Annotated in this window: 50 protein-coding genes (2 of these 50 cut by a window edge); 16 read left to right on the forward strand and 34 right to left on the reverse strand. The window is 38.7% G+C overall.

Annotation, left to right across the window (positions count from 1 at the left end; all coding sequences use genetic code 11):
* The 4 genes from B3600_RS10385 to B3600_RS10400 form a co-directional block, all read left to right on the forward strand.
* Positions 1-366: the final stretch of a universal stress protein gene (locus B3600_RS10385; RefSeq protein ID WP_286752879.1), read on the forward strand. The gene continues 477 nt to the left of window position 1, outside the view; 366 of the gene's 843 nt are visible here — the last part of the coding sequence; its start codon lies off the left edge, out of view; its stop codon occupies positions 364-366.
* A 90-nt stretch (positions 367-456) separates the two neighbouring features.
* A complete protein-coding gene (locus tag B3600_RS10390; protein WP_286752880.1) occupies positions 457-1,800 on the forward strand; it encodes an OmpA family protein in 1,344 nt (447 codons plus the stop codon).
* Positions 1,801-1,945: 145 nt separating this feature from the next.
* The gene (locus tag B3600_RS10395; RefSeq protein ID WP_286752881.1) at positions 1,946-3,271 is read left to right on the forward strand and encodes an OmpA family protein; all 1,326 of its coding nucleotides are present in this window, start codon (positions 1,946-1,948) and stop codon (positions 3,269-3,271) included.
* Between the two features lie 206 nt (positions 3,272-3,477).
* Positions 3,478-4,836: a S41 family peptidase gene (locus tag B3600_RS10400; protein ID WP_286752882.1), complete on the forward strand. Its 1,359-nt coding sequence runs from the start codon at positions 3,478-3,480 to the stop codon at positions 4,834-4,836.
* Positions 4,837-4,841: 5 nt separating this feature from the next.
* On the opposite strand, the gene B3600_RS10405 is transcribed toward B3600_RS10400, so the two are convergent.
* The 6 genes from B3600_RS10405 to B3600_RS10430 all read right to left on the reverse strand — a co-directional run bounded on the left by B3600_RS10405 (position 4,842) and on the right by B3600_RS10430 (position 12,875).
* Positions 4,842-5,156: a hypothetical protein gene (locus tag B3600_RS10405; RefSeq protein WP_286752883.1), complete on the reverse strand. Its 315-nt coding sequence runs from the start codon at positions 5,154-5,156 to the stop codon at positions 4,842-4,844.
* 78 nt (positions 5,157-5,234) lie between these two features.
* Positions 5,235-6,038 carry a hypothetical protein gene (locus tag B3600_RS10410; protein WP_286752884.1) on the reverse strand — a complete coding sequence of 268 codons (804 nt, stop codon included), beginning with the start codon at positions 6,036-6,038 and terminating at the stop codon, positions 5,235-5,237.
* A gap of 56 nt (positions 6,039-6,094) precedes the next feature.
* On the reverse strand, positions 6,095-7,450 hold the full coding sequence (locus B3600_RS10415) for a hypothetical protein (RefSeq protein WP_286752885.1): 1,356 nt from the start codon (positions 7,448-7,450) through the stop codon (positions 6,095-6,097).
* 217 nt (positions 7,451-7,667) lie between these two features.
* Complete coding sequence (locus B3600_RS10420; RefSeq protein WP_286752886.1) at positions 7,668-11,003, reverse strand: TonB-dependent receptor; 3,336 nt, start codon at positions 11,001-11,003, stop codon at positions 7,668-7,670.
* 162 nt (positions 11,004-11,165) lie between these two features.
* The gene (locus tag B3600_RS10425) at positions 11,166-12,125 is read right to left on the reverse strand and encodes a FecR family protein (protein WP_286752887.1); all 960 of its coding nucleotides are present in this window, start codon (positions 12,123-12,125) and stop codon (positions 11,166-11,168) included.
* A gap of 135 nt (positions 12,126-12,260) precedes the next feature.
* Positions 12,261-12,875 (reverse strand): RNA polymerase sigma factor, encoded by a 615-nt coding sequence (locus tag B3600_RS10430; RefSeq protein WP_286752888.1) that lies wholly within the window; start codon positions 12,873-12,875, stop codon positions 12,261-12,263.
* Positions 12,876-13,136: 261 nt separating this feature from the next.
* Here B3600_RS10430 and B3600_RS10435 point away from each other — a divergent pair, with 261 nt between their 5' ends.
* Together B3600_RS10435 and B3600_RS10440 are read left to right on the forward strand one after the other, a co-directional pair.
* Positions 13,137-15,014 (forward strand): DEAD/DEAH box helicase, encoded by a 1,878-nt coding sequence (locus B3600_RS10435; protein ID WP_286752889.1) that lies wholly within the window; start codon positions 13,137-13,139, stop codon positions 15,012-15,014.
* Between the two features lie 174 nt (positions 15,015-15,188).
* Positions 15,189-16,952, forward strand: a complete 1,764-nt coding sequence (locus B3600_RS10440; protein WP_286752890.1) for an AMP-dependent synthetase/ligase — start codon at positions 15,189-15,191, stop codon at positions 16,950-16,952.
* 61 nt (positions 16,953-17,013) lie between these two features.
* Here the strand turns inward: B3600_RS10440 and rlmB are convergent, their stop codons facing one another.
* Both rlmB and B3600_RS10450 read right to left on the reverse strand, forming a co-directional pair.
* Complete coding sequence (rlmB, locus tag B3600_RS10445) at positions 17,014-17,802, reverse strand: 23S rRNA (guanosine(2251)-2'-O)-methyltransferase RlmB (protein ID WP_286752891.1); 789 nt, start codon at positions 17,800-17,802, stop codon at positions 17,014-17,016.
* 77 nt (positions 17,803-17,879) lie between these two features.
* Entirely contained in the window at positions 17,880-19,724 is a 1,845-nt protein-coding gene (locus B3600_RS10450) for a DNA polymerase III subunit gamma/tau (RefSeq protein ID WP_286752892.1), read from the reverse strand.
* 187 nt (positions 19,725-19,911) lie between these two features.
* On the opposite strand from B3600_RS10450, the gene B3600_RS10455 reads away from it, so the two are divergent.
* The gene (locus tag B3600_RS10455) at positions 19,912-21,075 is read left to right on the forward strand and encodes a hypothetical protein (RefSeq protein ID WP_286752893.1); all 1,164 of its coding nucleotides are present in this window, start codon (positions 19,912-19,914) and stop codon (positions 21,073-21,075) included.
* A 161-nt stretch (positions 21,076-21,236) separates the two neighbouring features.
* Here the strand turns inward: B3600_RS10455 and B3600_RS10460 are convergent, their stop codons facing one another.
* From B3600_RS10460 to B3600_RS10470, 3 genes are all read right to left on the reverse strand, one after another.
* Entirely contained in the window at positions 21,237-21,674 is a 438-nt protein-coding gene (locus B3600_RS10460) for a hypothetical protein (RefSeq protein ID WP_286752894.1), read from the reverse strand.
* A 105-nt stretch (positions 21,675-21,779) separates the two neighbouring features.
* A complete protein-coding gene (locus B3600_RS10465) occupies positions 21,780-23,237 on the reverse strand; it encodes a hypothetical protein (RefSeq protein ID WP_070567296.1) in 1,458 nt (485 codons plus the stop codon).
* 83 nt (positions 23,238-23,320) lie between these two features.
* Positions 23,321-26,089: a TonB-dependent receptor gene (locus B3600_RS10470; RefSeq protein WP_286752895.1), complete on the reverse strand. Its 2,769-nt coding sequence runs from the start codon at positions 26,087-26,089 to the stop codon at positions 23,321-23,323.
* Positions 26,090-26,534: 445 nt separating this feature from the next.
* Here B3600_RS10470 and B3600_RS10475 point away from each other — a divergent pair, with 445 nt between their 5' ends.
* The 3 genes from B3600_RS10475 to B3600_RS10485 all read left to right on the forward strand — a co-directional run bounded on the left by B3600_RS10475 (position 26,535) and on the right by B3600_RS10485 (position 29,214).
* On the forward strand, positions 26,535-27,176 hold the full coding sequence (locus tag B3600_RS10475) for an ABC transporter ATP-binding protein (protein ID WP_286752896.1): 642 nt from the start codon (positions 26,535-26,537) through the stop codon (positions 27,174-27,176).
* A 46-nt stretch (positions 27,177-27,222) separates the two neighbouring features.
* Positions 27,223-28,617 (forward strand): ABC transporter permease, encoded by a 1,395-nt coding sequence (locus tag B3600_RS10480; RefSeq protein WP_286752897.1) that lies wholly within the window; start codon positions 27,223-27,225, stop codon positions 28,615-28,617.
* A 219-nt stretch (positions 28,618-28,836) separates the two neighbouring features.
* Positions 28,837-29,214 (forward strand): hypothetical protein, encoded by a 378-nt coding sequence (locus B3600_RS10485; protein WP_286752898.1) that lies wholly within the window; start codon positions 28,837-28,839, stop codon positions 29,212-29,214.
* 82 nt (positions 29,215-29,296) lie between these two features.
* Here the strand turns inward: B3600_RS10485 and B3600_RS10490 are convergent, their stop codons facing one another.
* The 9 genes from B3600_RS10490 to B3600_RS10530 form a co-directional block, all read right to left on the reverse strand.
* Positions 29,297-30,010: a 16S rRNA (uracil(1498)-N(3))-methyltransferase gene (locus tag B3600_RS10490; protein ID WP_286752899.1), complete on the reverse strand. Its 714-nt coding sequence runs from the start codon at positions 30,008-30,010 to the stop codon at positions 29,297-29,299.
* 17 nt (positions 30,011-30,027) lie between these two features.
* Positions 30,028-31,341: a hemolysin family protein gene (locus tag B3600_RS10495; protein WP_115047607.1), complete on the reverse strand. Its 1,314-nt coding sequence runs from the start codon at positions 31,339-31,341 to the stop codon at positions 30,028-30,030.
* Positions 31,342-31,349: 8 nt separating this feature from the next.
* Positions 31,350-31,892, reverse strand: coding sequence for an inorganic diphosphatase (locus B3600_RS10500; protein WP_115047605.1), 543 nt, complete (start codon positions 31,890-31,892; stop codon positions 31,350-31,352).
* A gap of 8 nt (positions 31,893-31,900) precedes the next feature.
* Positions 31,901-32,551 carry a DedA family protein gene (locus tag B3600_RS10505; protein ID WP_115047603.1) on the reverse strand — a complete coding sequence of 217 codons (651 nt, stop codon included), beginning with the start codon at positions 32,549-32,551 and terminating at the stop codon, positions 31,901-31,903.
* A 143-nt stretch (positions 32,552-32,694) separates the two neighbouring features.
* On the reverse strand, positions 32,695-33,111 hold the full coding sequence (locus tag B3600_RS10510; protein WP_286752900.1) for an HIT family protein: 417 nt from the start codon (positions 33,109-33,111) through the stop codon (positions 32,695-32,697).
* Between the two features lie 238 nt (positions 33,112-33,349).
* Positions 33,350-33,823 (reverse strand): transcription elongation factor GreA, encoded by a 474-nt coding sequence (gene greA, locus B3600_RS10515; protein ID WP_046674213.1) that lies wholly within the window; start codon positions 33,821-33,823, stop codon positions 33,350-33,352.
* Between the two features lie 143 nt (positions 33,824-33,966).
* Positions 33,967-34,665 (reverse strand): response regulator transcription factor, encoded by a 699-nt coding sequence (locus B3600_RS10520; RefSeq protein ID WP_286752901.1) that lies wholly within the window; start codon positions 34,663-34,665, stop codon positions 33,967-33,969.
* Between the two features lie 14 nt (positions 34,666-34,679).
* Positions 34,680-36,338, reverse strand: a complete 1,659-nt coding sequence (locus B3600_RS10525; protein WP_286752902.1) for a sensor histidine kinase — start codon at positions 36,336-36,338, stop codon at positions 34,680-34,682.
* A 13-nt stretch (positions 36,339-36,351) separates the two neighbouring features.
* On the reverse strand, positions 36,352-38,232 hold the full coding sequence (locus B3600_RS10530; protein WP_286752903.1) for an alpha/beta hydrolase family protein: 1,881 nt from the start codon (positions 38,230-38,232) through the stop codon (positions 36,352-36,354).
* A gap of 177 nt (positions 38,233-38,409) precedes the next feature.
* Between B3600_RS10530 and B3600_RS10535 the strand changes: the two genes are divergently transcribed.
* Positions 38,410-38,700: a DUF4286 family protein gene (locus B3600_RS10535; RefSeq protein WP_286752904.1), complete on the forward strand. Its 291-nt coding sequence runs from the start codon at positions 38,410-38,412 to the stop codon at positions 38,698-38,700.
* 20 nt (positions 38,701-38,720) lie between these two features.
* Here the strand turns inward: B3600_RS10535 and B3600_RS10540 are convergent, their stop codons facing one another.
* The 6 genes from B3600_RS10540 to B3600_RS10565 all read right to left on the reverse strand — a co-directional run bounded on the left by B3600_RS10540 (position 38,721) and on the right by B3600_RS10565 (position 42,861).
* On the reverse strand, positions 38,721-39,071 hold the full coding sequence (locus B3600_RS10540; protein WP_312524548.1) for a DUF983 domain-containing protein: 351 nt from the start codon (positions 39,069-39,071) through the stop codon (positions 38,721-38,723).
* Positions 39,072-39,180: 109 nt separating this feature from the next.
* Entirely contained in the window at positions 39,181-39,444 is a 264-nt protein-coding gene (locus tag B3600_RS10545) for a hypothetical protein (RefSeq protein ID WP_046674218.1), read from the reverse strand.
* Between the two features lie 27 nt (positions 39,445-39,471).
* Positions 39,472-40,173, reverse strand: coding sequence for an RluA family pseudouridine synthase (locus B3600_RS10550; RefSeq protein ID WP_286752906.1), 702 nt, complete (start codon positions 40,171-40,173; stop codon positions 39,472-39,474).
* 139 nt (positions 40,174-40,312) lie between these two features.
* Positions 40,313-41,317, reverse strand: coding sequence for an MlaD family protein (locus tag B3600_RS10555; RefSeq protein ID WP_046674220.1), 1,005 nt, complete (start codon positions 41,315-41,317; stop codon positions 40,313-40,315).
* 5 nt (positions 41,318-41,322) lie between these two features.
* On the reverse strand, positions 41,323-42,096 hold the full coding sequence (locus tag B3600_RS10560) for an ABC transporter ATP-binding protein (RefSeq protein ID WP_046674221.1): 774 nt from the start codon (positions 42,094-42,096) through the stop codon (positions 41,323-41,325).
* Between the two features lie 6 nt (positions 42,097-42,102).
* Positions 42,103-42,861, reverse strand: a complete 759-nt coding sequence (locus B3600_RS10565) for an MlaE family ABC transporter permease (protein WP_046674222.1) — start codon at positions 42,859-42,861, stop codon at positions 42,103-42,105.
* Between the two features lie 254 nt (positions 42,862-43,115).
* Between B3600_RS10565 and B3600_RS10570 the strand changes: the two genes are divergently transcribed.
* From B3600_RS10570 to B3600_RS10580, 3 genes are all read left to right on the forward strand, one after another.
* Positions 43,116-44,645 carry a DUF6600 domain-containing protein gene (locus B3600_RS10570; RefSeq protein ID WP_286752907.1) on the forward strand — a complete coding sequence of 510 codons (1,530 nt, stop codon included), beginning with the start codon at positions 43,116-43,118 and terminating at the stop codon, positions 44,643-44,645.
* A gap of 159 nt (positions 44,646-44,804) precedes the next feature.
* Positions 44,805-45,986 (forward strand): nicotinate phosphoribosyltransferase, encoded by a 1,182-nt coding sequence (gene pncB, locus B3600_RS10575; RefSeq protein WP_286752908.1) that lies wholly within the window; start codon positions 44,805-44,807, stop codon positions 45,984-45,986.
* A complete protein-coding gene (locus B3600_RS10580; RefSeq protein ID WP_286752909.1) occupies positions 45,979-46,680 on the forward strand; it encodes a class I SAM-dependent methyltransferase in 702 nt (233 codons plus the stop codon). Before pncB ends, B3600_RS10580 begins: the two co-directional genes overlap by 8 nt.
* A gap of 26 nt (positions 46,681-46,706) precedes the next feature.
* Here B3600_RS10580 and B3600_RS10585 read toward each other — a convergent pair whose 3' ends face one another.
* The 8 genes from B3600_RS10585 to B3600_RS10620 form a co-directional block, all read right to left on the reverse strand.
* Positions 46,707-47,639 (reverse strand): DUF4097 family beta strand repeat-containing protein, encoded by a 933-nt coding sequence (locus B3600_RS10585; RefSeq protein WP_070567332.1) that lies wholly within the window; start codon positions 47,637-47,639, stop codon positions 46,707-46,709.
* 97 nt (positions 47,640-47,736) lie between these two features.
* Entirely contained in the window at positions 47,737-48,558 is an 822-nt protein-coding gene (locus B3600_RS10590) for a hypothetical protein (RefSeq protein ID WP_286752910.1), read from the reverse strand.
* Positions 48,548-49,105: an RNA polymerase sigma factor gene (locus B3600_RS10595; protein ID WP_046674226.1), complete on the reverse strand. Its 558-nt coding sequence runs from the start codon at positions 49,103-49,105 to the stop codon at positions 48,548-48,550. Before B3600_RS10595 ends, B3600_RS10590 begins: the two co-directional genes overlap by 11 nt.
* Positions 49,106-49,333: 228 nt before the next feature.
* Positions 49,334-49,816, reverse strand: coding sequence for a hypothetical protein (locus B3600_RS10600; protein ID WP_286752911.1), 483 nt, complete (start codon positions 49,814-49,816; stop codon positions 49,334-49,336).
* Positions 49,817-49,884: 68 nt separating this feature from the next.
* On the reverse strand, positions 49,885-51,480 hold the full coding sequence (locus B3600_RS10605; protein ID WP_286752912.1) for a SusD/RagB family nutrient-binding outer membrane lipoprotein: 1,596 nt from the start codon (positions 51,478-51,480) through the stop codon (positions 49,885-49,887).
* Between the two features lie 12 nt (positions 51,481-51,492).
* Positions 51,493-54,768, reverse strand: a complete 3,276-nt coding sequence (locus tag B3600_RS10610; RefSeq protein WP_286752913.1) for a SusC/RagA family TonB-linked outer membrane protein — start codon at positions 54,766-54,768, stop codon at positions 51,493-51,495.
* A gap of 169 nt (positions 54,769-54,937) precedes the next feature.
* Complete coding sequence (locus B3600_RS10615) at positions 54,938-56,038, reverse strand: FecR family protein (RefSeq protein ID WP_115047588.1); 1,101 nt, start codon at positions 56,036-56,038, stop codon at positions 54,938-54,940.
* A 189-nt stretch (positions 56,039-56,227) separates the two neighbouring features.
* Entirely contained in the window at positions 56,228-56,785 is a 558-nt protein-coding gene (locus B3600_RS10620; RefSeq protein WP_046674230.1) for an RNA polymerase sigma factor, read from the reverse strand.
* 215 nt (positions 56,786-57,000) lie between these two features.
* Here B3600_RS10620 and B3600_RS10625 point away from each other — a divergent pair, with 215 nt between their 5' ends.
* Both B3600_RS10625 and B3600_RS10630 read left to right on the forward strand, forming a co-directional pair.
* Positions 57,001-57,519, forward strand: a complete 519-nt coding sequence (locus B3600_RS10625; protein WP_070567343.1) for an NADPH-dependent FMN reductase — start codon at positions 57,001-57,003, stop codon at positions 57,517-57,519.
* A gap of 82 nt (positions 57,520-57,601) precedes the next feature.
* Positions 57,602-57,671, forward strand: partial view of a VF530 family DNA-binding protein gene (locus B3600_RS10630; RefSeq protein WP_046674232.1) — the start only. It continues 152 nt past the right edge of the window; 70 of the gene's 222 nt are visible here — the first part of the coding sequence; its start codon is at positions 57,602-57,604; its stop codon lies off the right edge, out of view.

The raw sequence follows: 57,671 nt of genomic DNA on the forward strand, positions 1-57,671 counted from the left end.
CTTGAGGTCCTCAAACAAGCCATACCATTGTACGGAAAAAACTTCCACTTACAGCTTATCCATATCAATAAAAACGAACTAGAAATCAACATATTAGGTAAAAAACTTGAAAATTGGATTGAACAGATCATTGCTGAAACCGGTATCGAGGATATTTCCTATATTATCAAGTCGCCAAGTTATTTTGCGGGTTCCCGAGAGAATATTGCAAACGGTATTCATACCATTATCCGGGATGAAGATGTCGATGTTATTTTGATCACAAAAAGCAGGAAAACTTTTTTCCAAAACATTTTTACTGAAAATATTGTTAAGCATCTGGCTTTTGAAATTGAGGTGCCAAACTTTTTTGGACGTGTAGAGTAACCAAATAATTTTTGGCAAATTTATTGCAAGAGTGTTCAGTGAGTTAATTTAACAACAGTATTATAGTAGATAATTTTACAAACACGCATTATGAAAATTAGCCTTAAAAAATCAGGATTACTTGTTGCGGCAGGAATTCTATCAACCGCATCCTTTGCACAAAGCACAAAAGAAGCATCAATCGAAGGCACAACTCCGTTAGGCTCGGCAACACAATATAGAACTTGGTCTATCGGTGTAGGAGCCGGTGTAACAAGCTTGCAGAATATCGCTAAGTTTAACAATGGTGGTTATGATAAACTGGATTGGAATTTAGGATATAGTGCTTATATCAAGAAACAAATCTCGCCATCTTTCGGATTGAAGGCTACATATTTTGGTGGAAAGACAGCTGGATATGATAACGGTGACAAGCAAACTGGCTTTGAAACCAAAACACCGTGGTCTGTTGCGCTATCGGGTGAGTTCCTGGCAGCTAATACCAACTGGAGATTCTTCAATAGTTTTATTAAGCCTTATGCATCGATTGGTGTCGGGGTAATGAATGCTGAAACTGCAGCGATCGCTGGGGGAAACAGAGGCGAATACGGGGATTCTTATTCTAAAATCTTTGTACCAGCAGATTTTGGTTTAAAATTCGCTGTTGCCAAAGGTATCAACTTTGAATTGGGATACCAATTGAATTGGGCTAACCAACGATTTGACAATCGCTACAATACAACACCACCACAACAATATAAAAATGACTTATTCACCTACGCGCATGCCGGGCTAGAGTTTGCATTGGGCAACAGTAGCAAACCTGCATTGAATAATTCAAATCCTGTCGCAACCCTTGTGAATGATTACACGGTTAAATACGATGATTTGAAAGCTCAAAACGATGCATTGAATGCTAAAAATCAAGCGTTGCAAGGTCAATTGGATGGCTTAAACAATGATCTAAAAGATGACGACGGCGACGGTGTTGCCAACAAATATGATAAATGTCCGGGCACACCTTCAGGTGTTCAGGTTGATGGATCAGGATGTCCAATTGTTGTGAAAAACGAGACCAAAGTCGTAGAAAAAGTCGTGGTTACTGAAGCAGACAGAAAAGTTGTTGCTGAAGCAATTAAGAATTTGGAATTCGATTTAGGTAAAGCAACTATTCGCTCTACTTCGTTTGCAACATTGAATAAAGTTGCTGCATTATTGATTGAGAAGAATTTCAGTTTGAAACTTGCAGGTCACACCGACAATACAGGCTCACGTGAGTTAAATATGCGTCTATCAAAAGAGCGTGCAGAGTCAGTAAAAGCATATTTGGTATCTCAGGGTGCTAACGCGTCGCGTATCGAGGCAACTGGATATGGTCCAGACCAACCAATTGCATCCAATAAAAATGCAGCTGGTCGTCAACAAAATCGTCGCGTTGAATTTACACTTTATTAATAACTAACAAATTACACTAATAAAAAGGTGTTTTTAAACAGAAACACCTTTTTATTTACCAAATGTCATATTTCAACTACAAACCTATAGCGAATTTAATTTTTAACTTATTACTTTTGCATCGGTTTATACAAACGCAAATTATATGAAACTAAAATTACAATTAGCACTTGCTTTAGCATCTGCGGGTTTATTTGCCAATTCTGCAATTGCTCAAAATGCGAAGGTATCATCCATTGAAGGAACTACACCATTTGGCCCTGTTACACAATACAGAACATGGTCTATCGGAATCGGTGCGGGGGTGACTAACCAAACTAATATTGCTGGTTTTAACCGTGCAGATTATGAGGATTTGGCTTGGAACCTGGGTTACAGTGCCTATATCAAGAAACAAATCTCTCCTTCTTTTGGCATTAAAGCGAGCTACTTTGGCGGTAAAACAGGTGGCGCATTTAAAGATGGTACACAATCTTTTGAAGCGAAAACACCTTGGTCAGCTGCATTGTCTGGGGAGTTCCAAGCGGCGAATACCAATTGGAGATTCTTTAACAGTTTTATCAAACCTTATGCGTCAATTGGTGTTGGTGTCATGAATAGCAAAACAACGTTGACGACAGGTTCTACTTCTCAAGAAGCTGACGGTATTTCTAAGATATATGTACCATTGGATATGGGACTTAAATTTGCTGTTGCCAAAGGAATCAACTTTGAGCTTGGATACCAATTAAACTGGGTTAACCAAAACTTCGATGGTATTCGAGGCGGCCAATATAAAAACGATCTATTTACTTACATTCATGGTGGCTTAGAGTTTGCATTGGGCAGCAGCAGCAAACCTGCATTGAACAATTCAAACCCTGTCGCTACTTTAGTGAATGACTATACGGTAAAATATGATGATCTTAAGGCGCAAAATGATGCTTTAAATGCTAAAAACCAAGCGCTACAAAATCAATTGGATGGTCTAAACAGTGACTTGAAAGATGATGATGGCGATGGTGTAGCGAACAAGTATGACAAATGCCCAGGCACACCTTCAGGTGTACAAGTAGACGGTGCAGGTTGTCCAATCGTTGTGAAAAACGAAACTAGAGTGGTTGAAAAGGTTGTTGTGACAGAAGCTGACCGAAAAGTCGTTGCAGATGCCATTAAAAACTTGGAATTCGATTTAGGAAAAGCAACAATACGTCCTACGTCATACGCGACATTGAATAAAGTTGCTGAACTGTTAATCGAGAAAAACTTCAGCTTAAAACTAGCTGGTCACACCGATAATACAGGTTCCCGTGAATTGAACATGCGTTTATCAAAAGAACGCGCTGAATCGGTGAAAGCGTATCTTGTATCACAAGGTGCTAATGCATCACGTATTGAAGCTACGGGATATGGTCCTGACCAACCTATCGCATCAAACAAAACCGCTGATGGTCGTCAACAAAACCGTCGCGTAGAGTTCACGCTTTATTAATCGATATTCTTTGATTTATACAAGCCAAAGGCATCACTTCACGGTGATGCCTTTTTTAAATTCTACCCTGTATAAAACTCTCATTCTTTGACACGGTATAAGCAATAAAAGCCCCCTATTTAAAGCAATTAAACATTTGAACAACAAAAAGATAACACAAGTATCACCAACATAATACCTATTTTTATTTTAGTAAAATTTTAAAAATGCGTAAATCAAAAATTATTGTTTTAGCTTTTTTTTCATCGTTTCTGTTCTCATGCGAGAAAGATCCTCCACTTAACGAACCAGGCTCAAATGCAACCATTAACCGATGGACATTGGACCAGATGAAGCACTATTACTACTGGAACGATAAAATTGGATCAACTGAGGGCTACCAACAAAAGCCGGATTTGTTTTTCAAAAGCATCTTATACCCTGAAGATCATTTTTCAACCATCTTACAAACCCTAAATAGTGATACCTATGGAAATACGCTAACAAATACTTTTGGCTTCGATATGGTTCAATTACACAATCAGTCGGGATCTATTCAATTAGTAACCCAAGTAGTTCCTTTTAGTGAGGCAGACTTAGCAGGACTTCAAAGAGGAGACAGTCTAACCCATATGAATTCGACATTAATGGATCAGATGAACTTCCAATTACTATTAAACAAATCATTACGTTTACCAACGATCCAAGTAAAACGACTTGACGGTAAAGTATTCAACCTTCCATCGTCGTACATCTCACAGCCGGTTGTCTATACATCAAAAGTCATTTCATCTTCTCCCAACGTCGGTTACATTTTTATAAGCCAATTTGATTTCAGCGGAGCCTATTCCTTATTAGAAGTAATAAAAGATTTTAAATCAAAACATGTAACGGAATTGATTGTCGATCTTCGATATAATCCAGGTGGTCAAGTCGCCTTTGCCGCATTCTGTGCATTATTAATGGCGGATATTAAAGAAAACGATATTTTTGCCAAATATCGAGGCAACAAAAATCTTAAACCTATTGAAGAAACGTTTGAAGCAACGCTACAGAGACAGCCAGATGGCTATTCCTTTATCGCTAGCGAAGTACTAAAACAAGGTTTACAACTAAAAAGAATCTTTATCCTGACCGGACCGAACACGGCTTCCGCATCCGAAATGATGATTAATGGATTAAATCCATACCTAAAAATTGTTCAGGTTGGTGCCAGAACCTATGGTAAAGATATGGCTTCAACAACCATTTCCACTCCCGAAGAGATCCACGGTAATGAGCGTTCATGGCATTTGATCCCTATGATCTATAAAATCTACAATACTATAGGGCAAGGAGATTATGGCAATGGAATTACTCCGCAGAAGGTGACGGATGAGTTTGCCTATTTACCTTTAACTCCAATAGGTGACCGTAGAGATCCGTTAATACAGGAAGCCTTGAAAATAATCAATACTAAAAGCGCGCGCACCAAAAGCACTGCTCTTACATATGAAAAAATGAATGCCTTAAGTCCAAAATATATAGGCAGCAGCTATCAGACAATACCTATTGAAGTAAGTATACAGGATAAGTCAAAAAAATAGTTTCATCAATGCGCACAGGAGTTTAACGAATTAATCACCATCCGAAGATCAGCCCCTGTTTGCCCATTTTTGGCTAATTTGCGAAGAGAAGGAGACAAGATTTTCGAACGAATGGTCCGTTCCTTCGATTCATATTCCTGCACGATGCCTTTCAGCTGCTGCAACAGTTCCAAATATTGCCGATAAAGTTCATTCAGCTCCGCCATTTCATTCCGTAAGGCGAGCGGCGCAGCGGCGTCAATGGACTGATCTACACCTCCCTGAATTTTCAGGGAGACAGCAAATAAATTACGATGTTTTATAGCATTGATGCCTTTCATAGTGACTCTTCTTTTGAATTAATGGCTTACCATTTATGGAAGTATTGACGGGTGTCTGTGTTTGTTTTGTAATGAGTTTTATTTCTGTAACCAGATATTATCCAAACCATAGCCTATACCTCCAATTTCTGAGAATGCATCAACATCAAAAAATGCATCGGGTTCTTTTTGAATGAGATACACAATACCAATGTCTACCGAAAAATTAAAAAACAAAAAGACTTTTTGTCCATCTATAAGGATCGGTTTTAAATCCTTATCCAATACTTGCGCCTTTGGCACAAAAGTAGCATCAATCGGTATTTTGATAAATTCTTCGGGAATTTTATCTGATATCAAGTCGGTAATCAGGATTGGATTTTCGTCATACTTGACCATATCCATTCCCCAACTTTCATCATAGACAGGCTTACCTTGATAAACTGCCAATCGAATTGGCTCACCATTAGGTGAAATTGTTTTATTATAATTTAAGATCTTTACTTGTCTCACACCCGGAATCGATTCGACATTATCTCCTAATGGATTTGGCCCGACAACGAGTGACGGATCAATGGGACTTTTACTATGTACACCAAAGGTATTCAATCCCGATTTGAGAGGAAGCCGTTGCTCTAGGATGACCTGATCATTGTTATTATATGCAACGACCGATGAAGAATCGGCATCTTTATTTCGGATAAAAATAAAATTAGCATCGCTTGGATTAGCAACTTTTCCATCTATCGTTACTCTTTTTACATCCACTGACGTCGTGCTATAGGATCTAAAAGCAATCCGGGCCAGTTCTTCAGTTTCTACAATAAGTTCACCTTTTTGACAGGAAGGCAATATCGATCCAATCCAAAGAGCTATCAAACAGCAAAATAAATTTTTAATCATATATAAAGGATAAAGAAGTGAGCCATTGTATGGCTCACTCAATTAAATAATCAATATTAATAAGTTTTTGGAGCAAATTGAGTCCAGTTCGCAGTCCAAGGAGCAGTTGTCGGATGGAATGCACCTTTATAAGTAGTACTTCCATCACCATATGCAGGAGAAGTTGACAATGGTCTTAAAAAAGCAGGATTAAACGTAGATGTTGTTGGATAAAAAATATTTCCAGCTCCTGCTAAATTCAAATATGTCGTTGCATCTGTTGACACATTTGTTTGGTTTCCTGTTGGTGTAGCACCACTGAATGCCGCAGTATAAGCATGTACAACATTCCCTGTAAAAGTACCTGTTGCACCATCCTGAAATGCAGCACCTGTTCCATAACCAGCGATAATCGAATTTTGAATATCGTACTGTGAAGCTCTTCTCCAACGGTTACCAAATTTCAGTTTTGTAGCAGCTACAGTAGCATCCTTAATTCCCAAGAATGTAAAATTTTTCAATACTGGGCGAGTCTTAGGTGTCGCTGCATATGGCGCTGTACCTTCGTTATCCGACTCCAAACCGTTTGAATCCGAGCTACCACTTGATGTGCTATTGGTTGAATTAGGATCCTTTAATGATAAGGCATACTGAATTGTTCCGGTGTATCCATGATCGAAATCAAAGTCATCATCGTCATTCGACAAGGCTACCAGGTATTTCGCATTTACAGTACCCCCAAAAAACTCAAACGCATCATCTTTACCCCAAGATACCTGAATATTTTCCAAGGTAGTACCAGTACCCACACCGCCCAAGGTTAGTCCGTTAATCTCATTATCAGCAGTTAAGTTATAACCAGCAAATTCAATACGCACATATTTCAATGAACCTGAATTATCCGCAGCATTTGTACCACCATAAGTAACATCTACACCCACAGGTTGAGGAATTCCTTCGATTCTCCGTGTGGCAGCTTGATTGGTAGTTGCGCTACCCAGCAATACGACCCCTCCGAAATCACCAGGGTTACGAGATCCTGCCGCATTTGGAGAAGTGAATACGATTGGTGCGGACGCAGTACCGTTAGCGATCAATTTCGCTGTTTTAGGAACAACCAAAACGCCTTTGATATTTTGTGTTATTCCGGTGATTTGGTCATTATATGCTTTAGTTAAACCAGAAGTAATATAAGTACCAGCTTGAATCGTCAATGTCGCACCGGGTTTTACAAAAGCAACTCCGTCAATTTTCCATACGGTATCTGCAGAAAGCGTAGTTTTAGTAATAATACCGGCAGCATCAGTTGGGATCGTTGCCTGAGGTTTGTTTGGCAAACCAGCATTCAAATCTGAATTAGGTCCTACGTTGTCTTTGTTACAAGAAGCCAATGCGATTGCGCATACGCTCGCTACTGTTAAGATTTTTTTCATTTTGTGTTAAATAATTACTAGTTTTGCCATCACAAGATCATTTTTTAGACTATGCATCCCTGTGGGATAGCATTTCATAAGGTTGCATAGTTGTTTTCAATCACCCTTTTTCTGTATTTTTCTATTTTATCTCCTGTTGTGCGACTTGGACAAACCCGGAACTTATGTACAGTATTGAGGAGTGATATGAAACTGCCTCGCGCAGAAATTTTTCTATTTAAAAATTGTAGCTAAATGAAAGATTAAACCTTTGTCCCTCTCTTCTACGATAAGTAATAATATCTCCTTCGTTTTTATCATATCGTATAGATTTACCTTTTTTCAATACATAGAACTTTGTATCATCTTGTTCATAATCTTGAATATTCATATAATACCGCGTCCATTCATCCAATAGATTGGCCATATTAAATTTCACTTCCATCTTGCCCTTTAGAAAACGTGTATAAAGTTGTGCATCCAATTGTTTTGGCGCCAACTCATATTCAACATTATTCATATTAACATTCGCTATGTTTGTTCGATAACCTCGATGATTATAGCTTGCTGTTACCCCGAAAAATTCACCCCAATATCCTAGGCCTAGATTCAATAACCAAGGTGACTGCCCAATCAGTGGTCTATCTTGATTGGGATAGCGCTGTTGAACGCGCTCGGCAACTTGGGTTTCAGGGTTATTAATCCATTCCCAATGACTTAAGACATTGACTTTCGATTTGAGTAGTGTTCCATTAGCGTAGACAAATAAGTTTTTAAACCACTCCTTTTCCGACAGAAATGTTAAATTCTTCCTGATTTCCATTTCAAGTCCAAGATTTTTCGCATTTTCCATGTTAGCAAAAGTATACGTGTTCCCCCCACTATGAACAAGTTCTATGGGCTTATCCAAGTATTTATAGTATCCCGTTATAGAAATGATTTCACCTGGTGAGGGATACCATTCAAATCGAAGGTCTACATTATCGATCAACGTGGATTTAACTTGCTCTCCATAAACGTAACCGTCTAACTCATAATCATACATGGCAAACATGCCAACTTCTCTAAAATCTGGTCTAACTACCGTCCTTGAGTAGCTACTTCGAATATTGAAATCGGATGTCACCTTATAGGTGGCATTAATGGAGGGCAAAAACCGCCAGTTATTTTCTTTTACACCAAATCGATGTCTTTGAACATCATTGGGATCTGGTTCATCCTGATAAGTCCTCCTATATAATTCTTCCTGCTTAGAGTTTAAATTAAAATATTCTGAACGCACACCATACACCAAACGCAATTTATGCCATAGCATTTGATCTGCCATCAGATACACTGCCTGTGAAGACATTTTACCATCATAATATCGACCGCCCAATGCATCTGCGTAGTAATAGGCCTGTCCATTTCCGTTGCCGATATTATCGGCGCTGAATAACTGGTCATAAGGAATTTCTATCTCTGGAGGCAACTGATTCGTAGTACCTTCTGCCCATGCTCTCGTCCAAGGGACGAAATTGAATAAATCCAACGCTCTCTTCTTCAACCAGGCCTGATAGCCTAATTTCACCAACGTTGGAACAGCTGCATTTTTGCCGAATTTTCGCGAAAATGCAGCGCTCCAATTATAATCTGTTTCATCAATATTTGTCCATCTTCGCGAGTCCCTGAAAACCCCCGCCACAGATGAACTACGATGAGTTAATAACCCCGGGGTTTGAAAATAAGGAATACTATCTATCATGGCAGTGACCCTATAGGAAAGCTTTCGTTCATCTAAAATTTGCTGTTTAATTTTGTTGACCGTAAACATTCCTTCAGCTTTTATCTCCCACGGCAGTTGATACTCTCCAACCAATTGGTGTTGCTGCAAAGACATCGCTTCAGGCAATTGATAATTCAGTTTGCTTACTTCAGGATTAGAATCACTATAGGGCTTTTGAATAGATTCATTATAAATATCACTGTACGTACGCGCATACATGTTCTTTAAGGAAACTTTAAAAGCTTGTCCCTGCCAGCCCATATTGGCCATTAATCCGGCGCTGCTATTGAAGCGATAGGATGTTCCGGCTCCATTGTCACCGAGACCTACACTATCAATATAATTATTGATACTTACCGAATTACGTACATTATTAAATGCAATGATATTTTGTTCGTTTCTAAAATTTGTGGATGCCACAAACCCCAATCGCTGTCCATTATTTAATTCATAAACCCGTCCAAGCGAAAAACGCATATTCTGATTGGGGTATGCTTTATATTTATATTGTCGCAATGCATCATTATTAAAACGCTTGGACTGTGCGATAGCATCCAAATCGTTATACTTCACGGCATCGCCAAACTCCGTTGGATTTAAAGGAGTGTTGTTCAATTCAGGATCAGTCAAAATATAACCGGGAGGCGCATCCAATTGTATCGCCCGACTATTCCACTGCCAAGTTTTTATTCCATCGGGCATCTTGGACGATTTGTTAAAGAAACCCAAATATTCACTCGTATGCCGCTCCCCCAGCCGATAAAAGTCTTTGCCTGTTGTACGGGAATTCCCACCTAATCCGTATTGAATTGTGGTAAAATTCTGATCTGGAATGTCTAATGTATTCACCGAAACCTGTCCACCGGAGAATTCTGCCGACACGTCCGGTGTTGCTGTTTTATTAACGACCACAGAACTTACCATCTCAGTCGGAATAATATCAAACGAAAAATCCCGTCTATTCTGCGAGGTACTGGGAATCACCACCCCGTCGAGCATCGCTTGATTATAGCGATCCGACATTCCTCTAACAATTACATTTCTATTATTAACCGTTGTCAATCCTGTTACGCGTTTTAAAACCTGCCCCATATCATTGTCCGGTGTACGGGCGATCTGTTCAGCCGAAATACCATCGGTCACCGAAGCAGCATTCTTTTGTACCGCATACAATCCCGCTACAGAAGCTTTTTTAAAGGATACACTGACAACTGCCGTTTCCAACGCGCTTACCTGCATCTTCATGGCAATGTTTAACCCTGTCCGTTGTCCGGTCTGTATCCTAACCCCTTCAATACGTTGGGTCTGGTAAGAGAGGTAACTGACTTCCAGTACGTAGGTTCCCGGTTCAGCATTCAAAAGATAGCTCCCATCGATACCGCTCTGTGTTGATTTATTGGTTCCGATCAGTTTGATGCTGGCATTAGCCAAAGGCTGACCGCGATCATCAATAACTTTACCTGAAATGTACCCATGCTGCTGTACCGGTTTTTTGACTAATGTAATATAGACACCGTTGTCATGAGCCATCAGGTCAGTCTCCCTAAGCAGATAACGCATGACATCGCGAACACTATTACTTTTAAAAATTTTGGCATTTACCTTTTTCTTTGCCAGATTATATTTCGCTGCATCGAAAGCGATATGTATATTTTGGGATTCCAAACGTTCGAAAGCCGCCGGAATATTGGATTCACTAAAAGAAACTGTAATCTTTTTATTGAGTAACTGCCCGTATGCGCCCGAAGCTAAAAGCATTTCGGCCGACACGATCGAAAGAAGTAAACCTACCAACGATGTCCTTATCATAAACTTAATATCGTTTTGCGTAACGTATTGGTTAAATTTCATAAATTTGTATGCGTATATAATATCTCTTAAGTTGTTGTATATGTTATTTATACCATCTCCAAATGGTACAAGATGCAGAGTTGACGATGGCTGTCGTCAGCTCTCTTTTTTATCCTCGAATTAGTAAATATGCACTATCCTGCCCTCCCTCCTTGATTTGTTGTGATGAATTGCTTTGATACTTTCCAAGGTTGCCGTCCAGGACAGCTGCTTTGATATTGGCATACTATACCGTTGTTTGACAATCCGCTGATCGTCAGTTTTTATATCCACATCATAGATATTTTTGACCGCTAGTGCCAATTCTGCAAAACTGCTTTGCTTAAGATAAACTCTTCCCTCAATCCAGCTATTACGTGTCGTCAGATCAAAAGTCTCCTGATTGCTATTGTGGTTATTTTTGGTATGACGGATCTGTTCGCCGCGGGTCAGCACACCCAGCGGATTGTTATTGGCAGTGACCTGCACTTTTCCAGTAAATACGGACACCGAAATATCATCGAGTTCGAGGTAATTCTTCACCGTAAAGGAAGTTCCTAAAACAGTAGTTTGTATTTGTTGAGCTTTGACAATAAAAGCTTTAGTAGAATCTTTCCTAACATCAAAAAAAGCTTCCCCAACAAGGAGTTCCACCACACGATCCTTTCTACCGAAAGAAACTGTATCCAATTTTAACTTCGAACGTGCGTTTAAAATCACCGTTGACCCGTCGGCAAGCTGAACTTTTTTACGTTGCGCAACGCCCGTTTCAAAAATCCGATATCCTGGCTGAAGTAAAGCTTCTTTGCGAGAAACTGCTTGATCAGCTGTTTTCCAAAACAACGCACTCAAACAGAGTAATAAACATGCCGCCACCGCTCCAGACCAATACAGCATCTTTCGGACGGGCACGCTCTTCGTGGACGTATTTCCAATCTGTTGTTGAATTCTTCCCCATAACTGATTTTCGTCAACGTTATCATCAGGCACTTCTTCTTTGTCCAGTCCAGCATACCAATGATCAATCAGTCTGCGTTCACTTGTACTAGCCTTATTCTGGCGGTACCTATCCATTAATAATTCAAAAATTCTTCTTTTCACTTTTTATGCCCACTGTTTATATACAAGTCCGCAAAAAAGCCCCAAAGTACTTCAAGAAATAGTTAATGTTGTATGAAAGAATTGTTAAATGATCCAAGTTCTGGAAATAGGAATTTTGGGGAATGTGTAAGCAAGCTACTTAATGAGCTCGTCTATAATACAGACCAAAAGCAAGGTGAAACTACCGTTTTGAACATGTTGGTAGCCCAAAATAGCTTTACGTAGTCGTTTGGATGCTTCCGTAAGATTGTTTTTGACCGTTTGCTCAGATAGGCCCATACGCGTGGCAATCTCTCGAATGGATAAATGTTCCCATTTCAATAAAAGGGCCTGTCTCATATTATGGGGCATAATCTCCAGTTCTCCCTCCAACAATTTCTCTAAAGCTAGATAAGTGTTGAGGTCCTCTGGATGCTCCTGTACATACTCAAAAATGTGCTTACTCCAATGATCCAACAATTTATCTTTGGCTTTATTGGAATTAAAAAAGTCTATAATTTTATATTTGAGCATTCCTTTCAAATAGGCCTGGAGGTTCATCTGGATATCGATGGTATGACGTCGTTCCCAAAATTGAACAAACAGCTCCTGAAGAATGTCCTCCACATCCTGTCGGTCTAGGATTCGACGAGCAGCATGCTGATAAAGATCTTTCCAGCAATATCGGTATAATTCCTCGTATGCAGCCGTATCGTTATTCTCTTTTATAGCCTGCAGCCAACGCTGATGTACAACTGGTCCTTGATTCATGCTACACCAAATTTAAGGTTGAAATATTAAGTTTCTATTAATAAATGAATAAACAAACTGTAGACTATAAAATAGTTTCACATTCAAAATAAAACTTTTCAAAGCGAGCTAAATCTATATAACACGGCTCAATTTATTATCACTTAGCAGAAAAGAATCCGATCACCCTAAAAATCAATTATTTAAATTATTTGTTTATTCCAATATTATTCTTACCTTTGCAACGCCTTAGGCAATAGTGCCTATTGTATAAAATATTTCATGAACCCATTTTTAGAACTGGGAATCCGTGAGGAAGTTGTTAATGCCATCTCAGAATTAGGTTTCGAAAAACCTTCTGAAATTCAGGAAAAAGCCATTCCTGTTTTATTGACTGGTAACGACGATTTTGTCGGATTAGCCCAAACTGGCACAGGAAAGACCGCGGCATTTGGTCTTCCATTATTAGAGCAATTAGACTTTTCTCAAAAACACCCACAGGCATTAATTCTTTGCCCTACTCGGGAATTATGTTTACAAATCTCAAAAGATTTAGAAAAATTTGCTAAATACGTTGACAACGTACATGTTGTTGCTGTATATGGAGGTGCAAATATCTCAGACCAGCTACGTCAAATTAGACGTGGAGTGCAAATTGTAGTAGCGACCCCAGGTCGTATGTTGGATATCATCGGCAGAAATGCGATTGATTTTTCAAATGTAAAATATGTTGTATTGGATGAAGCGGATGAGATGCTCAATATGGGCTTCAAAGAAGACATCAACAACATTTTGTCAGAAACTCCTGACGAGAAAAAAACTTGGTTATTTTCGGCGACAATGCCTGCTGAGGTACGTCGTATCGCAAAGAATTATATGACCGATCCAGTTGAGCTTACTGTAGGTACAAAAAACACCGGTAATGCCAACATTGAACACCACTATTATTTGATCAAAGCAAAAGATAAATATGCTGCATTCAAACGTATTGTGGATTCAAACCCTGATATCTTTGGTATCGTATTTTGTCGTACAAAAATCGAAACACAGGATATCGCTGAAGCGTTGATCAAAGATGGTTACAATGCAGATTCACTGCATGGTGACTTATCACAACAACAACGTGATAAAGTGATGAAACGTTACCGTGACCGTAGTTTACAATTATTGATCGCAACAGACGTAGCCGCTCGTGGTATTGATGTGAGTGATGTAACTCACGTTATCAACTTCTCTTTACCTGATGAAACAGAAAACTATACACACCGTTCAGGCCGTACCGCCCGTGCAGGTAAAACTGGTATTTCACTTTCTTTGTTAAACGTAAAAGAGCTAAGCAAAATCCGTCATCTCGAAAAGATCATCGGTAAGCCTTTTGAGAAAAAACAAGTACCTCAAGGCGCTGAAGTTTGCGAAAAACAATTATTTTCTATCGTTAAAAAGATTGAAAATGTTGAAGTAAACGATGAACAAATCAGCCCATTCTTGCCTGCAATTATGGAAAATTTGGAGTCACTTTCAAAAGAAGATATCATCAAAAGATTCGCTTCTCTTGAGTTCAACCGTTTCTTGGATTATTACAAAAATGCACCTGATTTAAATATCGAAGCACGTGACGGTGGTCGTGAAGACCGCGGTGATAGACGTGATGGTCGTTCACGTGAAGGTTCAAAAGGCTACACGCGTTTATTTATGAACTTAGGTTCAGTAGATGAATTCTCTCGTGGAGACATGTTGGGCTTCATCTGTAACAATGCGAATATTTCAGGAAAATCAATCGGTAAAATTGATTTGAAAGGCGTGTTCACATTCTTCGAAGTTCAAGATGCAGAAGTAGAAAAAGTATTCCAAGGATTCCAAGGTGTAGATTACAACGGTCGTCAAGTACGTATCGAAGTATCTGGTGAAGCAAGAGGTGAAGGTCGTGGCGACCGTGGCGGAAGAAGTCGTGGTGGTGATCGTGGCGGAAGACGTGAAGGTGGATACCGTGGCGGTGATCGCGGCGGAAGACGTGAAGGTGGATTTGGAGGCGGTGAACGTGGCGGAAGACGCGAAGGTGGATTCAGTGGCGAACGTCGTGATCGTGGTGAGCGCAGCAGCAATGGTGGCGGCTTCCGTGATTTCTCTGGAAAACGTAAAGAATCAAAAAGCAAATACTAATCATTCGTATTTAGCATAAGAGTTAAAGACTCTGGCACAAAAGCGATCAGCTTGAGATGCCAGAGTCTTTTCTTTTATCCTCTTCCGGTACAACTACTATAATCTCGTCTGCCAATACAATAGTATCTTTAAAAAACCGTAAATTAGCTGTATTACACGAACTGGATTTCCAACATGCCAACAGCAACGAGATTATTTGATTTAGCAAGCTTGCAATATGCTATTGCGCCAGATTTCCCTATGTTTTCTTTCAAAAAAGACAACGAGTGGGTAAAGGTCAGTAATACCGAATTTATTGATCGGGTCAATAAGACATCAAAAGGTTTGATCGCCCTTGGTGTTCAACCTGGAGAGAATGTGGCATTGATTAGTGAGAACCGTATCGAATGGAATATTTTGGATTTCGCAATCCAACAAATCGGTGCCGTAGTCGTCGCCCTTTACCCCAATATTTCGACTTCAGATTACGCTTATATTTTCAATCATGCGGAAATCAGAAATTGTATCGTTAGTTCAAAGAAACTATATACAAAAATATTAGCGATACAAGAAGACTGTCCACAACTGAAAGCTATTTACAGTCTCGACAAGGAGAATGACCTCAATCACTGGGAGGACTTTGTTGCGAAGGGCGTAATCATTCCGGATGAAACACTAAACCAATTGCGTGATACTATCCAAACAGATACGTTGGCATCGATCATTTACACCTCTGGCACCACAGGTAACCCCAAGGGGGTAATGTTGTCCCATCGAAACTTATTGGCAGATACATTGAGTAGTGAATATTCCTTTCCCGTCGAACGGGGTGATCGTGCCCTCTCCTTTCTTCCTGTATGTCATGCTTACGAACGCGTATTCCAATATGTTTATATGTACAAAGGGTTGACCATTTTCTTTGCGCAGTCTATGGATACCATAGGTGAAGATTTTAAATCCGTTAAACCCCATATTTTTTCCGCTGTACCTCGTGTATTGGAAAAAGTTTATGAAAAGATTATGGCAACAGGAGAGCAGTTGACTGGGCTTAAACGCAAACTATTCTTTTGGTCCTTAAGTCTCGGCGAACAATACAAACTGGAGGGACGTACACGGTGGTATGACTTTCAACTGAACATTGCCCGTAAATTAGTTTTTTCAAAATGGCGCGAAGCATTAGGTGGCGACATCAAAGGGATTGCCTCCGGGAGTGCTGCTTTACAGGAAAGATTAATCCGTCTGTATATGGCAGCAGGAATTCCAATATATGAAGGTTATGGCCTCACTGAGGCAGGTCCATGTATCGCCGTAAACTGCTACAAACGGGGTATGAAAATCGGAACAGTAGGTTTGCCCTTAATTCACATTGAAATTAAGCTCGCGGCCGATGGAGAGATAATAACCAAAGGTGAAAATAACATGATCGGGTATTATAAAAATCCAGAGGCAACAGCTGAAGTGATCAAAGATGGTTGGCTTTACACAGGGGACATTGGTCAATGGGTAGACGGTAAATTTCTCAAAATTATAGACCGAAAGAAAGAGATGTTCAAGACTTCTGGAGGGAAATACATTGTTCCTCAGCAGATCGAATCTAAGCTGGTGGAATCCTCGTTTATCGAACAGGCCATGGTAATTGGAGAAGCCCGTAAATTTCCTGCTGCTTTGATCGTTCCCAACTATAATAAACTACTAGAATGGTCGAAAGGTACTTTTCCCTCCCTTGCCAATCTTTCTAAACAAGATTTTCTAAATAGCCCAGAACTGAAGCAGAAAATCGAATCGGAACTCAACCGTATTAATCAAAATTTTGGCGGCTGGGAACAGATCAAGAAGTTCGCTATTCTCTCCAACGAAATGACTGTTGAAACGGGTGAATTGACACCGACCTTAAAAATGAAAAGAAAAGTTATCTTACAAAAATACGATCGGGAGATTGAAGAAATTTATAAAATCTAGCCTACAAAAAAAGCCTTTGTCAAAAACAAAGGCTTTTCTATAATCAACTATATTATATTCTTTATCTTTTAACAATCCGTTGACGAATCGCTTCATAGATCACTACTGCGGCCGATACAGACACATTTAACGAACCTATTTCACCGTACATTGGTATCTTGGCCAGATGGTCGGCAATGCGGATTAGGTCATTGGAAACACCAACGTCCTCCGCACCCATAATGACACAAGTTGGAGCCGTATAATCTACGTCGTAGATACTCGAGGTTGTTTTTTCTGTACTGGCAACTAACTGCACACCTGAATCAATCAAAAATTTACCAACTTTTGAGAGGCTATCATGGCGACAGACAGGGATTTTATAGAGTGCGCCAGCAGATGTCTTGATCGCATCAGGATTGACCTCAGCCGAGCCTTTTTTAGGGACAATGATGGCATGTACTCCAGAACATTCAGCAGTCCGTGCAATGGCTCCCAAATTGCGAACATCAGTTACTCCATCCAACATCAGCAGTAAAGGAGTTTCACCTTTTTCATAAATCTGCGGCAGAAGTTCCTCTATGTCATGATAGGTAATTGGAGAAATAACCGCAATTACACCTTGATGATTTTTACGTGTTATCCGGTTTAATTTTTCAATTGGCACCTGTTGAGAAGCGATATTATGTTCTTTTAACAAGGCTTTCAATTCTAAAATCAAACTCCCGCTCAAACCACGTTGTATAAATAATGACTCGATCTCTTTACCACTATCGATTGCTTCGATAACAGCGCGAATACCAAATACCATCTGATTCACTTCACGTCTTTCCCCGTGGTCGCGATCACGTCTCTGAAAATTTCCTTGCATAATAAATACTAAATATCTGCCTCTTCATAGAAGAGTTTGCAAATGTACAAAAATAAAAAATAACTATTGTGTTTGAATTAGCTTAGTCCTAAGTTAAACTCTTTCCTCAAAGTATCTAAGAGCGGATTTTTGTTGACCATAGCTTGATACTTCTCCTGAGAAGTATAGGGTTTGCGTGAAATAGTATGTTCCATCATTACCCCCTGCAGATCCAGTGAAAAATTCTGAAGTTTCACACGCAGGTAATTCAGCACATCAACCTTTGCGCTTTGCAATACATCCATCTGAACACCATTTTCGACATCAATTTCAATCAATACCCCATTTAAGCGGGGTTGCATAGCAGTCATCATGGTATACAAGTTAATCTTGTTTTCTGCTTTCAGCTGTTCAGCATAACTATTCCAAACAGCAATAAATTGGCCGAATGAAACATCACGCTGTTCGCTTCCACGTATTAATTCAGGTTCATCACCTTCTTTGGCAACGGTATTGTTATCGTATATGGTATTCAAATCCGGCAAAGACGGAATAATTGCAGCAGTAGATGCTCCCCAGCCCCCTTTTTTTACTTTAGGCGGCACATTGGAAATAATATCTTTTTTCACCTCTTCCTTTGTCTCGGAAGCCTGATAATTTACGGGGTTAGCTTGCGGACGCGGTGTTACCTGGTTTTCAACGACAGGAGCATTCGCTGGAGAAGTCGCTTGCGGACTAAGAGCTACAGAGCTTTGTTGTGGTTGTCCCGCTACTGGCTCAGGAAGTTTTTTTTTTACACCCTCGGCTGCCGAAGGAATCTGTATGGCCCCTAGCTGGCTCAATTTAATTGCACTTGCAATATGACATGTCTTGAGGAGTGAAAGTTCAACTTGTAAGCGTTGATTTTTACTTGTCTTATAGTTTATTTCACATTGATTGGAAATATTCAATGCAGACAACAAAAATCCTGGAGAGGCTTTTTGGGATTGCTGTAAATACTTTTGACGAATACTATCACTTACTTCCAATAATTTAAGCGTAGTTGGCTCTTTAGCCACCAGTAAATTTCTGAAATGCGCTGACAGACCGGCTATAAAATGACTGCCATCAAATCCATGATTTAAAATCTCATTGAAAATCAATAAAGTTTGTGCCGCATCTTCCCTTAAAATAGCATCTGTTAGCTTAAAATAATAATCGTAATCCAAGATATTCAAATTATCGATTACCGCTTGATACGTGACATTTTTATTGGAAAAACTGACGATCTGATCGAACATCGACAAGGCATCCCGAAGACCACCATCTGCCTTTTGGGCAATGATATGCAAACCGTCCTGATCATAAGCAATGCCTTCTCCATCAGCAATGCGAGCTAAATGACTGGCCATATCTTCCACTTTGATCCGATTAAAATCGAAAATCTGACAGCGCGAAAGAATAGTAGGTAAAATCTTATGTTTTTCTGTAGTCGCCAGAATAAAGATGGCATAGGAAGGTGGCTCCTCTAAAGTCTTCAAAAAAGCATTAAAGGCCGCTTGAGAAAGCATATGCACCTCATCTATGATATAGATTTTATATTTTCCAGCCTGCGGCGGTATACGCACTTGATCAATCAAGTTACGGATATCGTCTACGGAATTATTGGATGCCGCATCCAGTTCATGAATACTGAAAGAATTTCCATTTTGGAAAGACTTACAGCTATCACATGCGCCACAAGGTTCGGTGCCTGCTAAAATATTTTCACAATTAATTGTTTTCGCTAAAATACGTGCACAGGTCGTTTTACCAACACCTCGGGGACCACAAAACAAAAATGCCTGCGCCAACTGATTGTTGTGTATCGCATTCTTTAAGGTACCCGTAATGTGTTGCTGACCTACAACCGAATCAAAGGTAATCGGGCGGTATTTACGTGCAGAAACAATAAAATTATCCATTGCACGAAGATACGGATTTTAAAAATGAAAAAGGAGCATCTAAAACCTAAAAATAGATTGTAATTTTTTAATAATAATTCCTTCAATGCACAAAAAAAGCAAATTTTATCGTTAATTTTATATTACTACAATGTTATCAAATTGTTAAGAATTGAAATTAAGGGAAATACATCGGATGTTTTTGACCATGCTAATTTGGTTAACCTGTGCTTCACAACAGCTTTGGGCGCAACATCATGATTTCGATTTTTATGATGGGAAGGTATCCATTGATGTCCCGCCCGCCTTTAATATTCCATTCAAAGACAGCTTAACGATAGCTCATGTACAAAAATTCTATCAAATCGCTGATCAAACCGATTATATACAACTTGTAAACAGTTTGCTCGAATACAAAGATGAGCATCATTTGAATGATTGGGTCTATTATCAGCTGATTCGTCGCACCGCACAACAAATTGCCCCGAAAGCTGAAAATTATACACGCTATACTTTATATAAATGGTTTTTAATGTGTAAATCGGGTTATGATGCCCGCTTGGCTGTGGGGAATAATCAGATTATATTTTTCATTCAAAACAAAGAAGACATTTCTGATATTCCTTTTTTTGAAATTGACGGAAAGAAGTATACCTGTTTAAATTTTCATGATTATGGGAAACTCTTTCAACGCGCAGACACTTATATCCCCGTTAAGATTAAAGTACCGGAAGCTACTGAAGATTTTAGTTATAAAATCACAAAATTACCTGATTTTGTTCCAGCTAATTATAAAGAGAAGCAAATTGAGTTCAATTATGGCCATAAAGCCTACCATTTTAACGTCAAGTTGAATGAAGATATCAGTGACCTTTTTAAAAACTATCCTGGTGTAGATTTCGAAACTTATTTCAATATTCCACTCAGCAAAGAGACTTATCAATCGCTGATTCCTGCACTCAAGGAAAATTTAAAAGGAAAAAATCAACAAGAAGGTGTCGATTATTTAATGCGGTTCACCCGCTATGCATTCTTGTATGAAAATGACGAAGAGAATTTCGGGACCGAGAAACGTCTTTCTGCAGAACAAACGCTATTGAATAAATACAGTGACTGTGACGATCGTGTTGCCTTGTTTTTTTACCTGGTAAAGGAAATCTACAATCTACCGATGATCACCCTGCTCTATCCCACCCATGTAACGATGGCCGTCCAATTTGAACATCCTATTGGTGATGCTATTTTGTACAATGGAAAATATTATTCTGTCTGTGAGCCTACTCCTCAAGCGCAAACACTGGATATAGGTCAATTGTCTGAAGAGCTTAAAAATCAGTCTTATCAGATTGTATATCACTACGATCCGAGATGAGACAGCCCTTTTCAAAGGTCCCACGGAATTAATTAAAATATCAACAAGTTTACTCTGTTGGTATTCTAATTGATAATCGGAATTTTACATCGCTATCCTAAAATTTCAGTAGAATCAAAGCTTACGGTAGAAAATATATCATCAAGTAAGCTTTATATGTTCTAAAGTTTGCTTATAAAATCAAGTACATCTGTATATTTCCCATCTGTACGCTGCCCTGCAATTGTTACCGTATTTTTTTTACCTTCGGATTTTACTGTAATCACATAGTCTGCTCCATCTACACAACGTGCACACTCGTCAATTTTGGCGTTCATTAAATCATACGTTTCGACATATGACGATAACTTTCTAAAAGTGTCTTCACTGGTTTTGTAGCTTTTATCTTTTACAGTTTGAGGATTGCCAGTGGTTCCAGCGGGATACTTTACCTCTGTCTTATTTTGATCGACAGTAATATTTACAAATTCGCCCCAACCAGAAATTCCTTTTATTTCTACTTTAAGTCCAGAAGTTGAAGGATCATTGATATCATTCGATTTTTTACACCCAAAAAGGAGGAAAGCACCCATTAAAACCAAATAGATTGTTCGTTTCATAATTTAGAATTTATTTTATTTGACTATTTAACGAATTATTTAAAATATATGCTACATAAAAAATCCCGCCAAGGCGGGATTTTTCATCTATTTACTAAACTATAATTATTTTACTTTTCCAGGAGTGGTATATGCCAAGTTCTGTGGATCATAATGAGCCCAACCACTTGTCCAATCCGTCGTACCAAAAGCACCTTTATAAGCCACTTTCTCAAAAAAACTTCCAGACACCTTAGCATTGGTAAAACTTGCTCCACTAGCAGCAGCGGATCCAGATAACACTTGGAAATTTGGAGTGTTGCTTGTATTTGAAAAATCTGAACCAAAGTTATAAGGGGCTACGAACAGTTCAGATGCATATTTACCATTTTCGAAAACATTTTTAGCACGTATAAGTGTAGAGACAGCCGCAGCATTTGTAGCTGAGCTAACTTTTAAATCAGCGTCTTTAGAACCATATACCAAATTATTTTCAAAAACTGCATTTCCACTTAAGAAATTATTCGAAGTCGAATTTGCTGTGATTACCTTTGTATCATCAACATATAATCCAGCCAAAGGAAAGCCTGAAATAACGGAGTTTAAAATGCTGATAGAAGAGTTCCGACGCACTTGAGCACCATGTTGGAAGTTCGCATTAAAAGATCCTCCAGCCTTTTGAATTGGGCCTAGAATTGTCACGTTAGAAAATACAGCAGAAGTTTTTGGAGTTTGGTCGGTCCCTGTAGCGTTGTTATCAGATTCAAAACCATTAGAGCCTGATTGATCTGCAACAGTAGGTACACGTTGTGCTAATGCAAATTGAACATTACCAGAATACCCAAAATCTGTATCAAAATCATCATCCCAAGTACCTACAGCTAAAAGATGCTTCGCATTTACTGTTCCGCCAAACCATTCAAAAGCGTCATCGCCTGAGCGATAGATCTGAATATATTCCAATGTTGTACCATTTCCAACACCACCCATTGTCAATCCATTAATTTCATTATCTACAGAATACGCGATACCGCCATATTCGATACGGACATATTTCATTACACCAGAGTTATCTGCAGCATCAGAACCGCCATAATAAATATAATTTTTTTCATCCTTACCTGTCGGTGCAGCAAGACCACCTTCGATCTTAACATCGGTACCTTGGTTAACTGGCGCTTTACCTAAAAGGATTACTCCACCCCAATCTCCCTGAGAACGAGCTCCCGCAGCTAAATTAGATGTAAATACAATAGGCTTATCAGCTGTACCTGTTGCATTAATTTTTGAACCTCGTGTAATTGTCAATGTTGCTTTTGAAGCTTTATCTCCTTTAATAATAGTTCCTGGTTCAATCGTTAAAGTGGCACCGTTACTGACATATACGAATCCTTTTAAAACATAGATTTTATTTGATGTCCAAGTTGTATTACTAGTTATCTCGCCTGAGATTTCTACGACATTCTCATTTCCAGGATTTGTTGGAGTTTCTGTTCCACCTCCATTATCCGTAATTGTTGTTTCTTTACAAGCTCCAGCCAATAATAATGCTGACAGGGATAAGAATAAAAATCTTTTTTTCATTTTTTAAGTTTTAAAAATCTTGATACAAAAAAATACTTTAGATATGTCCTTAGATTTAAAGTAATATTAAGTTTATATTACTATTAAAATGTATAATTAAATGATACTGAATAATTTCCACCAGTCTTATAACGATATAGAATTTCCTTAGCTTCATTATCAAAATATACGTTTACAGGATTATTCAAAATATCACCCAAATTGACTTTTACCTCTGCTTTATTCTTCATCAATTTGTAGCCGACTTGTGCATCTAATACATTACGAGGTGCTTCGTAAGCGCTCGCAAATGTGATTCCTCCTGCTTGCGCTATTCGCTTACCAATGCGGTTAAAAAGAACATTAACATTCAATTTATTACCCAATGCGCTATGTTGCAATCCTGCATTGATAGTATAAGGTGATTGTCCAACCATAGGTCGAGTTTTCTCTTTATAGTCCTGATCAGTCGGATTAGTCACCTTCGAATGCACATAAGAAAGATTTAAATATGCGGTTGTGTTAGAAAACAGTTGATTTTCACTGACAAAATCCAATTTCTTTCTTGCCTCTAACTCAGCTCCATATAAGGTTGCTTTCGGTGTATTGAAATAGGAAACATCAACTGTCGAATTTACATCATAGCGAGATGCTTCAATAGCATCTGTAAACTGTTTATAGAATGCAGAGACCGAAAAGATTTCGCCAGCTTTGGGATATATTTCAAATCTCAAATCCGCATTATTGATTGCGCTTCGTTTTAGTTTTGTATTCCCGGAAATAGTTCCGAATTGCTCGTAATCATAATAACTAAATGGTGCTAATTCTCGTAATTCAGGACGAGCAATTGTTCGATAATAGGAAGCCCTAAGATTTGTCTTACTATTTAAACTATAAGTCATATTAATTGACGGCAAAAAGTCTAGTTTTGTATCATCAACATCCTTTTTGTCTGTGTCAATTTGAACATTATAATTTTCAACACGCAAACCATAGACTATGCGAAACTTATCCATAAACTTTTGGTCCATCATCGCGTACCCAAATCCTGTCATTGATTTTGCAGTATAGAAGTCACCAGGCATTTGGATTTCATCATATTTAAAGTAGTTTTTATCGATCAAATCTGCAGCAAATATTTTATCTGGAGAAAGTTCACGTATTTGATCAGCTAATTTTGAATCCATCTTAATTACATCTAAGACAAGGCCAACAAAACGCGCATCAAAATCACGATGACGATAATTCGCTCCAGCACCAACTTTCAATGTACTTGGTGCAGATAAAAAATTTATTGGTCTAGCATAGTTTAACTCACCAGAGAAAACATTTTCATTAAGATCAGAAAACAAACGCGTATTCTCTTTACTAGGACTGGTAATATTAGCCAAATAAGGAACTGTAGAATCATTTTCTTTATCAATCGCTTTTGCATAATTGATTTTCATCTGATTCGGTTGATTGTTTTTAATGTTGCTATATGATGCTGTCCATTTAATTCTATCATTTAGATCCGAAAGTACATGATCGCCTTCCAAGGTTGACTTGAACAATGATTTTTGCAAAATATCAAAAGCATAGAATTTATTTACTGATGTCGTTCCAAGATGTGTTCCTGTCCGCTCAGTATACACGTTATCATAATTTCGATTATATAAATTTTTCCAGGAGATTTTATTCTTTCCAAAAGAATAACCGAAATTAGCCATTGCTCCCAAATTCGTTGTAAACTTATATTGATTGTCTTTGTAATCGTATTGATACCAGTTACGTTCAATATTTGACAAAATATTTTGGGAATTCCGATAATTAACAGAAAATAGCGCACCAAATTTATTGTTATTCTCATATTGCTTTACTCGACCCAAAGAAAATTGATAAGCTTGTGAAGGAAGGGCCTTCTTATTTTCAACTGAAAAATCATTCGACAATGATTTCATCGTTAAACGTTGCCACTTTTGCGACAGACCAGCAGCGAATGCTTCTCGCGAAGGATAGTTCTTAGCCAACTGACTTGATCCATCATCAAAACCTAAATAATTTTGAACGTTCTTTTTAGTTTGTAAAAAATCTTTAAATGTCGACGCAGTATTATAACCATATCCCAAGCCGAAAGAGACAAAATTTTGATCAGGAATATCTTTTGTTGTAATCTGTACAGCTCCCCCTGCAAAATCCGCTGGTAAATCTGGAGTAGCTGTTTTTGAGATCGTAATTTTATCAATAAGATTCGAAGGAATAATATCAAATGAAAATGCGCGACGATTGGCTTCTGTACTTGGTAATACCGAGCCATCCATCATAGCAACATTATAGCGGTCACTCAAACCGCGAACAATGACAAACTTATTATCTTGAATTGTCGTACCACTGACACGACGTAATGCTTCGGATGTATTTTTATCTGGCGATCTTCTGATCTGCTCACTTGAAATACCATCAGAAATCAATGCGCTATTTTTTTGTTGCGAATATAATGCACCGATAGACTCTTTCTTAAAAGATCCTGTAACCACAACTTGATCTAACACCTGTCCTTCTGAATTATCAAGAACGATATCTAAATTGGTCAAATCATTCGCTTTAATCTCAACCTCGGTAACTTGCTTTGTCGAGTAACCAATGTAAATATATTCTACAGTATATTTACCTGCCGGTAAAGCTGGAATACTGTACTTTCCGGATACATCAGAGCTTCCGCCCCTTGATGTTCCTAAAATACGCACAGTTACACCAGTGATTGTTTCACCAGTTTTACTATTCGTAATAGTCCCCATTAACTTCCCACTACTTTGTGCATAAACTGTTGTTGACGCAGCTACTGCTAGCGTTACGACTGCAGCGATTCTTCTAAGTTGTAATTGTGGTTCCAATTTATTTGTTTTTTGTTTCTGCAAAGCTATTAGCAGAATATTAGATTAACATTAACAACAAATTACCATTACATCAATCAGCTGTTAATTTAATGTTACCTATAGCCAGATTTTCTCGATTTTCAGTAAAAAAGACTGTTTATGGCCGATTTGCGTAGTATTTGGGCAGTCTCCAGGGAGATTATATTAATGAAGTGTAATAAAATTATTAAGCACTTAATTTATTAACACAATAGGTTATTTTTCTAATTTATACCTTAATGAATGCCATGTAACGGGTTTACATAGCGACCTGGTACTGCTAGTTGAAAGCGAACAATCATCTTCCATGGCAGCTGTTAACTCACCGCAGTAAATTGCTTTTTATATGCGATATAATTGCAATTATATTGCATATAAAAAGCAATTTATCTAAGTTTGAATATATTTTCAATTTCTGATCCGCATGAGCACTCCAATCGTATCGACAACAAAGTTATCATTTCAGTATCCCAATTCAAGGCTAATTGAATTTCCAGATATCCATATCGAGAAAGGCCAGCATACGCTGTTATTGGGGGATTCAGGTTCTGGAAAAACAACACTGCTGAATATTTTGGGGGGCTTGGCTCGGCCAGAAACAGGTCAGGTCAAGATCAATAGCCAAGATCTAGCATTGTTATCAAACAGCAAATTGGATGAGTTTCGTGCCCAATATATCGGGTTTATATTCCAAGAGGCACACCTGCTGAGAAATCTAACACTTTTGGAAAACATCAAGTTGGCGCAGTCTTTAGCAGGAAAAAAAATAGACATCAGTGCAATTCATCTTATACTTAAACAACTACAATTAGATGAAAAAAGTGCTGCCTATCCGAACGAATTGAGTCGCGGCCAGTTACAACGCGCCGCTATTGCACGTAGCGTCATCAATAAACCAGCCTTATTAATTGCTGACGAACCTACTGCCGCTTTAGACGATAATAATACCTACAGGGTATTAGAACTTCTCCTATCGATAGCTGACACTGCAGGATCAACTTTACTGATAACAACACACGACAAGAGAATAAAAGATCAGTTCTCCAAAATGTACCTTTTAAAATAATTGTTTTACTTTATTTACGCGTCACCTTTAGTTTTTAAAATTTGTTATGAACACGATACAATTGGTTTGGAAAAATTTAAGTAGGCAGTTTGGCTCGGTCTTTCTCAGCATGCTGTTAACGGCGTTTGGAATTTCCATCCTTGCCGTGCTTTCAATTACCGGAGAAACTTTTGAAAAGCAGCTTGACAATAACAGTAAAAATATTGATTTGGTCGTCGGAGCCAAGGGAAGCCCACTTCAGTTAATCTTGTCCAGTGTTTATCATATCGACAATCCAACCGGTAATATCCCACTAGGCGAACTGGAGCCACTACGCCAAAATCCACTTGTTCGGCTTGCTGTCCCCTTATCTTTAGGCGACAATTTTAAAGGTCACCGCATTGTTGGAACTGATTCATCGTTCTTTGCTATTTATGAAACCGCTGTAGCCGAGGGGCGTATTTGGCAAAATAATTTTGAAATAGTCATTGGTGATCAAGTTGCCAAAAAACAACAGCTAAAAATTGGCGATCAGATCCATAGTTCACATGGCCTGAGCAAAGATGGGCACCATCATGATGAACATCCTTTTACCGTTGTCGGTATTTTAAAACACAATAATAACGTTACCGACAACTTAATACTGACGAACTTGGAAAGTGTTTGGGATGTACATGGCATTGCACATCAGCATGAGCATCATGAAACAGCAGCAGAGAAAGAGCAGCGCGAACGTCAGGAAGACCGGGAGGAAACCGTCAACGCGCACCTCCACCACCACGGTGAAGATATAGCAGAAAATTCATCTTCTCCCGTCGAAATGAATGAAAAAGGACATCACCAACAGGAAGACCATCCTGAACACGCAGAGGAAGGTATGTTTGTGAAGTCCATAGGGGCCGATATGGTCAAGCAAAATGGACTGGAAATAACCGCCATCCTACTCAAATATCAATCTCCTGCGGCGATCGGAATTTTACCAAAAATGATCGACCAACAAACCGATATGCAGGCCGCATCCCCTGCGATGGAAAGTACACGTCTATTCTCTTTATTAGGTGTAGGGATAGATTCTTTATCCATACTAGCTTATGTAATTATGTTTATTGCAGGTTTAAGTGTCTTTATTAACCTATATAATGCATTAAAGCAACGTAAATACGATCTTGCCATCATGCGTACGCTCGGAGCCTCCAAAGGAAAACTCTTTGCTATTGTGCTCCTTGAAGGACTTACAATTACTATTATTGGTGGATTAATTGGACTTATAATGGCACATTTGGCACTCTACTATATCAGTAATCAAGCGAGTCAAAGCGCTGATTTTATTGAGGCCTTTAAACTCCATCCCAAAGAATTGGTATTTTTGTTTGCTGCTTGTATAATCGGTATCTTCGCAGCAATCATTCCAGCAATCAAAGCTTACAGGACAAGTATTTCTGGAACGCTATCAAGTAAATAAGTTTAACTAAGATCAATACACTACAAAAAAGATCGCAATAAGAAGAGCAGTTTGACCTATAGGTAGGATAACGTAAAATATAGAAGAACAGCTTCTTGATACAAAACAATAGCATAACACATGAAAAAAACGCTGACAGTATTACTATTTATAATATTTTGTACAATACAATCACAGGCTCAAATAGGCAGTAATCCGGATGTTCCGGACCATACGCCTATGATGAACAAAACATGGGAAGCGATTGATAAGATGGCTTATAAAGTAACTTATAATGGGGCAAAGAAAGTATATACTCCATTCTATCCAAAAGAACTTAAAGCCCTAGAAAATAAAATAGTTGAATTACCGGGCTACATGGTTCCTCTTCATAGTGGTCGTAACCATAAAAACTTTATGATGTCTGTATTACCCGTGATGCAGTGCCAATTCTGTGGATCGAATGGAATTCCACCCATGGTTGAAGTAACGTTAAAAGGTAGCGCGATAAAATTTTCCGAAGATCCAATTAAATTAAAAGGGAAGATGATCTTTACCAAAGATCCAATTAAGGGAAATGCTGAGATCCAGATTGTAGATGCGGAACCAATAAAATAAACTAGCGTCCATTTGAACGATCAAATTGGCTTTGCAAATTATTCTTCAGAGCCAATTTGCCAAACCAACGCAGCGGCTTATTTTATCTATTCAGCAGCGATACTTCCATACATGCGGCTAAAGCGGCCGTTTCGGTCCTTAAGCGCGCTTCTCCCAAAGAAATTGGATGAAATCCCATTTGTAGTGTCAAATCAATTTCCTCCTCAGAGAAATCTCCTTCTGGACCAATGAGGATAATATAATGTTGCGAAGGCTCCAAAACCTGGTTTAAATACTTTTTTTCAGCATCAACACAGTGTGCAATTGCTTTTTGAACACCTTCTGTTGGAATATCTTTCAAAAATTGTTTTAACGATACAGCTGGATTAAGTTTGGGAAGATAGGCTTTCAATGATTGTTTCATGGCTGCAACAACCACCTTGTTCAGACGATCTAATTTTACCTCTTTTCGCTCAGAATGCTCACAGATAACTGGAGTTATTTCCTGAATGCCAACCTCAGTTGCCTTCTCTAAAAACCATTCTATACGATCAATATTCTTCGTTGGAGCAACAGCGATATGTAGATGATACCTCGGCTGCTGAAAGTATTCCTTGACATTTAAAATAGTAAGAACGGTACGTTTGGGATGAGGGTCAATAATTTGAGCTTCGTATAAACCACCACGACCATCGATGAGATGTAAATGATCGCCGGTATTCATACGAAGCACGCGAATTGCATGTTTACTTTCTTCCTCACTAAGGATAAAATTTTCTAACGAAGGATTTAAATCCGGTGTAAAAAATAACTGCATTTATCAGCGTTATTAGGTTATTCTTCTGTATCATCATCGGCCGATTCGACTAATTCCAATTTGACAAACTCAATATTCTGTTGGGCTTTCCGGATAATAGTGAATACGTAGCCATATTCTTCTTTCCGCTCGCCTACTTCGGGAATTTTATCAAAAATCTCACTCACCAAACCCGACATGGTATCGTAATCTTGACTCTCGGGCAATTCTATAGGGAGAAACTCATTCACATCATGAATACTAGCTCCAGCATCGACCATATATTCCGTTTCAGAAATTCGTTCAACAACTGGAGTTTCCTCATCATATTCGTCCTGAATCTCACCGACCAGCTCCTCAACAATATCCTCCAGGGTAACCATACCTGCTGTCCCACCAAATTCATCCAGTACAATCGCCAACTGTAGACGCTTTTGCTGAAATTCAGCCATTAAATCATTAATCTTCTTCGTTTCAGGAATGAAATAGGGCTTGCGCATGATATTTTTCATGACAACTTCCTTTCCTTTAGCTAAGAGGGGAAGAATATCCTTTGTATGTACAATACCAACGATTTGATCAATGTTATCTTCATAAATTGGGAGACGGGAATACCCCTCTTCAGTCATTGTTTCAATCAGCTCAGAGGCATCAGCGCTAACTTCAACAGCGACAATTTTGGTACGGGGTACCATAATATTCTTAACGATACGTTCGTTAAAATCAAATACATTTTTAATCAATTCGTGCTCGGAAATATCCAAAGCACCAGACTCTTTACCTTTATCCAACAGGTACTGTAACTCCTCAGAAGAGTGCGCAGATTCACCTTTAGTGACTTCAAATCCCAAAATTTTCAGTAGAAAATTAGCGAAACCATTTAAAATCCAAATAAATGGTCTAAAGATAAAGTAGAAAAATTGCAGTGGAACCGCAATTTTCATGGTTGTTGCAACTGGTTTTTGAATCGCAATTGATTTAGGAGCGAGCTCTCCAAATACAATGTGTAACACAGTAATAATTGTAAAAGCCAATATATGTCCTGCATTCGTCGCGATTGTACCTGTCAATTCAACACCGAAAAAACCGAGAAACCCCTGCACAATTTGGGTCATTACAGCCTCTCCTACCCAGCCTAAGGCGAGTGAAGAAAGTGTAATACCCAATTGTGTAGCGGCCAAATAACCATCCAAATGCTCCGTTATACTTTTGGCTATTGTGGCAACTTTGCTACCTGTTTTTGCCTGAACTTCAATTTGGGAGACTCGGACCTTGACAATAGCAAACTCTGCCGCGACAAAAAAGCCGTTAGCCAATACTAAAAACAATGTCCAAAATATATCGAGCGCCATGCTTGGGGTTATTTGTTAACAAATTCTTTTTTGTACAACTCGATAGCCTCGATCAAGATTCTTTGCGCTTCTTCACGCCCCTTTACACCCTCAACAATGACATGTTTCTTTTCGAGTGCTTTATAACTCTCAAAGAATTGTACAATCTCCTTCATCGTATGCGGAGGCAATTGATCAATATCTTTAATGTAATTAAAAACAGGATCATTTTTGGCGACCGCAATAATCTTATCATCTTGTTCTCCACCATCAACCATATTCATCACACCAATAACCTGTGCTTCAACCAATGTCAAAGGTAAAATATCCACTGAGCAAATAACCAAAATATCCAAAGGATCTTTGTCATCGCAATACGTTTGTGGTATAAAACCATAATTAGCAGGATAAACGACAGATGAACTCATTACTCTGTCCAAAAGCAACAAACCAGTTTCTTTGTCTAATTCATACTTTCCTTTGGATCCGTTTGTAATCTCAATGATAGCATTTACGGCATTTGGAACATTCTCACCTGGAGAAACCATGTGCCAAGGGTTTTGTTTACTCATTTTTTAATTTACTGTATATTTTGTTTGTTTCTTTTATCTTTTATACGCTTTTTTAGTAACGTTATTGCAATTGGCAAAAATGCGATCACAATCATACCAACGACAACATATTCTACATAATGTAAAATCCAAGGGAACTCTATACCGAGGAAATATCCAGAAAGGGTCAACACAAGTACCCAAATAGCAGCCCCTGCAACATTGTACAGAACGAATTTCTTAAAATCTAATTTTACAACACCGGCAAAGATAGGTGCAAAAGTACGAACTATTGGAACAAATCTTCCTATAATTAAAGCTGTTCCACCATATTTATGGTAAAACTCTTCCGCCATGACCACATACTTTCGCTTAAAGATGAAGCTATCTTTTCGCTTAAATAACATTGGTCCGGCCCGATAACCAAACCAATACCCTGTAAAATTCCCTAATACTCCCGCAACAAACAAGCCTAAACAAAGCGTGTATATATTAACGTCAATTTTATTTAGTGCACAAAATAATCCTGCAAGAAATAATAAATAATCACCAGGTAGAAAAAATCCAAAAAATAGACCTGTCTCAGCAAATACAATTAAGATAACCAGATAAAATCCACCAGAGCTCAATAACTCTTCTGGATTTAATAATTGTTGAAATGACAACAAAAGTTCATGCATAATCTTTAGTAAAAATCAATATTGCGTTTCTTTTTTAGAACAAATCCTACGCTTCTCCTTGTACAAATTTTAAACAGCAAAGTACAAATATAGCATTCTTCTAAAAAACGAACGTAAATCAAGTGTAATATAATCTTTTCTAGTTATTGATTTTGAGCGGTTATACCGACAATAGACTCGCGAATAGTAGTCGCAATTTCATGAAGTTCATCATTAGCCAAGCTCAATTTAGGTCCAGCAAAATTTAAATCACTAATTTTATTAATAGGTACCAGATGTATATGTGCATGAGCTACCTCCAAGCCAACTACTGCTACACCGACTTTTACACAAGGAATCACTTTTTTAATACCTTGAGCAACAATTTTAGCAAATACCCAAAGTGCCATATATTCATCATCCGCTATATCAAAAATATAATCTGTTTCTTTCTTAGGGATCACCAGAACGTGTCCCTTAGCCAATGGGCTGATATCCAAAAAAGCCAGAAAATCATTACTTTCTGCAACTTTGTAAGCTGGAATCTCCCCAGCAACGATTTTTGAAAAAATTGTCGACATATTATTCTAATCTTGGAATAAATCTTTTAAACAGTGATTAGCAGAAAGCAGACTTTAAAATGCAAAGCCTTCGGTATGTTAACAATTAAAAATTTAACTGTAGATTTTATCACACCCTGTTTTTCTACTGTCAACAAATATAAACAAAAAAGGTCGCGATTACTATATCACGACCTTCTTAATATAAAGTTAATTTGTGGATGTGCGGTTATGGCATACCGCACATAACCGACATATATTATCTTGAAATCTCTACGATTTCGAATTCAATTTTCCCTGCTGGCACTTCAATAACAGCTGTATCACCTTTTGATTTACCCAATAAACCTTGGGCAATAGGAGACTTAACAGAGATTTTACCAGACTTCAAATCCGCTTCTGACTCCGCAACCAATTGATAAGTCATTTCAGCACCATTCTTCTTGTTCTTGATCTTAACAATCGATAACGCCAAAACTTTAGATGTATCCAATTTGGACTCATCAATTAAACGGGCTGTCGCAAGTGTGTTCTCCAAATTGGCAATTTTAGCCTCATGAAGCCCCTGAGCTTCTTTAGCAGCATCATATTCTGCATTTTCTGACAAATCCCCTTTGTCTCTTGCCTCTGCAATAGCATTGGCAATTTTAGATCTTCCTTCCGTCTTCAGATAAGCCAATTCTTCTTTAAGCTTACGCAATCCTTCTTCCGTAAAATAAGTTACTTCTGCCATAATTTTATCTTTTTTCTTATTTTCTACATTTTAAAAAAGAAACAAGACCATATTACCCTCGTCGGGAAACATGGTCTTGCTTCGAATTTATACGAAGATAATAATTGTTTTCAACAAAACAAATTCTTACCTGTTAAATATAATTAAATCTCTTCCTCATCAACAAATTTATATCCCAGCCCCCTTACGGTCTGTAGATAATGTGGCTTATCAGGGTTTGTTTCTATCTTTTTTCTTAAACGAACCACATGCATATCCAAGGTCCGTGTGTTGACGTTTGAGCTATATCCCCAGACAACTTCCATTAACTCTTCGCGCGTAATCTCTCGACCTAAGTTTTGTAGAAAATGAAGTAAAATTCGGTTCTCCAAGATAGTCAACTCAACTTTTCTTCCGTCACGTATTAAGGAATGGATGTTGGGATGATGTTCCGTCTGACCAAATTTATAAACTTCGGGACTGTTTTTAGGCAAGAAAAATTTCACCTTATTATCGATCATAGCAATAAGCACATCCATATTGAACGGCTTGCTGATGTAATCAGTCACACCAAAGCTATAGGCTTCAATTTTGTCTACATCTTGAGATTTAGCTGTCATCATGATAATGATATTCTCAAAGCCGGCTTTACGGACATCTTCACAGATCTCGTTGCCTTCTTTTCCTGGAAGCATCCAATCCAGCAAAACCACATCGGGCCTCTTTTCCAAAATCAAACCCTCCGCTTCATTCCCATTTCCGCTTTGAATGACCTGATAGCCTTCGGATTCCAATCGATGTTTTACCAAGAAACGTAGGTTCTCATCATCTTCAATAACAGCAACTGTGATGTCTTTATTCATATTTAAATTTATTTTTAAACCGGAAATACCAAGGTAAAGGTGGTCCCTTGTCCCAACTGACTTTTTACTGTAATATCACCGCCTATAAATTCAGTAATCTCCTTACAGAAAGCCAATCCCAAACCGATACTTCCTTGCTGATTATATTGACTTTTTATTCTATAAAACTTTTTGAAGATGTTGTTAAACTCAGCCTTCTCAATCCCTATTCCTTCATCTTTAAAAGTGATAACAAAATTCTTCTTGTTTTGTTGTATCGCAATATCCAAGATTTTATGCCCCGCTTTCGAATATTTATAGGCATTATCAATCATATTTTGAAACACGCTACTCAATAGTACCGGATCTGCAAGCATTGATGTCCTTACATCAATTTTTGTGCTAATCTTGAAATCCGAGTATTTTATTCTTGACGAAGCTACTAGATTTTCGGTAAATTCCTCCAAATCAACTTCTTCTTTATTTAATTTTATGGTTTTATTTTCTATCTGACTAAACGACAATAGCTTATTCATCAGGTTATTTAATCGGTCTGCCTCCTGATCCAATATATTTCCATACATTTTCCGTTCTTCATCAGAGAGTACCTGCGCACTCTTAATATTATTTCCAGCAATTTTTATAACGCTCACAGGCGTCTTAAACTCATGCGTAAGATTATTGATGAAATCGTACTGCAATTTAAAAAGTCTTCCGTTAATTTCTAAATTTCTATAAATTAAATATAGTATTGCAATTAAAATAATATAAATCAGGGATACACCGCCCAATACCGGCCAAAAACTGCGGTTTATCTCTTTTGATAGAAAACTCTTACTCGATCTAAAAAGAAGTTTATAGTCAGCTAAGGCTCCTGGTAAAGGCATCTCAGTAGAAATCTCGTCATTTTCTGGCGTGATCGGGGCACCCACCAACGGAACTATTTCTACTTTCTCATAAAGATTTGAATAGCTATTTTTTACTTCCAGATACATTGGATCGATCTGAAAATTGAACATGTCCTGTTCATATCCCACAGTATGATCCAAATTACCTTCCATGATGGACTTATAGACAATTAAGTCATTGACCCTCGGAATATTCAAGTAGGTAATCTGTCCGGGTCTTATCGTATAAAAAACCTTCAGAATATCCTTATCAGAAAGCTTGGCATTCGGTTGCAATTTATCGATATAAGTTGCCAGCTTGACGCCAATATTATTAATTTCCTCAGAATGCAGGCCCATCTGCCCACGGTCTCGAATCGTATTCTTATTCAGCCCGGATCGGGAAACGGTAAAAATGGTTATGGTCTTCGGTTGAATTCTAAGATTATTAACAATAAAACCATAGTTCAAGTTATGATCATTATTAAATTGCAAATCAAAAAAACCGATTTCCCGAACAAAAGGATATGAACTTAATATACTATACGCATATTTCCCCGCCTGCACTGAATCCAAAAAACCCTGATAAAAAGAAACTTCAGGAATTCTATTTTGAAAAAAATCGTTGAAAGGGATTAAGGTTTGATCAAATATTTCTGATTTCCGGTTAGTGAATTCATTTTTTATATGCGATTCTGTATAATTACGGGAAAGAAAAAGGGCAAAAATGTACAGACCACTAATCACGATGAAAAACATCAACAATAGGCCGTAGTTTTTTCGATAGCTATATTTCTCTGCTTTCATAGTCTTCCCGCCTTTAGTCTACAAGATATTTCGCCAAAAATCGCTCCAGCTCATTATAGTAACCAAAGACATTCTCATCCCGTTTAAAAGTTCTATCTTCATCCTCTTTCAGGATGTATTGCACAGGAACATTATTATTCTTTAATTTCTGCACAAATTGATTTGCGTCCGGAACCGAACTAAATCGATCTTTCCCCCCTTGGACTAATAACACCGGTATCTTTACTTTATCCGAATGAAATACAGGTGAAATATTTTTGAATAGTTCTGCCTCCCGAATCGGATTTCCAACGATTTGATACATTTTCTGCACATAAGATTTAAAGTATGGCGGAATATCCCTAAAGTAAGTGAATAGATTGGTATAACCGGAATAAGACACGGCGCACTTATATAGATCAGAATTAAAACAGGCTGCATGTAGCGCAGAATAGCCCCCAAAACCTTTCCCTACAATAGCGACACGCTCCCGATCAGCAATTCCTTCTTTAATCAGCCATTTCACCCCATCGGTAATATCATCCTGAATCTTCCCGCCCCATTCTTTAAATCCCGCCGTCCAAAACTTCTTGCCAAAACCTGTTGAACCTCTATAGTTCATCTGAAAAACTAAATATCCCCGATTTGCCAAGAATTGGGCCTCATTGTCAAATCCCCATACTTCCCGCCCATTTGGCCCATCATGAGGCAATACAACCATTGGAAGATCTTTGCGATTGGAATGTATAGGGTAAGTCAGATAGCCTGAAATCTGAATACCATCTCTTGCTGTATAGGTGATATACTCATTGGGCGATAGCTCTTTGTCTTTTAGATCGGAATTATTATCTGTTAGCTTTGTTAATTTTTGCGTCGAAAAGTCATAAAAATAAATACCCCCTGGATTTACGTCCGTATAGGTTTTGATAATTACTTTGTCACCCGAAATGTCGGTATTTAGCACCTGAAATTCAAATCCATCGATCTGTTTGGACAACTGATCATATTTCTTTTTGGTAGCTTCATCAAAAAAATGCCTATTTTGTCTAGAGGTACTGTAATTTACGAACAATAGCTTATTTTGTTCCGTAAAATACCCTCCAGGACTCACATCAACATCTTTATGGCTGTAAAGTTCCCCTAACTCCTTCTGGTTTGCCAAATCATAGCTAACCAATGCCAGTTTATCCCGGTCTATATTGGATAAGGCATAAATGATCGCATCAGAACTATCTTGATAACCCAAAGGTGTAAAACTGCTCTCCACATCACAGCGTATAATCTCTTTAAAAGGTTCTTTCTCGGAACTCCGATAGAGCACAGACTGCTGTACGGAATCATTGGCTACCGCCAATCTTACCTGCCCATCATTGGACACAACCCAAGAACTCATATTTCCCGGATTCTGTAAAACCAATTCCCGTGGTCTCCCATCTAAATAGATGCGGTAAAGGTCAAAAAATGAAGAATCACGATCGTTGATTCCCGCAATAAAACTATCGCTTCCGGTCACAAGGGCATGAACCCACCGAAATCGTCCCCGAACCGGTTTAATTAATGGCCAAATTTTCTCTGTATTGATATCCACAGCATATAAACGTAAACTATCCTGTGTGGATTGCTCTGTCAAAAACGAAATTTTTGAATCATTATTCCAAGCAAAAGATTTTACATTAATATCATTTTGATACGTAAGCTGCTTGGAACTATCCTGATGAACCAAATCTATCAAATAGATATTTTTGCAATGATTGTCTAGGCCAATGTAAGCTATAAATCGACCATTTGGGGAAATCTTAAAATTTGATTTTTCAGGTGTAGAAAAAAATTGATTTATTGGAATACGATCAACGCTATGTCGTTGACACCCCAACATGATCATGGCAGAAAAAAACAAACCTATCCAAAATTTCATCCTCATAATCCCAGTTACATCCTTATCATTTATTCCAAATATTGCAATTAAATACGAAATTGCATTAAATGCAACCTTATTTTTACAAGATATAGTAATTAAATGTAATATTCAAACTTATCTCCCTTCTGCTCTTTAGATTCTTTTTTATAGCAGAAAAATAGCGTATTTTTGTGTATGTTTTTATACAACGTCTCCGTTATCGCAGAAGAAACAATCCATCAAGAGGTCGTTTCATGGATTCAGGATAATATCGTGCAATCCCAAAAATTTCAAGTGCATTTTCTGGAAATGCTCCAGTCGCCGCATGAAGGTATGACCTATTGCATCCAAGTCATACTTCCTACAGAAGAGCTTGTAGCAGATTTTCAGCAAGTGCATCTCATTCCATTACAACAACTCATTTCAGAAGTATATAAAGACAAGGTTTTCCTTTTTGACAGTACCATGAAGTATCTAAAAAAATAAAAGAGCTCTTTAGCGCTCTTTTATTTTTTTAGATCATTAATACCGTTACTATCTTTGGTAAGGTTCTTATTATACGTTTCACCTATCTCTGCTGCCAATTCATAACGTGGATCATAACTGATTTTTGGCGTTAAAAAATGAAGTAAAATCAAACGGGCATACCTAAAATTAAAAGGTGCGAAGACCAAAATGGTTACAGCTAGACCAATCAGATAAAGCCACGGAGACTCGCTTCCAGTCAAAATTGCGATAGCAACAGATACAGTAACAATCTCAGCGACAGACAAAGCATAACTCACATACATCGCAGCGTAGAAGTAACCTGGCTCAACCTCGTACTTGACGCCACAATATGGGCAAGTATCATTCATATGCTGCTTGTGTAAACTGTAGACCTTTCCTACAAATACATTACCAATATGACACTTTGGGCATTTGGAGTGTATCATTGCATGGAATTTGGATGTGGGCATTAAGAATCTATTTTATTTCGTTTATAAATTTCTTTGTTACAGGGCTCTTCTTACGGTACTTCTTATACCATAAATAACCAAGGCCTGCCGCGGCAAGATAAGGTATTACCAACAGAAACAAGATACCGTCATTCAGACCTCTTCCTTGCATATTCCCTTCCTTCGTAGAATTCTCAGCGTTCAATGTACACATCGCACACTGTCCGTAAGAAACAGATACAGCCGAGCAGCTTAAGGTAAATATTAGGAGTAAATATTTAAACCATTTCATAACACAAAGGTACTGAAATTTTAACGATTAGCGTGCCAAAGATTCAAATTTATCCCAAAAGCCATCTTTAGGCAGTGAAGCTATCAATTCCATCTTATCCTTTTTAATTGGATGTGTAAAGGCCAATGAACGCGAATGTAAACAGATACTGCCCAAAGAACTACCTCTTGGGTATCCATACTTATTATCGCCAACAATAGGACAGCCCATCGCTGCAAGTTGCGCACGAATTTGATGTGTACGACCTGTTAAAGGTTCTATTCGCAGCAAATAGAATCCATTCAACTCACCCACCAAGGTATAATCCAACTCAGCATAACTTCCACCTTTCACCTCCCGTGGAAAAGCCTTTGTTACGCGCGTTTGTCTATTTCTAACCAACCAATTGATCAGTTTCCCCTCCGTTTTTCGCGGACGTTGTCTGACGATTGCCAAATAGGTCTTTTTCACATGTCTATCCTGAAAAAATTTATTCATTCGCTCTAGCGCCTTGCTTGTTTTGGCGAACAAAATCATACCACTAACAGGTCTATCTAATCGATGAATAACACCAACAAAGGCATCATTTGGCTTATCATATTTCTTTTTCAAATATACTTTCACCATATCCTCTAAAGATAGGTCTCCTGTTTCATCCACCTGCACAATATCCCCGGCTTTCTTATTTATAGCGATGAGATGATTGTCTTCGTAGATGACGTCTTTATCTGTAATTTCAGTATGATTCATTTTTTCAAATTAAAAGGGGGTATCCAAATGCTATACAGAGCTAAATGTCTGTTGAATTGGAGCCCATATTGACGGTATTATTTATTAAAAAAGGCTCTACGCAAGCGTACAGCCTTTCATTATGTTCTTTTTAATCCACTTATTTCGTCGTGTCCGCTTTAAGCAACTCAGCTTTTTTAGCATCCTCTTTCATCTTCTTTTTAAAGAAACCACGTAATAAGAAATTATGTTGCAACGCTTCCATATTTTCATCCAATTTCGCGGTACTCGAATTCAGGTTATTGATTGCCGATTTAATCTGATTTGCTGATGCTGGATCATTCAACAAAACGCCCACCGCATTATCTTTATCATTCAACCGGCCAGATGCATTATTCAAATTGTTTATCAATGCATTTGCTGTCTGGGAAACTCCTTGCAACTGCGCTGCAGACTGACGCAGATTAGAGAATATAGCGGTATCGGTCGTTAAATCATGAATCAAGCCCTTATTGCTATTTAAAGAGTTTGTCAAGGTGACCAAATTAGCAGAAGCTTTGTTTGCATTATTCATTGCAGCACTGATCGATAATAACGTCGCACGCAATGTATTTACCATGGACGTATCGGTCAACATCGCGCCAACCATTCCTTTTCCATCCGCCAATCCACGTGATATTTCTACAAAGTCAGTGGTAATCTTTGCTAAGTTTTCATTATTTACCTGCAATGTTTCCATCATCGCTTCCATGTCCGCAGTCTTCGCCGAACGCAAGAAATCACCTGTCTCCACAGTGGGCGCGTTTTGAGACCCTCCAGAAATCACTACGATCTTGTTACCGATCAAACCATCCGAGCCCAATTTTGTTACGGCATCTTTACGAATATACTCAGCAGATTTCTCCTCAATGGTCAATACCACCTCAACATCCTGCACGCTTTTAAAATGTATATTCTTAATGATCCCGACCTTAACCCCAGAAAACCAGACATTACTCCCCACCTTCAATCCAGCGACATCGGGAAATGAAGTCGTAATTTCAATATTTCTAGTAAATTTCTTTTGCTGGCTACCCAAAATAAAAATACCCGCTAAAAGAATCAATACGCCTAAAAAAACAAAAATACCGACAATGATTGCTCTTTTATTTTCTGCCTTACTCATGTATATTATAGAATAAAATTATAATTATAAAACGCTCTTACTCGTGCGTCATCTGTATCAAAAATTTCTTCAAAAGACCCCTGTCTTTCAAACTTACCATCCAACAACATCACAATCCGGTCTCCCACTTCTTTCGCACAAGCCAAATCGTGCGTGATAATAATTGATGCTGTTTTATACCTCTCCTGAACCTCGTTAATCAATCCATTAATCTCCAAACAAGTAATCGGATCGAGCCCTGCTGTTGGCTCATCGTACATCATGATTTCAGGTCTAAGAATCAGGGTACGCGCAATACCAATTCGCTTCCGCTGTCCACCAGACAACTCTGAAGGCATCTGATTGATCGCTTGCGAAAGCCCTACACCATCCAACACCTCTTCTACAGCTTGATTGATCTCCGAACGTGTTAAGTTGCGTTTATTTCGAACCAATGGAAATTCCAAATTTTCGCGCACAGTCATACTGTCATAAAGTGCGCTATTCTGAAAAGAAAACCCTATTTTCAAACGTAATTCACGCAATTCACGATCATTTAATTCCAGAACTGACTCTCCCAAAACATTGATCGTCCCCTCATCCGGTCTTAATAAGCCCGAAATCAATTTGATCAACACGGATTTCCCTGTTCCAGAACGCCCAAGCACAACGAGATTTTCTTCTTTATATAAATCCAGATTGACACCACGTAGGACGTGATTATCACCGAAAGATTTACTAACATCCCTAATTTCAATGACCGGCTTCGAATGGTCGATGGTTGACTTAATCTTTTCCATAGCTCACTATCCAAAGAACGATAAAACTTGAACAATAATTATTTCCTCAATAAAGACAAGGAACATCGAAGCTACAACGGCCGCATTCGCTGCCTTTCCAACACCTTCAGTTCCCTTTGAAGAAAAATAACCGCAATAACAACTTACAGCTCCAATGGTAAAACCAAATATAACTGCCCGCAACACCATAGCGCCTAAATCCTTAAATGCTATCGTTTCAAATACTTGCGTAAAAAAACTCAAAAAACTTAAGTCATCTTTACTCATCATACTTAGGTAACCACCTAAAAGGCCTATACCTGCCACATAAAAACACAGTACTGGAATTCCAATAGTTGTAGCTAATATTCTACTTACAATAAGAAACTTATATGGATTAGTCCCCGAAACTTCCATCGCATCGATTTGCTCCGTGACATTCATCGAACTTAGTTCTGCCCCAATTTGCGAACCCACTTTACCCGAAGCTATTAAAGCCGTCACCAATGGTGCTAATGCACGAACAATAGCGATCGAAATAAGCGAAGGCAACATCGAAGTCGCTCCAAATTCCTCCAAAGAAGGACGTGACTGTTTTGTAAAAACAAATCCAACAATAAATCCCGTTAAACTGATCAAAGGCAACGATTTATAGCCTATTTCATAGCACTGACGGACAATCTCTTTAAATTCATAGGGTGGAGTTACCAATTCACGCCAAAACCGTAGCAAAAAACGGTGAATGTTTGCAAATTCTAGAAAAAAAGTCTGAAGTTTTTTAGCCATTTAAATGATGTCTATTTCAAATTAATGTGTTTTAAAACACGTCTTATGCTGAACAAACACGTAGCAATTCGAGCGGTAAAGGTAAATAAAAATATGTATCTAAAATTGTCGTTTATGTAAAAAGATCATCAATTTGACTTTTATATATAAAAAATCAGATTTCTAATGTACCGATTAAACCATTTTATACGTTATGCTGTCATAATAACAAAGACAATAGCATAGAGTTTGTCACACTTTTAAATATTACAGAAATGAAAAATTTAGGCAACATAAAATATTGGGTACTTGGTTTTATCGGTATCGCTTCTTTTTCAAGTTGCGCTACTTCAATGGCCCAACGGGGTGGATATAATAATGGTTATAACAATACTGGTTATAACAATTATAACAATGATGGAGTTTCGTTCCAGCTATTCTATGATCAGCTTTCACCTTATGGACAATGGGTTAATGATCCCAATTATGGCTATGTTTGGATCCCGGACGTTGGTCCGAACTTCCAGCCTTATGCAACCAATGGTTATTGGACAATGACTGACTATGGAAATACCTGGGTATCCAATTATGACTGGGGTTGGGCCCCTTTCCACTATGGTCGCTGGAACTACAATGACCGTTATGGCTGGGGATGGGTTCCTGACTATGAATGGGGACCAGCATGGGTAAATTGGCGTCAAAGTAATGACTACTACGGTTGGGCTCCTCTGGGCCCAGGCATGAATATTAATGTATCCGTTAATATTCCAATGAACTTTTGGACATTTGTGGGAGTCAATCACTTTATGCGGCGAGACATGGATAGATATTATGTTAATAGAAGAAATTACAATAATATCTACAACAGAACCACCATTATCAATAATACCACGATAATTAACAACAACTATTATGTTGGCGGTCCGCGAAGATCCGATATTGAACGTTCGACAGGAAGAAGCGTAACAGTGAATAGAATCGCAAGTGTCGATAGACCTGGGTCTGTACGCAGTAGCAGCAACCGCAGTAATGAAATCAGTATGTACCGTCCGAATGTAGACCGTAATACAAGATCCTCTGCACGCCCCACGAATGTCGTAGATGCTTCTACCCGAACACGAAATAACAATAGTGAGATTTCAGATCGAACCAATCGTGTCATAACCAACAGAGATAACATCGACTCGAGATCAGGAAATCGTGAGTTATATATTGACAACAGTGGAAATGCTTCTGTAAGGTCTCGTAATGATGCCAACAGCGGTGGTTCAAGCCGTAGTTCAATTAATAATACTCGAACCGGAGACAATGGTACTATAAATAGAAATACGAATGGTACACAACCTAATTCGAATAACTATGATTTTAGAACGCGATCAAGTCGCCAGTCGGATGCTTCAAACAATAACAACCCTACATCTACCACTAGGGACAGGCAAAATCGCTCCGTTGACAATAATGGTGTAGCCAACGGCAGAAGTACAGACTACAATAGAAACACAGATTATAATTCACGCTCGCGGTCTAGTGCGAACGGTTCCGATCAGGCTGTGCCGCCAAGAGTTGCGCAACCTACGACAACGCCGCAACGAAATGGAAATTATGATGGCAACAGAACTCGTTCGAGCCAACCTGTGTCGCAACCTGTAGCACAACCAACTCAAAATCGGAGCTACGAAAACACAAGAAGTAGATCAAATACAGACAATTCATCCTCAGTATCTCGATCAAGGTCTTCAGAAAGCTCAGGCGAACGTAACTCTGGACGTTCTTCGCAAGGATCAGAAAGATCTAGAACAAGATAATGACAGCCGAATAAAATAATAATTCACATCTGGCGGGTAAAATGAAAAATTTTACCCGCCTTTTATATGCATGTCTTTTTATATTTATCATGAACAATCCATACATTTTCACGTTAATTAGTAAATTTACCGCTTCAAACAAAAAACAGATCGATAAAGATGGCTTCATTTAACTCTATATTAGATAATGACTTTTACAAATTCACCATGCAGCATGCCGTGGTCAAGTTGTTTCCAAAGGCCAAGGCACGTTATCATTTTATTAATCGGGGACATCATAAATTTCCCGATGGTTTTGATGTACTCCTGAGGGAGGCCGTCCATGAGATGGCTAATTTGAAGTTAACAAAAGCAGAAAAGGCTTTCTTTGCCAAGACATGTCCTTATATAGACCCAACCTATTTCGATTTTCTTCAAGGTTATCGCTACGATCCCGAGGAAATCAAAATATTTCAGGATGGCCCCGACCTTGAAGTCATTATCGAAGGGTATTGGTACCGTACTATTCTTTGGGAAGTCCCATTAATGTCGCTTATCTGTGAACTTTTTTATGAATCCCAAGGTCTACAACGTGCCTCGGATGCAGCTGTGATCGCCACCGCCAAAGATAAAATCGAAAAATATAAAAAACTCAATATCACAATTGCTGATTTTGGCACGCGCAGACGTCATTCTTATGAAGTCCACGATTTGGTCGTTCGCACACTGAAGCAATACGGCGAAAAAACATTTATAGGCACCAGCAATGTACATTTAGCAATGAAATATGAGACGAAACCAATCGGCACACATGCCCATGAATGGTTTATGTTCCACGCTGCCAAATACGGATATAAAATGGCGAATCTCCTTGGCCTTGAACATTGGTCTGATGTCTACCGGGGTGACCTCGGAATAGCACTATCGGACACCTATACGACGGAAGTCTTCTTTCAGCAGTTTGACAAAAAATTAACCAAATTATTTGATGGAGTCCGACACGACAGTGGAGATCCACTTGAATTTACAGATAAGGTCATCGCACATTATAAGAAGAATGGAATCGATCCCCTCTCCAAAACAATTATATTCTCGGATGGACTGGACTATGAGAAAGTCGAAAGAATCGCGAGCTACTGTGAGGGAAAAATCTTGCATTCCTTTGGCGTTGGCACCAATTTCACCAATGATGTCGGTCTTAAACCCATGAATATCGTCATTAAGATGACCGACGCTTTGCCAGAAGATGATCAATGGACCCCGGTCATCAAACTATCTGACGAACCCATGAAACATACGGGAGATGAAGACTCCATATATATAGCAAAAAAAGTACTAATGATTGATGATGACAATGCATAGAGACGTATACGGTGAAGCTTTAGATGATTATTTCGTACATCAAGAAGAAAAATTTCCTTTAGTACTCCACACGAGTTATGGCGACCGAGACGAAATGCCGGTCGAGATTTTCTTTCGTGAACCTGATGATTTCCCTGAACTGGAATTTATTGGTCTATCCTTATGTGATGGACGTGTACTGGATGTTGGAGCTGGAGTTGGCAGCCATAGCCTTTATCTACAAGAAAAAGGTTTTGAAGTAGATGCACTGGAACTCTCGCAGACCGCCTGCCATATTATGCAACAACGCGGGGTACAACATATTATCTGCGAAGATTTCTATAAATTCGAAGGCCAAAAATACGATACACTTTTGCTTTTGATGAACGGAATAGGCCTTGCTGGCGACGTAGATGGCTTTCGAAAACTATTACAGCATAGCAAAGAATTATTGACTGAAAATGGCCAACTGATTTTTGACTCTTCAGACATCAGTTATCTGTACAAAGATTATAACATCAAAAAACCAGCGCATTATTTTGGGGAAATTCAATATCAATACGAATACAAAGGCAAAAAAGGAAACCTGTTCAAATGGCTCTACTTAGATCAGGATTTGTTGATTAAAATTTCGCACGAACTGGGCTGGGTTGTCCAAATTTTGTATGAAGATGAGAATGATCAATACCTCGTCCGCATGGAACTAAAAAAATAGCCTGTTATTCTAACAGGCTATTTTTTTTATTTCTGTGTTCTTATGTAAATATCTCCCATGGATGTTTTTAAGATAACATCCTGTCCACCACCATTCATTTTGCCTTTCACCGCATTTCCCATTGGCGTTGACTTCGGCTCTTCAGACTGTTTCTCAAACTGAAACTCGTCTGCTGCATAGATGTTCCCCATGGCTGATTTCACATCCACATTAGCACCAAAATTCTTTGGAAAGGCCACATCTACGGCCCCCATTGCTGCGACCAAAGAAATCGGTCCTTTAACAGGTTGAACAAATTTGGCCGTTACATCTCCCTGTGCAACCTTGACATTGATCGGCCCCGTCACGTTCAATAAATTCACATTCCCCATTGTACTAGCAACTTCAACCTCAGCCCGGATATCTTTTAATTCGATTTCCCCCGCATTAAACATCGCTCCACGACCGCCTTTGATCGTCACAGGCAGATCCATCGGTATCCTGATACGAATAGAATCTTCTAAGGGCATCCCTACCATACTTATTTCAGTCACCCCACCTTCTGTTTTGATATTCATACCAAGCCCTGAATTATCCGATAAGCCCGAGCCATTGATCACACGTAGGCCTTTGGCGCGGTCATTTTCTTCACTTTCCTCCACTTTGGCCGTAATCAGCACGTCTTTTCCCTTATACCCTTCGATATAAACATTATCCAATTTTAATAGGAGCTTATTCCCCAAGTTGGGCACTTTAATTTCTTTCCAGCTTTTCGGTCCATTGGAACGGCCGAATCCAGCAGAACTGTAGGTAAAATTATGATTATTACTGACAACAACTCCTGACACCGCTCTAGCCTTTTTAGGAGGATTAGGAGGTTTTGGCGCAGCAACTCCTTCAACATTTTCATTTACCTGGGCCTGCAATGCGCTTGCAAAGATCAGTGCGACCCCAATCATCATTATCCTTATCTTTTTCATTTCGTTTTAGTTTTACTTTATTATGTGTCAAATAATGTATTTTAAGCTTTTTCATTGATTAACATACACAATCCGACTTCCACCTTAATATATTCCGTTATTGATTTAATAATACCGCATAAGCCTGCTCCTTCACAAATTTCAGGGTAAAGGGATCTTCGACAATTTCATTTAACTTTTCCTTTGTCGTCGCCTTCATCGTCGGATCCGCCTGTTGGGCCATCATTTGCATCAGTTCCATTTGTAAAGTGGGATCATTTTGCTCCACAAAAAAGTCCTGAACCTTTTGTTGACGTTCTTCCGGACTAAGTCCATTTAATATCGTTTCAATTGCAGCCATGCGTACATTACTGCTTTGATCTGATACAGCAGTCTTTTCTAAAGCTCCCCTACTATTCCCATCTAAGCTTCCCCCATCTTTCATCGCCAAGACAGCACTTAACCGTGTACTCGCAGAACTGGAATCTTGAAGCATCTGAACATAATCCATCTTCTCTTCCTTTTCGCGATGAGCAGCTTCGGATACGCTTACTTTTGCCAATTGTTTTCTTTTGCCTTCGATACTCGCTATTGCGTTAACCCGAGCTGAATTCTTTTGGCTATCAGAAACAATATCCATCAGGCCAGCATGATCCACATTTGTATCTCCAGTACTTTTCTGAACAGTAACCGGATGTACTGCAGCCACAGGTTTTTCTACCGCTAATTCATGATGTTGGTCAAAAGCAATAAAGGTTGCTGTCCCAACTAACAATGCTGCTGCCGCAATACTTGCCCATTTCCATAAAGGCTTAATCTTTCTTTCCTGAACAGTGGGGACTACTTGTGGCCTAATTTTATTCCATAAGTCAGCCGAAGGTTCTCTCTGATCAAATGCCTCCCGATTAGCGTTCACAAAATCTTTTAAATTATCCCGCATAATTATACCTTTCCTTCAATTGTTCGTAAATTTTCTTTTTAGCACGGTGGTATTGGCTACGTACAGCAACTGCTGTCATCCCCAATGTTTCCGCAACTTCATCATGGCTCATATTTTCAAACAGATAAAGATTGACCACCATCTTAGGTACACCGGTCAGTTGATCGATCACATTTTCCAAATCTGTCAAACGACATTCACGCCACTCTTTTTCCAGCAATTCGTCTTCGCCATCATCCTGAATTTCCAGATCATCCACCGGCGTAAAATATTGCTTATTCTTCCGTAATAATGAGATTGCCTTATTCACCCCCATTCTTCTCAACCAGGCCTCCACACTGAGCACTAAATGCCATTTATCTGATCTTGCAAAAAAATCAACAAAGGTTTCCTGTAAAATATCTTCACTTTCTTCCTGATTCGACAAAACCCGATAAATAGAATTAAAAATCTTTTTTGCATACCGATGATAGAGCTGCGCAAAGCCAGACTCGTTGCCCGTTTGGCACATCGCTAATAATTCCTTATCGCTAAGCTGATTTTGCACGTTCTAAAATTAATACTGTTAATTCTTATGTTTCTACTATGTAGTCGGGCCCCTGTTGAAAATGTTGCAATATAATTTTATTTTTTTTCTAAAATAATGCTATTATCGCATAAAAGCCTTTTAAAGGGCCTCCCAGCAAACAAAAAAAACACTCAAGAAATCTTGAGTGCCTGCATTAATAAAATAAACTTAAGAGGGATGTTAAAATTCCAGGTATAAGAATATTGATTATTTGACTTTTAAATAGGTTTCCACAATGGTATGTTTAACCCCCAATTCAGGTAAATTTTCCTCACCGGTTTGAATCAAGGTATCTCCTTTTAAAGTAAGTTTAAAATCAAACTTATTGCTTTCCCAATCCCGCATTGAACAATATTGTAGTCTTTCTTGATAGTTGACACCATCAAAAGAATAGGTACCGCCACCGGCTACAAATAGCGGTTCTTTCCCTTTACCTTTTTCCTTATCGTGGTTAAAGAAAGAAAAATGGTCATCATTGAACATTTTAAACATCTCTGTTTTACTGGTATCCGTAAAAGCGGTCACCGTATCCTTCCCTTTAATTGTCTTGCTTTCAATAAGCTTATAGGTACCGGACAAAGAAGTTGATTTTACCGCATCAACTTCTTTTTTTTCAGTATTATTTTTACATGAAAAAACAAGACAGGAAGTCGCGATCGCAAACAGCAATTGATTTTTTAGGTTTATCATATTTTATAAAAGGTTTAAAGAGGCCAAACTACGAAAGTTCAGCCTCAATCAAAAACAAACCATTGTAATTATTTATCCCACCAAACTCGACCAGACAACTTGTCTCCGCCAGGTACTGCGGCCGAAGCTGCTCTGTAGTTTTCGCCATTGATAGCCGCTTCAGTAGAAGGATAAGGGAATCTTCTTGGAATAGTCCCCGACGTTGCATTGCCTGGATAATTCACAGGAGTTAACGCTGGATAGCCACTTCTACGCCAGTTGCTCCAAGTTTCATAAAAGTCCATCATCGTTATGGTATGTGCCCAGTATTGAGTATTAATCTGCTTTAAGGCATCAGCAGCATTAAATGGATTTGCTGCCAAGTAAGTCTCGGCATCTGCATCACTTATTGCCAAGGAACCATCATATTGATTCAGATACGTAATGCTTGCCTTCACCCCTTTTTTATAATGGTCGCTCACACTACCACCGATGCCCCAACGTTGGGCAGCCTCTGCTAAAAGCAATTCGGATTCACCGTAGGTCAAAATAAATGTCGCGCCAGTCCGCTTGATCATATTAGGATTGGGCGAAGAATATTCCGCAAAGGTCGTGTAACTTGGATCGCTACTGATGTTATACTGCGCATTTGAGCCCAAATCCTTACCGTTAGGCATCCCCTTTTGCTTGGTTGGGTCTGTGATAAAACTCCCGTTCTGTCCTTTATCCTTTTCCGATAAATACAGTTTTGTGACAGCTACCTTTTGTAACCTCGGATCATTATTGCTTTTTAGATAGTCAATAAATGTTTTAGACCATTTGACATAATAATTCTCTTGACCACCATCACCCAATAAAACTTGGCTATTTCTATTTTGCGTTACCCGAGATCCAGACTCATCATGTAAAATAAATGCATTGTCAGCATTACTGTCCATTGTCTTGCCCGCAGCCTTCTGCACATACTCTTTCGCTTTAGCTTCGTCTACTTTAACCAAACGCATCGCTGTGCGAAGCAGTAGAGAATTACCAAATTTACGCCATTTGGCAATATCACCTTTATAAATAACATCCCCAGTGACTTTATCACCATCATCTTTTAACGCTGCAGTAGCCGCTTCCAGTTCCTTCAGCAAATCAGTATAGATATCCTGCTGCTTGTCATACTTCGGTTTATAAACTTTGGTATAAAAACCCAGTCCCGCCTCCGAATAGGGAACATCGCCATACAAATCAGTTAAGCGTGCGAAAATTAAAGCTTTCCAAATACGGGCGACATTGTGGAGATTTGCATATTTTGGTTTGTCTTTTGTAAACTCAACCACATCCACAATATTACGAACCTGCTCAATATAGGCCCCTACTGTACCCGTCCCCCAATAAGCCGCGGTATAACTTTCATTCAGCATATATTTGTCCCCAGCCCAATAACTCACTACGGTCGATAAACCTTGCATCATTGTGGAAGAATAAATCAGATTTCCACGCCATGTATCGTATGCAAAATCAAAACTTCCGGTGTAAAACAACTGTGCTGAGCTCAATGTATAATTTGGATCCCAATTTTCTTTTCCGTAAGCAACTGGATCTGTATTTATCTTATCAAAATCTTTGGTACAGCTACTTTCCATAAATAATGTAGCCGCCATTAAACTAACAAATACCGGTTTAATATATCTTTTCATGATTGTTTGCAATTAGAATTTAACACTTAAATTAACACCGTAAGTACGCACTGCTGGAACACCGCCGAGTTCTAAACCCGGGAAAGTTGCATTATAGCTCGATTCTGGATCAATGTTATTTGTTTTCTTCATGATCGTCCAGAGATTGCGCGCTACAGCACTTACCGTAATTGACTTAACTTTGTTATTGAATAAGTTGGAAGGGAAAGTATACCCCATAACGACCTGTCTCAACTTTACAAAATCAGCGCTGTTTACAAATATCTTGGATACATTATTCGCTGTATTGGTATAATAAGTAGAGGCCGTTCTACCCAAGCTTTCACGATCTGCCACAGTTTCCTGATGCAATCCAAAAATGTAACCGTAGTAGTCTGTTCCTGAGAAAAGCTTTCCACCCCATTTTCCATCAATCAAGAAAGAGAAATTAAACCTTTTGTAGTTAAATTCATTGTTCCAACCTGCAAACCATTTATTCATAGCTGAACCATAAGAATTTAACTCACCCCGGTCAGGAGAACCGTCAGCCAATTTTACGATCTCGCCATTGCTATCATACTTATAATCGAAAGCCATGATCTGAAAAGCAGGCATACCAACTTTATTCATTAAGTAACCTACACCCGAACGGGACGTTGCTACCGTCTGTTCGTCCATTCCTTCAGCCAATGAAATCACTTTATTGTCGTTGTAAGAACCATTCAATGAAGACACCCATTTAAAATCTTCGGTTTTAACAACAGTAGCAGAAATCAACGCTTCAAATCCCTTATTTTGCATCTTTCCGGCATTGAGTACGGCACCGGCGTACCCGCTTGCTGAAGGGGTTGTGATAAAAGAAATCTCATCTTTCGACTTCTTGTTATACCAGGTTAGATCCAAGTTTACACGATCATTAAAAAGACGCAACTCCGTTCCAATTTCCAACTCTGTTGCTGTAGAAGCTTTCAAGGAAGAGTTCGGGATATTCACATTGTTAATAACCCCTAACGGTTGACCGTTGAGTACCTCGCTTCTAAAATTATAGGTTAGCAAGGTTTGATAAGGATCTGTTGCCTGCCCTACCTGAGCAAAACCTGCCCTCAACTTTCCAAAACTCAACCACGATGGCTTTAGATATTCTGAAAAGATAAATGATCCCGAAACTGCTGGATAAACCGAGTTCAATTTATTATCCACGCCCGGAGTTGCTAGCGTAGAAAACCAGTCAGAGCGCAAACTACCTGTCAGATAGGCGACATCTTTATAAGCAAATTCTAAGGTACCGTAAGTAGACTGTGTCTCCGATTCGCTTTCGAGATACGCTACCGATTTATTTTTTGCATTCAAAATATTGTAAACACCGAATATCGCGAAGTCGGTACCCAAATTTGTCGTTTGTCTGATTTTAGTATTTCTGTAACTCGCTCCGAGATTAGGCGTCAGGGTATAATCTCCGAAAGTGAATGACTTACCAACCAAAACATCCGCATTAATATCCGCAAATTTGGTTTCTTGTTCAGCGATTTTACCATTTTCATAATAACCCGTACCAGAAGGCAATACATTTTTATAATGATCAGTATAGCCATCCCGTCCCGCTCTTCCTTGAACAAACAAACCGTTGCCCATCGTATATTTAGCCGTAACAGAGGCTATGGAGCGGTCACGATTGGTGTTATTGATAAACTCATTTGCAGCAAACCAAGGGTTGGTCGCATACACATTGCCTGAATTATAGAGTATCTCTTTTCCATTGCCATCCTTCCATGGCTTCAAATCATTGACATTAATGCTCGTTGGCAAAAACATAACGTTGTAATTGGCGTTTCCTGCACCGTCAGAAACCATTGGACGATTTTTGACCTGCTCCAAAATCATGTTGTAACGCGCATCAATCGTCAAACCTTTGAGTGGTTCAAAAAGTCCGACCAAATTAAACGACTGTCTTTTCAGTCCCGAATTTGGAACAACAGATCTGTTATTGACATCTGTTCCCGACAGACGGATAGAGCCGCCATCAAATGATTTATTTAATGCCAGCGTATTTGTCCATGTTGAACCCGTACGATAAAACCTATCTAAATTCCCTTTTTGTAATGAATATGGTCTTGATACACCGTCAAATTGGACTACGGGAGAACCGTCCAATTTAGCTCCCCAGCTCGATCCGCCCACTTGGGCCGCTCCTGCTTGGGTTGTTGGCTTCTCACCGTTCGCCCCCTGACCATACACTGTTTGCCAATTGGTGTTGTCAATGATCTGCTCGGCAACAAGGTTACTATTGAAATCGATCGAATTACCTTTACCTGATTTTGTCGTAATGAGGATAACACCAGCTTTCGCTCTTGAGCCATATAATGCTGATGCTGCCGCACCTTTTAGAACCGAAATACTTTCAATATCGTCTGGGTTGATATTGCCGATCGCATCACCAAGATCGGGTGCATTATCCCATTGGCTTCCTGAGTTTCCCTTGGAATTAGCATTTCCAATTCCTACTGGTTTACTTTCCATGGGGATACCATTGATTACGTATAATGGCTGATTTGTCTGGTTCAAACTTGATACCCCACGAATGGTCACATTGGACGCAGCTCCAGCCCCACCAGATGTAGAACTGATATCCAATCCGGCCACCTTTCCGACAAGTGAATTCATCACATTATTTTCACGGGCTGTGGTTAGTGATTCACCGGCAACCTGCGTAACAGAGTACCCCAACGAGCGTTTCTCTTTCTTCATACCCAATGCCGTCACAACAACCTCATTGAGCATCCGATTGTCTTCCAATAAAACAATTTTCAGATCCCCCTCTTTGGTGACGGCGACTTCTTGCGACGTATAACCTGCGAAAGAAATAATCAAGGTGTTTCCAGTTGCCGCATCGATCGTAAAACGTCCATTGATATCTGTTGCCCGCCCCACCGCGGTTCCCTTAACACGTACCGTGGCACCAGCTAAGGGATTGCCCTTATCGTCCGTGACAACACCTGCGACAGCTACCTGCTGTTGTTGACTGACAACCACAAGACCTTCCTTAGAAACGGAGTAAACCAATCCACTTTTATTGAAAAGCTTAGCCAATACATCCAATACCTTGGTATTATTCGCATTGACTGACACTTCTTTATTTAAATTTTCGTTCGTCGAATTATAGACAAAGTAATAATCACTTTGCTCTTCGATCATTTTAAGTACCTTGCTCAGTTTTGTTTTTTGGACATCCAAGGAGACTTTTTGTTGGGAAAATACATTTGCCGAAACATTCATAACAGCACACGTAGTCATAATTAAGGCTAGTTTCATCCGGATAATGAATCTAAAATGCACAATATATCCATTGCGCATTTGCAATAAGCAATTTTTAATCATATTTTAGTGTTGGTTAAAATTAATATTAAGCAGCACGCCCCAATGTTGCTGCTTTTGGTTAATCATTTTTTCAATGAAGGATGGTGTTGGTCCACCATCCTTTTTACTTTTCTGATATAGTTATTTTTTTCCCATATACATTAAATTTAAAAGGTTCAACTTCCTGTAAAGCACTTAATACCTGAACAATACCTTCCTTGCTGAAGGTTGCCGTAAAGCGATATTGTTTTAATTGATCATTTTGGATTTGTATATCCACATCATACCAACGTTCCAGTGTTCTACGAAGTGATTCAAAATCTTGGTCCACGATTTCTAATCTATTTTCACGCCACGCAATGTCTGGTATTTCAGCTGTATTGGATTCTATTGTAGGGATATTCTCTATGGCAATTTCCTTAATCGGTAATTTGCTCGCGTTTGGTTTATTGGTTTTACGAGCGATTGCTACTTCAGTTTGATTCTTAAAGATCGTGATTTTTTGATTCGGTTTTATGACAACAGAATTTTCACGCTGCCCTTTGCTCGTCATCTCAATAGAGCCTTCCACTAGCAATGCTTCTGCTGTAGGTTCATCAGAATAACTCTTTACATTGAATGTTGTCCCCAGTACCTTGATATCAAAATCAGCTGCCTGTACCACAAAAGGTTTCTCCTTATTCTTTGCTACCTGAAAATAGCCTTCACCAGCAAGCCGCACCACACGCAATTCCTGATTGAAATCTGCGGACAACTCTAATTTACTCGCAGAATTTAGCGTTACTGTACTTCCATCACTTAATTCGAAGGTCTTTTTCTCCCCATTTTTTGTTTGATACACTTGGCCGATTGCGCTTATTGGCAATGAGGAATCAACTTTACCGGGTTGAGCATAATACCAAACTCCGCCCGATACCAATGCAACAAGTACAGCGGCAATGGCTGCCCATTTGGGCCAGTTAAACCGAAAGGATGCCTGATGCTCCACTGGAACATTCTGCAGATCTGTCTTCAATTTTTCCAATTGCTCATTCACAGGTCGACGATTGCCAACCAAGAGTTGATAGAGGCGTTTGGCTTTCAGAATCGTCTCCGCTTGTTCTGGATGGTTCAGGCTATATTGTTGCCAGTACAGAATACAGTTTTTATCTTCTCCCGAACAATACTTTTGAAAAGTATCGTCAATCAAAAAATCTTCTAACTGTTTATAATCTTTTTGGCTCATTCTTTTGGGTATTTACTCTATAGTGCCCAAAAGACGTTCTTTTGCCTAAAGAAAATTCAAAATATTTCATAAAACACTGAAATTCAGATTTTTATTTTAAATAAAGAATACAAGAATAGCATTCTGTAATAGTTTTCAGCGCATGCTAAACGATTATTGGATCTGCAAAGGAACCACAACAGGTTAAACTTAAATATCTTTTAACTCTTCCCGTAGGATTTTCAAAGCATCGTAAAGCGTATTATAGGCTGTCTTTACAGACATTTGTGTAATTTCTGAGATTTTTTCATACGAATATCCCTCAAAGAACTTGAGATTCACCAGCTGTTTTTGACGAAATGATAACTTCTCCAGTGCTTCTTTCAAACGGATCTGTATGATTTCATTCGTCTGTACTTTGATGACAAACTCCTCATAGGGCATCTCCACCCAATCATCTTCAGCTTTTACATGTTGAAGGGCTGTATTTATTTTATGTTGTTTCTCCAGCAAACGCAGAATACGTCTTTTTAAAAAAGTAATGAGATAGGACTGTACATTTTCGACCCGGTCAAGCTGTTCTCGTTTTTCCCAAATTTTCACAAATACCTGATCGGTTGCTTCACTTGCCAGGTCACTATCGCCACATGTACGTATTCCAAAATTGACAAGCTCTTGATAGAGTGCCGCATATAGGTCAAAGAAAGCCGTTTCGTCTCCAGTACGAATACGTTCCCACAATAAGCGGTACCCCATTTTATTTCTCATAATAAAGCATATAATCCGAAAAAAGGCTAATATAAGTCCTCAGTTCCAAAAGTATAAACTTAATCGGTAAAAGGAGAAAGAAACGAAAAATTACATTGAAGCGAAGAACAAAGTCAATCGTTTGAATTGAATAGTGTAATTTAGTTCCTAAATTAAGAATATAAAAAGTAAAAACTCAGCAGCAGTATACAGCCGTTGATTAGATTTAAACTCACATGAAAACTATTTTTGCCATTGTTGGTAGCGCCAGTGCACATTCATCCAATCATCATATTGTAAATCACCTCCAACAGGAGATCAATGCCGATATCCATTTCACCCTATTTGATCGTCTTAAAGAACTGCCTCATTTTGATCCAGAGGAGAGCCAATCTCATCCACCTATTGAAATTATTGCACTTCGCCAGGTAATCAATGACGCCGATTTAGTATTGATCAGCAGCCCTGAATATATTTTCAGCGTACCCAGTGGATTAAAAAATCTACTTGAATGGTGCGCCGCAACGACGGTTTTCACCGATAAGCCCGTTAGTATCATTACTGCTGCTGCGCAAGGCGAAACAGCGCATGTCGAACTACAGCGTATCCTGCAGGGATTAGGAGCTCAAATTGACGAAAAAAGAAATCTACTCATACAAGGAGTCAAAGGAAAGCTGGATGCTACGGGAGCAATTTGGGACGAACAGCTCAATTTAGATCTAGAAAAGCTGGCCACACAACTTAATGAATATTAATACACACTAAGTTCTGTTCCATTTTCATTCAAACCATAGAAATTAGCATAATCCATAATTTGAAGATTATTATCTTTACGACATGCAAGAACAAATTAATAATCCATTACACGGAAAAAGACTCGACACCATTATTGAATATTTAGTGGAGT

It is taken from the genome of Sphingobacterium sp. UBA2480, from assembly GCF_002341965.1.
GTDB lineage: Bacteria > Bacteroidota > Bacteroidia > Sphingobacteriales > Sphingobacteriaceae > Sphingobacterium > Sphingobacterium multivorum.

Excerpts from the sequence above, each read along its gene's own strand:
- B3600_RS10390 (WP_286752880.1), top strand. The coding sequence starts at position 457 with ATGAAAATTAGCCTTAAAAAATCAGGATTACTTGTTGCGGCAGGAATT.
- B3600_RS10395 (WP_286752881.1), top strand. The coding sequence starts at position 1,946 with ATGAAACTAAAATTACAATTAGCACTTGCTTTAGCATCTGCGGGTTTA.
- B3600_RS10400 (WP_286752882.1), top strand. The coding sequence starts at position 3,478 with ATGCGTAAATCAAAAATTATTGTTTTAGCTTTTTTTTCATCGTTTCTG.
- B3600_RS10405 (WP_286752883.1), bottom strand. The coding sequence starts at position 5,156 with ATGAAAGGCATCAATGCTATAAAACATCGTAATTTATTTGCTGTCTCC.
- B3600_RS10410 (WP_286752884.1), bottom strand. The coding sequence starts at position 6,038 with ATGATTAAAAATTTATTTTGCTGTTTGATAGCTCTTTGGATTGGATCG.
- B3600_RS10415 (WP_286752885.1), bottom strand. The coding sequence starts at position 7,450 with ATGAAAAAAATCTTAACAGTAGCGAGCGTATGCGCAATCGCATTGGCT.
- B3600_RS10420 (WP_286752886.1), bottom strand. The coding sequence starts at position 11,003 with ATGATAAGGACATCGTTGGTAGGTTTACTTCTTTCGATCGTGTCGGCC.
- B3600_RS10430 (WP_286752888.1), bottom strand. The coding sequence starts at position 12,875 with ATGAATCAAGGACCAGTTGTACATCAGCGTTGGCTGCAGGCTATAAAA.
- B3600_RS10435 (WP_286752889.1), top strand. The coding sequence starts at position 13,137 with ATGAACCCATTTTTAGAACTGGGAATCCGTGAGGAAGTTGTTAATGCC.
- B3600_RS10440 (WP_286752890.1), top strand. The coding sequence starts at position 15,189 with ATGCCAACAGCAACGAGATTATTTGATTTAGCAAGCTTGCAATATGCT.
- rlmB (WP_286752891.1), bottom strand. The coding sequence starts at position 17,802 with ATGCAAGGAAATTTTCAGAGACGTGATCGCGACCACGGGGAAAGACGT.
- B3600_RS10450 (WP_286752892.1), bottom strand. The coding sequence starts at position 19,724 with ATGGATAATTTTATTGTTTCTGCACGTAAATACCGCCCGATTACCTTT.
- B3600_RS10455 (WP_286752893.1), top strand. The coding sequence starts at position 19,912 with ATGCTAATTTGGTTAACCTGTGCTTCACAACAGCTTTGGGCGCAACAT.
- B3600_RS10460 (WP_286752894.1), bottom strand. The coding sequence starts at position 21,674 with ATGAAACGAACAATCTATTTGGTTTTAATGGGTGCTTTCCTCCTTTTT.
- B3600_RS10465 (WP_070567296.1), bottom strand. The coding sequence starts at position 23,237 with ATGAAAAAAAGATTTTTATTCTTATCCCTGTCAGCATTATTATTGGCT.
- B3600_RS10475 (WP_286752896.1), top strand. The coding sequence starts at position 26,535 with ATGAGCACTCCAATCGTATCGACAACAAAGTTATCATTTCAGTATCCC.
- B3600_RS10480 (WP_286752897.1), top strand. The coding sequence starts at position 27,223 with ATGAACACGATACAATTGGTTTGGAAAAATTTAAGTAGGCAGTTTGGC.
- B3600_RS10485 (WP_286752898.1), top strand. The coding sequence starts at position 28,837 with ATGATGAACAAAACATGGGAAGCGATTGATAAGATGGCTTATAAAGTA.
- B3600_RS10490 (WP_286752899.1), bottom strand. The coding sequence starts at position 30,010 with ATGCAGTTATTTTTTACACCGGATTTAAATCCTTCGTTAGAAAATTTT.
- B3600_RS10495 (WP_115047607.1), bottom strand. The coding sequence starts at position 31,341 with ATGGCGCTCGATATATTTTGGACATTGTTTTTAGTATTGGCTAACGGC.
- B3600_RS10500 (WP_115047605.1), bottom strand. The coding sequence starts at position 31,892 with ATGAGTAAACAAAACCCTTGGCACATGGTTTCTCCAGGTGAGAATGTT.
- B3600_RS10505 (WP_115047603.1), bottom strand. The coding sequence starts at position 32,551 with ATGCATGAACTTTTGTTGTCATTTCAACAATTATTAAATCCAGAAGAG.
- B3600_RS10510 (WP_286752900.1), bottom strand. The coding sequence starts at position 33,111 with ATGTCGACAATTTTTTCAAAAATCGTTGCTGGGGAGATTCCAGCTTAC.
- greA (WP_046674213.1), bottom strand. The coding sequence starts at position 33,823 with ATGGCAGAAGTAACTTATTTTACGGAAGAAGGATTGCGTAAGCTTAAA.
- B3600_RS10520 (WP_286752901.1), bottom strand. The coding sequence starts at position 34,665 with ATGAATAAAGACATCACAGTTGCTGTTATTGAAGATGATGAGAACCTA.
- B3600_RS10525 (WP_286752902.1), bottom strand. The coding sequence starts at position 36,338 with ATGAAAGCAGAGAAATATAGCTATCGAAAAAACTACGGCCTATTGTTG.
- B3600_RS10530 (WP_286752903.1), bottom strand. The coding sequence starts at position 38,232 with ATGAAATTTTGGATAGGTTTGTTTTTTTCTGCCATGATCATGTTGGGG.
- B3600_RS10535 (WP_286752904.1), top strand. The coding sequence starts at position 38,410 with ATGTTTTTATACAACGTCTCCGTTATCGCAGAAGAAACAATCCATCAA.
- B3600_RS10540 (WP_312524548.1), bottom strand. The coding sequence starts at position 39,071 with ATGAATGATACTTGCCCATATTGTGGCGTCAAGTACGAGGTTGAGCCA.
- B3600_RS10545 (WP_046674218.1), bottom strand. The coding sequence starts at position 39,444 with ATGAAATGGTTTAAATATTTACTCCTAATATTTACCTTAAGCTGCTCG.
- B3600_RS10550 (WP_286752906.1), bottom strand. The coding sequence starts at position 40,173 with ATGAATCATACTGAAATTACAGATAAAGACGTCATCTACGAAGACAAT.
- B3600_RS10555 (WP_046674220.1), bottom strand. The coding sequence starts at position 41,317 with ATGAGTAAGGCAGAAAATAAAAGAGCAATCATTGTCGGTATTTTTGTT.
- B3600_RS10560 (WP_046674221.1), bottom strand. The coding sequence starts at position 42,096 with ATGGAAAAGATTAAGTCAACCATCGACCATTCGAAGCCGGTCATTGAA.
- B3600_RS10565 (WP_046674222.1), bottom strand. The coding sequence starts at position 42,861 with ATGGCTAAAAAACTTCAGACTTTTTTTCTAGAATTTGCAAACATTCAC.
- B3600_RS10570 (WP_286752907.1), top strand. The coding sequence starts at position 43,116 with ATGAAAAATTTAGGCAACATAAAATATTGGGTACTTGGTTTTATCGGT.
- pncB (WP_286752908.1), top strand. The coding sequence starts at position 44,805 with ATGGCTTCATTTAACTCTATATTAGATAATGACTTTTACAAATTCACC.
- B3600_RS10580 (WP_286752909.1), top strand. The coding sequence starts at position 45,979 with ATGCATAGAGACGTATACGGTGAAGCTTTAGATGATTATTTCGTACAT.
- B3600_RS10585 (WP_070567332.1), bottom strand. The coding sequence starts at position 47,639 with ATGAAAAAGATAAGGATAATGATGATTGGGGTCGCACTGATCTTTGCA.
- B3600_RS10590 (WP_286752910.1), bottom strand. The coding sequence starts at position 48,558 with ATGCGGGATAATTTAAAAGATTTTGTGAACGCTAATCGGGAGGCATTT.
- B3600_RS10600 (WP_286752911.1), bottom strand. The coding sequence starts at position 49,816 with ATGATAAACCTAAAAAATCAATTGCTGTTTGCGATCGCGACTTCCTGT.
- B3600_RS10605 (WP_286752912.1), bottom strand. The coding sequence starts at position 51,480 with ATGAAAAGATATATTAAACCGGTATTTGTTAGTTTAATGGCGGCTACA.
- B3600_RS10610 (WP_286752913.1), bottom strand. The coding sequence starts at position 54,768 with ATGAAACTAGCCTTAATTATGACTACGTGTGCTGTTATGAATGTTTCG.
- B3600_RS10615 (WP_115047588.1), bottom strand. The coding sequence starts at position 56,038 with ATGAGCCAAAAAGATTATAAACAGTTAGAAGATTTTTTGATTGACGAT.
- B3600_RS10620 (WP_046674230.1), bottom strand. The coding sequence starts at position 56,785 with ATGAGAAATAAAATGGGGTACCGCTTATTGTGGGAACGTATTCGTACT.
- B3600_RS10625 (WP_070567343.1), top strand. The coding sequence starts at position 57,001 with ATGAAAACTATTTTTGCCATTGTTGGTAGCGCCAGTGCACATTCATCC.